The 57,052-nt window shown below is 43.0% G+C and carries 62 protein-coding genes (1 of these 62 cut by a window edge); 9 read left to right on the forward strand and 53 right to left on the reverse strand.

Annotated elements, in window-relative coordinates:
- From AB5Z12_RS05420 to AB5Z12_RS05430, 3 genes are all read right to left on the reverse strand, one after another.
- Positions 1–1,353 (reverse strand): glycoside hydrolase family 3 C-terminal domain-containing protein (locus AB5Z12_RS05420; RefSeq protein ID WP_368368577.1); only part of this gene is annotated, 1,353 nt, incomplete at its 3' end.
- A 61-nt stretch (positions 1,354–1,414) separates the two neighbouring features.
- Complete coding sequence (locus AB5Z12_RS05425) at positions 1,415–3,124, reverse strand: glycoside hydrolase family 2 protein (RefSeq protein ID WP_173719356.1); 1,710 nt, start codon at positions 3,122–3,124, stop codon at positions 1,415–1,417.
- A gap of 284 nt (positions 3,125–3,408) precedes the next feature.
- On the reverse strand, positions 3,409–5,415 hold the full coding sequence (locus AB5Z12_RS05430) for a beta-galactosidase (protein ID WP_173719357.1): 2,007 nt from the start codon (positions 5,413–5,415) through the stop codon (positions 3,409–3,411).
- Positions 5,416–5,590: 175 nt separating this feature from the next.
- On the opposite strand from AB5Z12_RS05430, the gene AB5Z12_RS05435 reads away from it, so the two are divergent.
- Entirely contained in the window at positions 5,591–5,866 is a 276-nt protein-coding gene (locus AB5Z12_RS05435; RefSeq protein WP_330602882.1) for a hypothetical protein, read from the forward strand.
- On the opposite strand, the gene AB5Z12_RS05440 is transcribed toward AB5Z12_RS05435, so the two are convergent.
- From AB5Z12_RS05440 to AB5Z12_RS05490, 11 genes are all read right to left on the reverse strand, one after another.
- A complete protein-coding gene (locus AB5Z12_RS05440; RefSeq protein ID WP_148461302.1) occupies positions 5,856–6,074 on the reverse strand; it encodes a hypothetical protein in 219 nt (72 codons plus the stop codon). The genes AB5Z12_RS05435 and AB5Z12_RS05440 overlap by 11 nt on opposite strands.
- Before the next feature lie 19 nt (positions 6,075–6,093).
- The gene (locus AB5Z12_RS05445; RefSeq protein WP_173719314.1) at positions 6,094–7,239 is read right to left on the reverse strand and encodes a glycoside hydrolase family 27 protein; all 1,146 of its coding nucleotides are present in this window, start codon (positions 7,237–7,239) and stop codon (positions 6,094–6,096) included.
- A gap of 30 nt (positions 7,240–7,269) precedes the next feature.
- Complete coding sequence (locus AB5Z12_RS05450; RefSeq protein ID WP_368357073.1) at positions 7,270–8,175, reverse strand: carbohydrate ABC transporter permease; 906 nt, start codon at positions 8,173–8,175, stop codon at positions 7,270–7,272.
- 15 nt (positions 8,176–8,190) lie between these two features.
- The gene (locus tag AB5Z12_RS05455) at positions 8,191–9,138 is read right to left on the reverse strand and encodes an ABC transporter permease subunit (RefSeq protein ID WP_148461298.1); all 948 of its coding nucleotides are present in this window, start codon (positions 9,136–9,138) and stop codon (positions 8,191–8,193) included.
- A 153-nt stretch (positions 9,139–9,291) separates the two neighbouring features.
- Positions 9,292–9,984, reverse strand: coding sequence for an amino acid ABC transporter ATP-binding protein (locus AB5Z12_RS05460; protein WP_148461297.1), 693 nt, complete (start codon positions 9,982–9,984; stop codon positions 9,292–9,294).
- Between the two features lie 70 nt (positions 9,985–10,054).
- Positions 10,055–10,705 carry an amino acid ABC transporter permease gene (locus AB5Z12_RS05465; RefSeq protein WP_173716412.1) on the reverse strand — a complete coding sequence of 217 codons (651 nt, stop codon included), beginning with the start codon at positions 10,703–10,705 and terminating at the stop codon, positions 10,055–10,057.
- 186 nt (positions 10,706–10,891) lie between these two features.
- Positions 10,892–11,785 (reverse strand): amino acid ABC transporter substrate-binding protein, encoded by an 894-nt coding sequence (locus AB5Z12_RS05470; protein WP_173719315.1) that lies wholly within the window; start codon positions 11,783–11,785, stop codon positions 10,892–10,894.
- A 132-nt stretch (positions 11,786–11,917) separates the two neighbouring features.
- On the reverse strand, positions 11,918–12,700 hold the full coding sequence (locus AB5Z12_RS05475; RefSeq protein WP_173719316.1) for a hypothetical protein: 783 nt from the start codon (positions 12,698–12,700) through the stop codon (positions 11,918–11,920).
- A 12-nt stretch (positions 12,701–12,712) separates the two neighbouring features.
- The gene (locus tag AB5Z12_RS05480) at positions 12,713–13,990 is read right to left on the reverse strand and encodes a DUF5716 family protein (protein ID WP_148461294.1); all 1,278 of its coding nucleotides are present in this window, start codon (positions 13,988–13,990) and stop codon (positions 12,713–12,715) included.
- A gap of 4 nt (positions 13,991–13,994) precedes the next feature.
- Positions 13,995–17,588: a DUF5717 family protein gene (locus tag AB5Z12_RS05485; protein WP_226840989.1), complete on the reverse strand. Its 3,594-nt coding sequence runs from the start codon at positions 17,586–17,588 to the stop codon at positions 13,995–13,997.
- Between the two features lie 6 nt (positions 17,589–17,594).
- Positions 17,595–17,864: a hypothetical protein gene (locus tag AB5Z12_RS05490; protein WP_173719317.1), complete on the reverse strand. Its 270-nt coding sequence runs from the start codon at positions 17,862–17,864 to the stop codon at positions 17,595–17,597.
- Between the two features lie 33 nt (positions 17,865–17,897).
- On the opposite strand from AB5Z12_RS05490, the gene sigK reads away from it, so the two are divergent.
- Entirely contained in the window at positions 17,898–18,527 is a 630-nt protein-coding gene (gene sigK / locus AB5Z12_RS05495) for an RNA polymerase sporulation sigma factor SigK (RefSeq protein ID WP_118578536.1), read from the forward strand.
- An 89-nt stretch (positions 18,528–18,616) separates the two neighbouring features.
- Here sigK and AB5Z12_RS05500 read toward each other — a convergent pair whose 3' ends face one another.
- From AB5Z12_RS05500 to mtaB, 9 genes are all read right to left on the reverse strand, one after another.
- On the reverse strand, positions 18,617–19,843 hold the full coding sequence (locus AB5Z12_RS05500) for a U32 family peptidase (protein ID WP_118578538.1): 1,227 nt from the start codon (positions 19,841–19,843) through the stop codon (positions 18,617–18,619).
- Positions 19,836–20,492 (reverse strand): O-methyltransferase, encoded by a 657-nt coding sequence (locus AB5Z12_RS05505; protein ID WP_118578540.1) that lies wholly within the window; start codon positions 20,490–20,492, stop codon positions 19,836–19,838. Before AB5Z12_RS05505 ends, AB5Z12_RS05500 begins: the two co-directional genes overlap by 8 nt.
- The gene (locus AB5Z12_RS05510) at positions 20,489–21,037 is read right to left on the reverse strand and encodes an endolytic transglycosylase MltG (protein ID WP_118578542.1); all 549 of its coding nucleotides are present in this window, start codon (positions 21,035–21,037) and stop codon (positions 20,489–20,491) included. The genes AB5Z12_RS05505 and AB5Z12_RS05510 overlap by 4 nt, the downstream gene beginning before the upstream one ends.
- Before the next feature lie 9 nt (positions 21,038–21,046).
- Entirely contained in the window at positions 21,047–21,451 is a 405-nt protein-coding gene (locus tag AB5Z12_RS05515) for a YlbF family regulator (RefSeq protein ID WP_368368578.1), read from the reverse strand.
- A complete protein-coding gene (locus tag AB5Z12_RS05520; RefSeq protein WP_368368580.1) occupies positions 21,397–22,998 on the reverse strand; it encodes a ribonuclease J in 1,602 nt (533 codons plus the stop codon). The genes AB5Z12_RS05515 and AB5Z12_RS05520 overlap by 55 nt, the downstream gene beginning before the upstream one ends.
- A 459-nt stretch (positions 22,999–23,457) precedes the next feature.
- The gene (locus AB5Z12_RS05525; RefSeq protein ID WP_195409400.1) at positions 23,458–23,712 is read right to left on the reverse strand and encodes a DUF1292 domain-containing protein; all 255 of its coding nucleotides are present in this window, start codon (positions 23,710–23,712) and stop codon (positions 23,458–23,460) included.
- Positions 23,699–24,148: a Holliday junction resolvase RuvX gene (ruvX, locus tag AB5Z12_RS05530; protein ID WP_118578548.1), complete on the reverse strand. Its 450-nt coding sequence runs from the start codon at positions 24,146–24,148 to the stop codon at positions 23,699–23,701. Before ruvX ends, AB5Z12_RS05525 begins: the two co-directional genes overlap by 14 nt.
- Positions 24,149–24,150: 2 nt before the next feature.
- Positions 24,151–24,423, reverse strand: coding sequence for an IreB family regulatory phosphoprotein (locus AB5Z12_RS05535; RefSeq protein ID WP_021925017.1), 273 nt, complete (start codon positions 24,421–24,423; stop codon positions 24,151–24,153).
- A 265-nt stretch (positions 24,424–24,688) separates the two neighbouring features.
- The gene (gene mtaB, locus AB5Z12_RS05540; protein WP_195409401.1) at positions 24,689–26,020 is read right to left on the reverse strand and encodes a tRNA (N(6)-L-threonylcarbamoyladenosine(37)-C(2))-methylthiotransferase MtaB; all 1,332 of its coding nucleotides are present in this window, start codon (positions 26,018–26,020) and stop codon (positions 24,689–24,691) included.
- Between the two features lie 295 nt (positions 26,021–26,315).
- Between mtaB and AB5Z12_RS05545 the strand changes: the two genes are divergently transcribed.
- Positions 26,316–26,552 (forward strand): HPr family phosphocarrier protein, encoded by a 237-nt coding sequence (locus AB5Z12_RS05545; protein WP_021925019.1) that lies wholly within the window; start codon positions 26,316–26,318, stop codon positions 26,550–26,552.
- A gap of 91 nt (positions 26,553–26,643) precedes the next feature.
- Here the strand turns inward: AB5Z12_RS05545 and thiI are convergent, their stop codons facing one another.
- Both thiI and AB5Z12_RS05555 read right to left on the reverse strand, forming a co-directional pair.
- The gene (gene thiI, locus AB5Z12_RS05550) at positions 26,644–27,825 is read right to left on the reverse strand and encodes a tRNA uracil 4-sulfurtransferase ThiI (protein WP_118578552.1); all 1,182 of its coding nucleotides are present in this window, start codon (positions 27,823–27,825) and stop codon (positions 26,644–26,646) included.
- 82 nt (positions 27,826–27,907) lie between these two features.
- Positions 27,908–29,062, reverse strand: coding sequence for a cysteine desulfurase family protein (locus tag AB5Z12_RS05555; protein WP_118578554.1), 1,155 nt, complete (start codon positions 29,060–29,062; stop codon positions 27,908–27,910).
- On the opposite strand from AB5Z12_RS05555, the gene AB5Z12_RS05560 reads away from it, so the two are divergent.
- Entirely contained in the window at positions 29,053–29,280 is a 228-nt protein-coding gene (locus AB5Z12_RS05560) for a DUF6783 domain-containing protein (RefSeq protein WP_347708516.1), read from the forward strand. The genes AB5Z12_RS05555 and AB5Z12_RS05560 overlap by 10 nt on opposite strands.
- On the opposite strand, the gene AB5Z12_RS05565 is transcribed toward AB5Z12_RS05560, so the two are convergent.
- The 10 genes from AB5Z12_RS05565 to AB5Z12_RS05610 all read right to left on the reverse strand — a co-directional run bounded on the left by AB5Z12_RS05565 (position 29,277) and on the right by AB5Z12_RS05610 (position 39,247).
- Positions 29,277–30,023, reverse strand: coding sequence for a 16S rRNA (uracil(1498)-N(3))-methyltransferase (locus AB5Z12_RS05565; RefSeq protein ID WP_173716407.1), 747 nt, complete (start codon positions 30,021–30,023; stop codon positions 29,277–29,279). The two genes, AB5Z12_RS05560 and AB5Z12_RS05565, sit on opposite strands and share 4 nt — an antisense overlap.
- 2 nt (positions 30,024–30,025) lie before the next feature.
- Positions 30,026–30,979 carry a 50S ribosomal protein L11 methyltransferase gene (gene prmA / locus AB5Z12_RS05570; RefSeq protein ID WP_173716406.1) on the reverse strand — a complete coding sequence of 318 codons (954 nt, stop codon included), beginning with the start codon at positions 30,977–30,979 and terminating at the stop codon, positions 30,026–30,028.
- Positions 30,980–31,124: 145 nt separating this feature from the next.
- On the reverse strand, positions 31,125–31,805 hold the full coding sequence (locus AB5Z12_RS05575) for a phosphatase PAP2 family protein (RefSeq protein WP_368368579.1): 681 nt from the start codon (positions 31,803–31,805) through the stop codon (positions 31,125–31,127).
- A 160-nt stretch (positions 31,806–31,965) separates the two neighbouring features.
- Complete coding sequence (dnaJ, locus tag AB5Z12_RS05580) at positions 31,966–33,153, reverse strand: molecular chaperone DnaJ (RefSeq protein ID WP_118578560.1); 1,188 nt, start codon at positions 33,151–33,153, stop codon at positions 31,966–31,968.
- Positions 33,154–33,308: 155 nt separating this feature from the next.
- Positions 33,309–35,192, reverse strand: coding sequence for a molecular chaperone DnaK (gene dnaK, locus AB5Z12_RS05585; RefSeq protein ID WP_148461282.1), 1,884 nt, complete (start codon positions 35,190–35,192; stop codon positions 33,309–33,311).
- A gap of 115 nt (positions 35,193–35,307) precedes the next feature.
- Complete coding sequence (gene grpE, locus AB5Z12_RS05590) at positions 35,308–35,970, reverse strand: nucleotide exchange factor GrpE (protein ID WP_256144466.1); 663 nt, start codon at positions 35,968–35,970, stop codon at positions 35,308–35,310.
- Between the two features lie 16 nt (positions 35,971–35,986).
- Positions 35,987–37,027 (reverse strand): heat-inducible transcriptional repressor HrcA, encoded by a 1,041-nt coding sequence (gene hrcA, locus AB5Z12_RS05595; protein WP_173716405.1) that lies wholly within the window; start codon positions 37,025–37,027, stop codon positions 35,987–35,989.
- 443 nt (positions 37,028–37,470) lie between these two features.
- Positions 37,471–38,013 (reverse strand): TIGR00730 family Rossman fold protein, encoded by a 543-nt coding sequence (locus AB5Z12_RS05600; protein WP_195379279.1) that lies wholly within the window; start codon positions 38,011–38,013, stop codon positions 37,471–37,473.
- Between the two features lie 92 nt (positions 38,014–38,105).
- Positions 38,106–38,675 (reverse strand): chromate transporter, encoded by a 570-nt coding sequence (locus AB5Z12_RS05605; protein ID WP_118578564.1) that lies wholly within the window; start codon positions 38,673–38,675, stop codon positions 38,106–38,108.
- Positions 38,672–39,247: a chromate transporter gene (locus AB5Z12_RS05610; protein ID WP_118578566.1), complete on the reverse strand. Its 576-nt coding sequence runs from the start codon at positions 39,245–39,247 to the stop codon at positions 38,672–38,674. Before AB5Z12_RS05610 ends, AB5Z12_RS05605 begins: the two co-directional genes overlap by 4 nt.
- Before the next feature lie 250 nt (positions 39,248–39,497).
- On the opposite strand from AB5Z12_RS05610, the gene uvrB reads away from it, so the two are divergent.
- Positions 39,498–41,486: an excinuclease ABC subunit UvrB gene (uvrB, locus tag AB5Z12_RS05615; RefSeq protein WP_173716404.1), complete on the forward strand. Its 1,989-nt coding sequence runs from the start codon at positions 39,498–39,500 to the stop codon at positions 41,484–41,486.
- Between the two features lie 152 nt (positions 41,487–41,638).
- Here uvrB and AB5Z12_RS05620 read toward each other — a convergent pair whose 3' ends face one another.
- The 6 genes from AB5Z12_RS05620 to AB5Z12_RS05645 form a co-directional block, all read right to left on the reverse strand.
- Positions 41,639–43,228 carry a glycoside hydrolase family 43 protein gene (locus AB5Z12_RS05620; RefSeq protein WP_173770632.1) on the reverse strand — a complete coding sequence of 530 codons (1,590 nt, stop codon included), beginning with the start codon at positions 43,226–43,228 and terminating at the stop codon, positions 41,639–41,641.
- A 570-nt stretch (positions 43,229–43,798) separates the two neighbouring features.
- Positions 43,799–44,974 (reverse strand): tyrosine-type recombinase/integrase, encoded by a 1,176-nt coding sequence (locus AB5Z12_RS05625; protein ID WP_227198724.1) that lies wholly within the window; start codon positions 44,972–44,974, stop codon positions 43,799–43,801.
- 295 nt (positions 44,975–45,269) lie between these two features.
- Positions 45,270–45,458, reverse strand: a complete 189-nt coding sequence (locus tag AB5Z12_RS05630) for a hypothetical protein (protein ID WP_148461276.1) — start codon at positions 45,456–45,458, stop codon at positions 45,270–45,272.
- The gene (locus AB5Z12_RS05635; RefSeq protein ID WP_178090563.1) at positions 45,455–45,622 is read right to left on the reverse strand and encodes a hypothetical protein; all 168 of its coding nucleotides are present in this window, start codon (positions 45,620–45,622) and stop codon (positions 45,455–45,457) included. Before AB5Z12_RS05635 ends, AB5Z12_RS05630 begins: the two co-directional genes overlap by 4 nt.
- Positions 45,623–45,815: 193 nt before the next feature.
- Positions 45,816–46,025, reverse strand: coding sequence for a hypothetical protein (locus AB5Z12_RS05640; RefSeq protein WP_195379276.1), 210 nt, complete (start codon positions 46,023–46,025; stop codon positions 45,816–45,818).
- Positions 46,022–46,345, reverse strand: coding sequence for a hypothetical protein (locus AB5Z12_RS05645; protein WP_148461274.1), 324 nt, complete (start codon positions 46,343–46,345; stop codon positions 46,022–46,024). The genes AB5Z12_RS05640 and AB5Z12_RS05645 overlap by 4 nt, the downstream gene beginning before the upstream one ends.
- 297 nt (positions 46,346–46,642) lie before the next feature.
- Here AB5Z12_RS05645 and AB5Z12_RS05650 point away from each other — a divergent pair, with 297 nt between their 5' ends.
- Together AB5Z12_RS05650 and AB5Z12_RS05655 are read left to right on the forward strand one after the other, a co-directional pair.
- On the forward strand, positions 46,643–46,876 hold the full coding sequence (locus AB5Z12_RS05650) for a helix-turn-helix transcriptional regulator (RefSeq protein ID WP_148461273.1): 234 nt from the start codon (positions 46,643–46,645) through the stop codon (positions 46,874–46,876).
- A 47-nt stretch (positions 46,877–46,923) separates the two neighbouring features.
- On the forward strand, positions 46,924–47,466 hold the full coding sequence (locus AB5Z12_RS05655) for a Uma2 family endonuclease (protein ID WP_148461272.1): 543 nt from the start codon (positions 46,924–46,926) through the stop codon (positions 47,464–47,466).
- A 164-nt stretch (positions 47,467–47,630) separates the two neighbouring features.
- Here the strand turns inward: AB5Z12_RS05655 and AB5Z12_RS05660 are convergent, their stop codons facing one another.
- The 10 genes from AB5Z12_RS05660 to AB5Z12_RS05705 all read right to left on the reverse strand — a co-directional run bounded on the left by AB5Z12_RS05660 (position 47,631) and on the right by AB5Z12_RS05705 (position 53,633).
- A complete protein-coding gene (locus AB5Z12_RS05660; protein WP_148461271.1) occupies positions 47,631–48,287 on the reverse strand; it encodes a Rha family transcriptional regulator in 657 nt (218 codons plus the stop codon).
- 230 nt (positions 48,288–48,517) lie between these two features.
- Positions 48,518–48,721, reverse strand: a complete 204-nt coding sequence (locus AB5Z12_RS05665) for an antA/AntB antirepressor family protein (protein WP_227198736.1) — start codon at positions 48,719–48,721, stop codon at positions 48,518–48,520.
- 323 nt (positions 48,722–49,044) lie between these two features.
- The gene (locus AB5Z12_RS05670) at positions 49,045–49,458 is read right to left on the reverse strand and encodes a RusA family crossover junction endodeoxyribonuclease (RefSeq protein WP_148461269.1); all 414 of its coding nucleotides are present in this window, start codon (positions 49,456–49,458) and stop codon (positions 49,045–49,047) included.
- A 336-nt stretch (positions 49,459–49,794) separates the two neighbouring features.
- On the reverse strand, positions 49,795–50,676 hold the full coding sequence (locus AB5Z12_RS05675) for a sigma-70 family RNA polymerase sigma factor (protein ID WP_148461268.1): 882 nt from the start codon (positions 50,674–50,676) through the stop codon (positions 49,795–49,797).
- A 63-nt stretch (positions 50,677–50,739) separates the two neighbouring features.
- On the reverse strand, positions 50,740–51,021 hold the full coding sequence (locus tag AB5Z12_RS05680) for a hypothetical protein (protein ID WP_195379275.1): 282 nt from the start codon (positions 51,019–51,021) through the stop codon (positions 50,740–50,742).
- 15 nt (positions 51,022–51,036) lie between these two features.
- Complete coding sequence (locus tag AB5Z12_RS05685; protein WP_148461266.1) at positions 51,037–51,462, reverse strand: hypothetical protein; 426 nt, start codon at positions 51,460–51,462, stop codon at positions 51,037–51,039.
- Complete coding sequence (locus AB5Z12_RS05690) at positions 51,437–51,865, reverse strand: hypothetical protein (RefSeq protein ID WP_148461265.1); 429 nt, start codon at positions 51,863–51,865, stop codon at positions 51,437–51,439. The genes AB5Z12_RS05685 and AB5Z12_RS05690 overlap by 26 nt, the downstream gene beginning before the upstream one ends.
- Before the next feature lie 74 nt (positions 51,866–51,939).
- Positions 51,940–53,016, reverse strand: coding sequence for an AAA family ATPase (locus AB5Z12_RS05695; RefSeq protein ID WP_195982653.1), 1,077 nt, complete (start codon positions 53,014–53,016; stop codon positions 51,940–51,942).
- Positions 53,017–53,105: 89 nt separating this feature from the next.
- The gene (locus tag AB5Z12_RS05700; RefSeq protein ID WP_148461263.1) at positions 53,106–53,426 is read right to left on the reverse strand and encodes a hypothetical protein; all 321 of its coding nucleotides are present in this window, start codon (positions 53,424–53,426) and stop codon (positions 53,106–53,108) included.
- A gap of 15 nt (positions 53,427–53,441) precedes the next feature.
- Positions 53,442–53,633, reverse strand: a complete 192-nt coding sequence (locus AB5Z12_RS05705; RefSeq protein WP_148461262.1) for a DUF6462 family protein — start codon at positions 53,631–53,633, stop codon at positions 53,442–53,444.
- Positions 53,634–53,809: 176 nt separating this feature from the next.
- Here AB5Z12_RS05705 and AB5Z12_RS05710 point away from each other — a divergent pair, with 176 nt between their 5' ends.
- The gene (locus AB5Z12_RS05710; protein WP_148461261.1) at positions 53,810–54,433 is read left to right on the forward strand and encodes a helix-turn-helix domain-containing protein; all 624 of its coding nucleotides are present in this window, start codon (positions 53,810–53,812) and stop codon (positions 54,431–54,433) included.
- A gap of 253 nt (positions 54,434–54,686) precedes the next feature.
- Entirely contained in the window at positions 54,687–55,187 is a 501-nt protein-coding gene (locus AB5Z12_RS05715) for a QueT transporter family protein (RefSeq protein ID WP_148461260.1), read from the forward strand.
- A gap of 197 nt (positions 55,188–55,384) precedes the next feature.
- Here the strand turns inward: AB5Z12_RS05715 and AB5Z12_RS05720 are convergent, their stop codons facing one another.
- Entirely contained in the window at positions 55,385–56,260 is an 876-nt protein-coding gene (locus tag AB5Z12_RS05720) for an HAD family hydrolase (protein WP_173716402.1), read from the reverse strand.
- On the reverse strand, positions 56,244–57,052 hold the end of the coding sequence (locus tag AB5Z12_RS05725) for a glycoside hydrolase family 65 protein (RefSeq protein WP_173718786.1). The gene runs 1,543 nt beyond the window's last position; 809 of the gene's 2,352 nt are visible here — the last part of the coding sequence; its start codon lies beyond the right edge, outside the window; its stop codon occupies positions 56,244–56,246. The genes AB5Z12_RS05720 and AB5Z12_RS05725 overlap by 17 nt, the downstream gene beginning before the upstream one ends.

The following is a 57,052-nucleotide window of genomic DNA, read 5'->3' on the forward strand; positions in this document are numbered from 1 at the left end:
ATGCGCTGATAGCTGTTTTACAATTATATTTTCTGTAAGCTCGAATGTATAAGCGGCTTCTTCTGTATCCCTTACAGAGATTCCAATGTAAAATCTGTAAATTCCTTTTTCCAGAATATAGGCTGACTTCTGAATTTTCCCGAGATCATCATAGGAAGCCATGTCCGCTTTTTCAAATGACAGATAAACTACCTGTGTTTCTCCAGGCTGAAGCAGACGGGTTTTTTCAAAAGCAGCAAGCCGGAGTGCCGGATTACCAAGAAGACCCTGTGGTCCGTTAAAGTAAAGCTGTACCACTTCTTTTCCTGCCATGTTCCCTGTATTGGTCACGTGAACTTCTGCAAAAATATGTTTTGAAGTTTCCCATACAGAATCTGTATGCACTCTGAAATCAGTATAGGAAAGCCCATATCCAAAGGGATATATAACCTTTTCCTTTGCACCTGGAATCGTCTCAAAATAACGGTATCCTACATAAATATCTTCTGTATAATTTACATAGTCACAGGATTCATGAAAATTTTCAGTTGATGGATAATCATCTAAGGAAGCTGCAAATGTATCAGTCAGCTTGCCAGACGGATTTCCTTTTCCCAGAAGAAGCTCTGCCATGGCCAGCCCTCCTTCCATTCCCCCCTGCCAGCCAAGAAGGGCGGCTGAAATCCGGTCATCATTTTTTATCCAGGAAACATCTACAATTCCACCGACATTCAGAACCACTGCAATACGGTTAAACCGTTCTTTCACCATGTTCAACATTGCCTTTTCATTCTCTGTCAGAAAATAATCTCCCTCTGGAAAGGCTTTCGCAATCAGTTTTGCCATGTAGTTATCTTCCAGCTCTTCCCTTGACATTTCGCTTAACTGACTATCAAGGCTGGAGCGATCCCAGCCTTCTGATGAAAAACGGCTTATTACAACAATTGCCACATCTGCAAATGCTTTTGCACCGTCAGCAAGTCCTTTTGGAAGTTCAGGTTCTATTGTCATACCTGGCATTGCACCTTGCCTATACTGTTCCTGAACATTTTCTCTGTAAAATTCTGCCAGGGGTTCATAAAGCATAACTGCATTTCCTTGCATTTTAAACCCATCATAAAGGTTATGCACGTAGGAAACCGCAACATCACCACTTCCTCCACCGCCTTTTACATAATCAAAACTTCCTTTCCCAAACAGTGCAAGTCTGGTTCCTTCTGCAAGAGGCAGAAGCTTTTTCTCATTTTTCAACAGCACCATACCTTCTTTTGCAGCTTCCTTTGAAAGTCTGATATGCTCCTTACATTCCGTCACACGTCTTTTTTCCTCTAATGGAAGATTGGGTTGAAATCCAACACGTGTCCATTTTCTCATTTTATGTATTCTCCTGTCATATTCATATATTTATTTCTGTAAGGCTTGAACGTTTTTACTCTTAATCTTCAATGGCAGCTTTTCTTGAAAAAATAGCATGAATAATTTCCGGATCAAATTTCGGCTGTCTGTCATACGTATACAGTCCGTTTTGTTCCTGTTCCACATCTGTAAGCTGCGTATAGCAAAGTGCAAACATGTTCTCATTATCCAGTAAAACATCTGTAAGCTCTTTCAGACGTTTCATGTATGCTTCCGGTGAATCCGGCGTATTTCCATATCCCCAGGCATCCTTGCTCAAAGACCAGCCAATGCCGCCATATTCGCTGACAAAGAAGGGAATTTTTCCATTATATGTCTGCCGTTCTTCAAATGCCGCACGGAAATCAAGCCTGTTTGATTTTCCAACCTCTTTGTAATGCTCTGCAAAAATCTCCGGATCCTGTTCATAATCATGCAAATCATAAATATCGGTGAGCACATGATAATTTCCGCTGGTGTCAATACAGGGCCGGGTTGGATCCGCTGCTTTCGTTGCCTTATAAACTGTGGCAAGAAGCTCATCAAACTGTTTTCTTCCTTTTTCATCCCAGGTTTCATTAAACGGACACCATCCAATAATCGCAGGATGGTTAAAATCACGGTCAATCTCTTCCAGCCACTCTGGAAGGATTCCGTAAATGCTGTCTGCATAAGAGTGATCCAGTCCCCAGTTGGGATACTCTCCCCAGACGATATACCCCAGCCTGTCACAGTGATACAGGAAACGCTCTTCAAATACTTTTTCATGAAGGCGGGCACCGTTAAATCCCATTGCCAGGGATCGTTTTATATCCTTTTCCAGTTCTTCATCAGAAGGTGCTGTGTAAATTCCATCCGGATAAAAGCCCTGATCCAGAATGAGACGCTGAAATACAGATTTTCCGTTGAGCAGAAACTTTTTGTCTGTAAGCTGTATGGAGCGCAGTCCAAAATAACTTGTCACCTGATCTTCTCCATAGCTTAAGGCAAGGTCATAAAGATCTCCCTTTCCAACCTGCCATAAATGCTTTTCTGCCAGCTTCACCACTGCCACTGCTGTTCCGCCATCTGAGCTCACTGTAGCCTCTCCCATTGCCGTTCCCTTGTAGGACGCTTTTACCGCAAAGGTTCCTGCTCCCTGAAGCTCTGCAAAAACAGTAATTGTTCCATTGTTTATGTCCCCATAATATTTTGTTTTTATAATGTGTGTGTCAGGAACAAATTCCAGCCATACGGTCTGCCAGATACCTGTTGTTCTGGTATAATAACAGCTGTAAGACTCATAATGGGTGCTCTGTTTTCCGGACGGAATCAAGCGGGAACGGGTGTCATCTTCCACATGAATTGTGATCACATTTTTTCCGGCAAAAAGATACCTTGTAATATCCACAGAGAAAGAAACATATCCCCCTTTATGAGTGCCACATTTCTGTCCGTTCACATATATTGTGGTAAAATAATCTGCCGCGCCGCAATGCAGAATCACAAGATTTGATAACTGGGCTTCTGTAATTTCAATTTCTCTCCGATACCATACAGAATTCATGAAATCCGTGTAGCCAATCCCGGACAGCTTACTTTCCGGGCAAAAAGGCACCTGGATTTTTTTTGAAAGGTCTGCTTCCGGCTTGTAAAGCTCCCGTGCTTCTCCACTTCCGCCATGATCAATTTCAAAATCCCAGCTTCCATTTAAATTCAACCAATTTTCACGCATAAACTGTGGTTTTGGATGTTCGGTTCTGTAAATCATCTTTTCTCTCCCTTTATTTTTTTTCAAATAGGCGTTTGCGGAACGCCACAAGCCGCATAAACACGGCATTTTTTTACTACCCAAAAAAACAAATAACCCCTCACTGGATACGGTATAATAGAGTTGTCGAGAAACTATAAACCATACACCAAGAAAGGAGTTATTCTAACATCTATGATACCATATAAACAGCTTTCTTTGGCAGATATTTTTGCAGATTGCCAGGAAAAATTTTAAAATGACAAACCTGCGTTTTTATCCCTATTAGAAACCTCAGATACAGGCTATTTCTTTATGATCTCTACCTCAAAAGGTTTCAAAATTTCCTGTCTGGACACCGTTTCCCCCGTCAAAAGGTTTTGCATTCCTGCAAAACACTGAGGAACCACAGTCTCTTCCTTACTGAAATTTATTAGGAAATAAAAGGTATTTTCCTTGGTTTTCCGTACTGTCACTTCAAGGGATGTCCGCTCATCTACTAAGCTTTTGACTGCTGCTTCCTTAACTATGCAGTCCATCATCCTTGTAAACGCACAGTCCTCTGGCTGAGTCCCCAAATAATAAACAGTACCTTTTCCATAACTGTTTTTGGTGACAGCAGGTGTACCCGCATAAAAATTGCTGCTGTAATCAGCCATGCTCTCGGCCCCTTCCAGATGAATCAAGTCACATAGCATTGTGCTGGTAAACTCTGTACCATCTTTAAATTTTACAGAATTTTTCTGCTCTGGAGCCAATGCGTCAATCTCCTCCACCCAAATTCCAGCCAAGTCCCTGAGGGGTCCTGGATAGCCACCAAGATATACATTGTCTGATTCACCTACGATACCGCTCATAAAGCCGGTCACTAATACACCACCTTTCTTTACGAAGGCTTCAAGCGCTTCCTTGACACCCTGATGAACCATATAAAGCACCGGCGCAACGATCAGCTTATATTTTGAAAAATCTGCATCCCTTGGGATCATGTCAACAGCTATGTTTTTTTCATAAAAGAACTTATAATGCCTATGAATCTGATCCACATATTTTAAATCTTTATGGGGTCCGCTTGTAAATTCCAATGCCCAATAATTATCCCAGTCAAACAATATCCCGACATCAGCCGGATTTGCTGTCCCCAGGATCTGATCTCCCAGCTCTTCTAACTCTGTCCCTAGTTGTGTGACCTCACGGAACACCCTGGTATTATCTGTTCCTGCATGGGCAATGACTGCTCCATGGAATTTTTCACATCCGCCAACACTGCGGCGGAGCTGGAAAAATTGTATCGTATCCGCCCCATGTGCGATCGCCTGATAGCTCTGTGCCCTCATCTGCCCCGGTTTTTTCAATGAATTGTAAGGTTGCCAATTCTGCTGGCTTGGTGTCTGCTCCATCAGCATGAAGGGCTGCTGCTTTAAGCCCCGCATGAGGTCATGCTGCATCGCCGTCAGACTTACCGGCGTATCATAAGATGGATAGTTATCCCAGGATACGACGTCCATCTCCTTTGCCCATTTGAAATAATCCAGCTGCTTAAACGTTCCCATTAGATTTGTTGTAACCGGAGTCTTTTGATCCACGCTGCGGATAGCGTTCCGCTCCATCTTGAAATTTTCCAGCATACTATCCGAATTAAAACGGGCATAGTCAATGGAAATACCGGCGAACGCTGTGCCGCTGCACCACTCGAGACCTTCGCCAAGAGCGTTTGGCAGCACAATTTCCTCCCAGTCATAGAGGGTGTGCCCCCAAAATTCTGTATTCCATGCCTCATTCAGTGCTTTCAGCGTCCCGTACTTTTTCCGAAGCCAGACACGGAAGGCTTTTTCGCAATTTTCACAGTAACACTCACCGCTATATTCATTATTTATGTGCCAGCACACCACACTGTCCAGATGTCCATACCTTTTTGCAAGCTTTTGAGCCAGTTTTGCCGCGTATCTCTGGTAAACAGGGCTATTTGGGCATGCATTTTGCCTCTGTCCAAACTTGTGGTGCCTTCCCGCATAGTCCGTCCTTGCCACCTCCGGATATTTCCGAAACATCCAGGCCGGCATTGCCGCGGTTGAAGTTGCAAGGACAATGTCTTTATGGTTTTTTCCCAGCATTTCAATGACCTTGTCCAGTTCCTCAAAATCATACCGTTCTTCTGACGGCTGGAGCTTTGCCCAGGAAAATACATTGACTGTTGCGCTGTTTATCCGAGCTTTATCGAAAAGTTCCATATCTTCTTTCCAGACTGCTTCCGGCCATTGGTTCGGGTTGTAATCCCCGCCATATAGGATATGCTTAAAATCTGCTTTCATATTTTTATTCCCTTCTTTTGTTTATTCTTTTAGGCGTTTGCGAAACGCCACAAGCCGCATAAACACGGCATTTTTTTATTACAAAAAAAACAAATAACCCCTCACTGGATACGGTATAATAGAATTGTCGAGGAACTATAAACCATACACCAAGAAAGGAGTTATTCTAACATCTATGATACCATATAAACAGCTTTCTTTAGCAGATATTTTTACAGATTGCCAGGAGAAATTTGGAAATAACAAACCTGCGTTTCTATCCCTATTAGAAACGCATATCGATATTGATGAGATTATTCCGATTTCATTTCAAAATCATTTTTATGCATCAGACTTAATCCTTGCTGGTATCGCGCAACTTATTACCATTGTTCTTGCAGACAGTATCAAACTTAGATACAAAATTGTAAACGAGCATTGCGAGTTTCGCAATTACCTATTTATTCTGTAAAAAGTGTACACCCCATATCACGAAATTCCGCTATTTTCTTTTCCAGCTTTGGAACAGGACAGTCAAGATACTCACTGATACAGTGAATGCACCAGAAAGTCTCAGCTCCCCGGTTAAATATCCTCTTATAAAGACCAATTTCATCATGACTCACTGGACGGTTGCACTTCACACAACATATGACGGAAGTATTTTTAGTATCTGTCATTTCCATATTCATCCTGTTTTCACTCTTTTTCCGGTAAGATCATCTCTGCAATTGTAATCTTGCACTCATCTGGCAATACCTGTGTAGAAAAGGCATCCTGGTAAACACCAATGCTTTCCCCGGTAACTGCATTTGTAAATTTCATTTTTATTCCGGTTCCAGAGTGAATTCCAAGATCGCAAAAGGAAATTTCCATAGTATTCAAATAATCACTTTCGTATTCCAGATTAAAAAATGCAAGGGCAATTCTGTTTCCGGACAGAAGCTTTGCCAGAATATACCGCTTATCGCCCATATTGTCCACAAGAAATGCAGGGCGATACTCTTCATCCTGATTAATGGCAATCAGCCCTTTGTTTAAAAGAATGTCTTTATTAGTCTTGTCAATTTTTCGAAGATCTGCTCCCATGATCAAAGGAGAGCCAAGGAATGACCACATTGCAAAATGCTGAAGATACTGCTGGTCTGTACATCCATTAAGCCCTACATTGCCGCTTCCATGCATTCCTGTGATCAGCATATCCATATCGTTGTAGCAGTCCGGTGCATTTCCTTCAATATTCTCTACCTGGCTTTTAAAAATATCTTTATAACTTTTCGGTATATCAAAAATATCACCTGTAGAGCGGTAGGTATGTGCCCCTCTTGACCGCATCCAGCCCGACGGATCATATTTTCCCCAGTTACAGGCTGCAAATAAAATATCCTTTCCCGAGCTTCGAAGAGCCATTGCCATAGTAAGATATGCATTTTTTGCATCTGCACAGACCGGAAAGTAGCAGAAATCATATTTCAGGTAATCCACGTCCCATTGGGCAAACTGCTTTGCATCTTCTGCTTCATGACCATAGCTTCCCGGGTATCCTGCACAGGTTTTCGTACCGGCGCAGGAGTACATGCCGAATTTCAAACCTTTGCCGTGGATATAATCTGCAAGAGCTTTCATTCCATGTGGAAACAGTTCCGGATCTGCCACTAATTTTCCATCCACACGCTCCTTCAGGGACCAGCAGTCATCTATGATCACATACTCATATCCAGCCTCCTTGTAGCCTTCTGCCACCATAGTATCTGCCATTTCCATGATCAACTGCTCATTTATATGAGCACCAAAAGTGTTCCAGGAATTCCACCCCATCGGTGGTTTCTGTGCCAATACTGCCATAGTTAAATCCTCCGTTCAATTTTTCCCATATCATCCTTTAACAGCTCCAAGCATAACCCCTTTTACAAAATATTTCTGCAGGAAAGGGTATACCAGCATAACAGGAATAACTGTAATAATCGTGGTTGCCATACGTACACTGTCTGCTGATAATGAAATAGCAGCTGCATTTCCAACCTGTCCGCTTTTCATACTGTCTGCCAGCATCTGTGCCTGATTGATGCAGTTATAAAGGATCAGCTGTACTGTCTGCAGGTTGGGATTCTGCACCAGAAGGTAGTTATCCTGCCAGGAATTCCAGGCTCCAACTGAGGCATACACTGCTACTGTCGCCAATATAGGTTTGCTCAGAGGCAGAATTATGCTCGTATAAATCTTGAAAAAGCCTGCTCCGTCAAGTTCCGCAGACTCCTGAAGAGACTGCGGAATCTGTTCTATAAATGTTTTGATCAGTATGACATAATATGCGTTTACAATTCCCGGAATAATATACAGCCAGAAAGTGTTGTTCAAATGGTATGCTTTCATGGTTATGTAATAGGGAACCAGACCGGCACTTAAATACATGGTAATAACTACAAACCTGTATACAAATTTTCTTCCAATCATATCTTTTTTCGTTACCAGATATGCAAACAGGGAGGAACCAAACAGACACAGGATTGTCTGGATAACTGTTCTGGCTCCTGAAATCAGGAAAGCATGTCCGAATCCTGATTTTTTCAGGATCATCTTATATGCATCCAATGTGAAGCCCTTTGGCAGGAAATAAATTCCCTCCAGGGATGCCCTTGTACTGTCAGACAGGGAATAAATAACCATGTAATAAAACGGATACACACAGAGAAATACTGCAATCAACAGAAAAAATACATTTAATACATGAAGAAATTTCTCCTGTGGTGATGTTTTAATTTTTGAACTTGTTTTTTTCATTCTTCTCACCTCCAGTTATACAATCGATTCGCCTCTGATTTTTTTCGACAATGCGTTTGCAGTAAATAATAATACAATTCCAAGTATTGACTTCAGCATTCCCAGGGTAATGGAATAGGAATAATCATTTATATAAAATCCAACCTTATATACATAATAATCAAGCACTTCAATTTTATCCGCCACCATAGGGTTGTAAAACATAAAATACTGGTCAAATCCGTTTGAAAGAATATTACTTACTGCAAGAAGGAACATTACCACATAGGTAGGCATGATCCCTGGAATTGTAATATGCAAAATAGACTGGATCTTATTGGCTCCGTCTACCTTTGCTGCATCATATAGTTCTGAATCAATTCCTGTAATCGCTGCAATATAGATAATTGCTGACCATCCGAAGCTTTTCCAGATTCCCAGAATCCACTGCAGAACCCAGGTGTGATCCACATCACCAAGAATTCCCATAACAGGCGGCTGAATGCCAATTTTCTGCATCAGAACACTTACAAATCCATTTACAGAAAAGAAAGCAAAAGCAACACCATAAACAATGATCCAGCTGATAAAGTTTGGCAGTGTGGTTGCTGTCTGAACAATTTTTTTAAATTTAGAATTTTTTATTTCATTGAACATAATTGCAAACACTACCGGAACAGGGGTTGCCAGCAGCCCCAGTGCGCTAAGCGCCAATGTATTTCTCAATACACGCAGTACCTCTGACCGTTCTGTAAACAACTTCTGGAAATTACCTAGTCCTACAAAAACCATGCTGCCAAAATCCAGAAATTTCTGTCCAATTTTGTAATCAAACACGGAATAAATCCATCCAACCAGCGGAACATAGGAAAATGCAAATACATAAATTAAAAATGGAACTGCCAGAAGCAAATATTTGATTCCACGTAATTTTTTTCTTCCAATCCTCTCTGCCAATGCAGTTTCTGACTTTTTCACGCTCATATAGCATACCTCCTTCTCTGCTAATAAGATAACGCAAAACGGAAGGTGTATTCCAGATACAACCTTCCGTTTTTTTGACATATCCTATTTAGTTAAAAGGTGGTGCTTTCACATTTAAAGAAATCTTACAAAAAATGGTAAAATCTTACGATTTTAAACAAGCCCCTGATGGAATTTCCCAAGGAATTCCTTCATTCTTACATGTTCTGATGAAAATACCTCTTCCGGGGTACCTTCCACTGCGATCAGACCGTCATCCATAAAGATAATCCGATCGGAGATGTCACGGGCAAAGCTCATCTCGTGGGTAACGATCACCATAGTGATATGCTCGGCTGCCAGATCTTTGATTACCTTCAGGATTTCACCAGTAAGCTCCGGGTCCAAAGCAGATGTGGGCTCATCGAAGAAAAGAATATCCGGGTTCATGCAAAGGGCTCTGGCGATGGAAACTCGCTGTTGCTGTCCGCCGGAAAGCTGGTAGGGATAATAATTTTCCTTATCCGAAAGCCCCATTTTCTTAAGAAGCTCCCTTGCCTGCGCATAAACCTCTTTTTTATCTCTCTTTTGTACCTTAATTGGAGCGTCTGTAATATTTTTAATCACGGAAAAATGGGGAAAAAGGTTAAAATTCTGAAAAACCAATCCGATTTTTCCGTTTTTGATGATTTCGCCGCCGTCTGGTGTCTCCAGACCAGTGGCACAGCGAAGCAATGTAGACTTACCCGAGCCGGAGGGACCGATAATACTAAGAACCTCGCCCTTGTCTACTTCCAGGGAAATGTCACGGAGAACGTCCAGGGCTCCGAAACTTTTCTTTATGTGTTTCATTTCAAATAATTTCATATAGTGACTCCTTCTGGTTACCCGCACACGCTTTTACAATGTATATTCACTGCAGGTTGATGATAAATTATTAGCGGTAATAGTTCAGTTTTTTCTCTACTTTATCCATGATCACTGCTACCAGCAGGTTAAATACATAATAAAATACAGCCGCTACCACAAACGGCACCATCGTGGTCTGAGAGCTGGCAATCTGTTTCGCCAAAGTGAACATTTCAGCTACCGCTACAACAAACGCCAATGAAGTATCCTTTACCAGAGTGATTACTTCGTTGGTAATAGATGGCAAAATCCGTTTAAATACCTGGGGAAGAATGATGCGGAAGAAGGTCTGTGCTTTTGAGTAGCCAAGGATTCGGGCTGCTTCATACTGACCTACTGGCATGGATTCAATTCCGCCACGGTAGATTTCTGCAAAATAAGCGGCATAATTAATTGCAAAAGCAATAAATACAGCGATCAGGCTATAACCCATGGAAATCCGGATTCCAAAAATAAAATATGGTCCAAAATATACTACCATCAGCTGCAGCATAAGAGGTGTTCCGCGCATAATGGAGATATATGCAGAAACGATCCATCTGATTATCTTTATTTTGGACATTTTACCCCAACAGACCAGAAGGCCAAGTGGCAGGGAAAATATAAGGGTTACAAAGAAAATTTCCGTAGTTACGGTCATTCCCTTTGCAAGCTGGCTTAACATTACACTAAAACTCATAGTTACTGTGTTCCTCCTGTTGATACTTGTGTTCTAAGGGATCGCATTTCACGTTTCATTTCATTCTATAATTCACATTCTGCGAATCAAGCTCCTTCTTTTGGAGCAGACCCCTTCTCGCTAAGAAAAGAGGGTGCGCCAGGTACCCTCTTTTTTACATATATTCTTGTTTATATTCTATGTGAATTATTCAGCCTCATCCTCAGCAGCATCTGCATCAGCTGCCTCATCAGAATCTGCATTTTCTTCTGCCGCATCTGTGCTCTCTTCTGTCTTATCAGCTGCTTCCTCATCTCCCAGGCAAAGCATGTCAACCACACCATACTGTTCAGCCAGCTTATCAATCTCACCTTCGTCGTACAGCTTCATAACCTCAGCCCATACGGTATCACGAAGCTCCTCATTTCCCTTGGCAAAGCCAATGCCGTACTGCTCGCTCTGGATCGGCTCGTCCAGAATCTTATATTTGCCCTCTTCTCTCTGAGCCAGCTGATATTTGGCAACTCCGATATCAACAGCAACAGCATCAGCTGCGCCAGAATCAATATTCATAAATGCGGTATTGTAATCCGGATTCTCTGTAAGGGATGCAAAACTGTCTGTCAGTTCTTTGTTATCCTCGCTGTTCAAAGCATCAAGTGCTGCAGATGCAGCCTGTACTACAACATTCTTCCCTGCCAGATCTGCCAGTGTCTCAATTCCGGAATCGGAAGTGACTACCATAACCTGCTCGTTATTCAGATATGGATCAGACCATGTATAATCATCCTCACGTCCATTGATGGTAAAGCCATTCCAGATACAGTCAATATTTCCGGAATTCAGCTCCATATCCTTGGAATCCCAGTTAATCGGCTTCTTTACAAGCTCCCATCCAAGATTATCACATACCTTCTGCGCCACATCCAGGTCAAAACCAACATATTCGCCACTTTCATCCATATAACCAAAAGGCGGATACTCTGCATCAAATCCAACAGTCAGTGTCTTACTGTCGGCATCTGCATAAACCGTTACACTAGAGCAGATACCTGCTGCCATCAAGGCACTCATCATAATCGCCAGAATTCTTTTTTTCATAATATCTATCCTCCTGAAATCTAATTCTCATTATTTTAGTGCGTTTTCACTCTACCATATTAAAGCATGGTTGTATGGTAGCATACGAAAGTAATTCTGTCAATATAGTTTTTTAGAAAAAGCACAGGTTCATCACGAACCTGTGCTCCTATGATACTCTCCTGTCAGCTTCTCCAGCATTTCATCCGCCTTCCCTGGTCTTATGCTGACCTCCTTTTTCTGCGCAAACTCATCCAATGCCTTTTTTAAAGTATCCTTCACTTCCTCCGATACATTCAGCTCCTTCAGCCTGTTCTCATACTCCTGCGGCTTCTTCACGCTACGATAAGCAAGCAGATAGCAAACCAGCTCCTTAGGATCGCTCTGGGTAAGAAACGCCTCCCAGAAACACTCCATTGCTTTCTCCATCTGAAAAAGATAGCTGTACGCACATCCAAGGTTATGCCACACACTCATGGTCAGTCCCGGTCTTATCTGCTCCAGCCCTTCTTTTTTCAGAAGCTGCTGATACACCTTGATGGCACTTACATACATCTTATTCGCTACCAGGGCATCCCCTTTTCTCTTTTTTCGAAGAAGAGGTGCCTCCTGATCCAGCTTGGCAAGCTTTACATTCAATGCCTTCAGCTCATCGTAAGTAAGATAATTGATCTCCTTAAATACCGGATAAAGCACATCCTCCGCACTGGCAAATTTACCAAGATGAGGACGTAGCTTGGCTGCCAGCCTTGGCAGATCCAGTTCCTCGCTGATCCAGATACAGAGATTTTCATTTATAACAGAAGAATCCACCAGATAAAGATTGTGGTACAGAAAGTAGCAAAGCTCCTCCAGTGAGTAAATATTGGTATTGATACTCTCCACAAAAAACGGCTTGTCCGCCTTTTTTGTCTGACATAAAATATAACCGCTCATTTCCAGCCTCCTTTACCACTCTACCAGTTCGTCCCAGACCTTGCCGCTGGAAGGGAACATTTCTCCAAATCCAAGATCTTTTACAACAACGCGGCATTTCTTCTGTGACACATATGCAAGGGCCAGAGACAGTCTTGTAGTCTTATTGGGACGCTCAGGAAGTCCGGGCAGTCCCATAATTACTTTCTTCTTGTGCTTCTCGCCGAAGGTTCCAACAACAAAAACGAGCTCTGTTATATCATCCAGGATCAGCTCACAGCCAGCTTTACACTCATACCAGTTCTTACCAGCCTCAATAAGCGGGTAATATGCCGGTGCACCCATCACCCGCATTTCCATTCCCACATCTTTCAGCACAAGAGCAGGACTCATATAACGGTACCCCTTCAGGATCTTATCCTCAAGGCGCTCCTTTCCAGCTGCACATGCACCTTTTGCAAAAAGGTTATTTCCATAATAAACCTTTCTTCGCTGCATGCAAAGGCTTCCAATGGATATTTTCGCCCAATCCGGGCTGAATCCATATCCTGTGATCTGAATGCTGGAAAAAAGACCGGTTCCAAGAGTCTCCTTAATAAAATCACGGAAAGCCTCATCTCTGGCTTCCACGGCCTTCTCTCCCTCTTCTTCAGGTGCTGTAAGAGATGGGAGGACCGTCTTCTTCGGCTCCTCAAGGCGTACCAGCACCGGCCTTGTGCTGCTGTCCATAGTCAGCTGCTGAAACTTCACTTCATCCTGGTGAAAAGAATACCAGCCGATACTCCGGTTCCAGGTCTCTCTTTTCTGGGTAAGGGAATAATAATAAAAGCTCTCTCCATGGTCTATCAGCATGTACTGATTCTTCGAAAAACCAATGGCCTGGCAGGCTTTTTCCATATTTTTCACCTGGGGGTCCTCAAGCTCAGGACTTGTGATCACCAGGCATTTTGTATTTTTTACAAGATCTGCAACTCCCAGAAATTTCAGCATACCCTCCAGAAAAACCTGAAGCAGCTCCCATGGCTCCACCTGTTCTCCCAGAATCTGCACACTGTCTTCTTTCTTACAGATTCCATACAGGTCATCCACCATCTGTCCCCCTTTTTCCCGGGCAAAATAAACTGCCTCAAGACCAATGGTGTACTCTTTATGCTCTCCGCGCCTGCAAATACAGGTAGGTGCTTCAAACTCCTGGGCACCAACCTTCATGGACACAGAGCAGGGTTCCTCCCCTTTCCGGTCATAATAGCAGATCTGGGAATAATCTTTTCCAAAATCAATTCCTATGATCAAATCACGAATTTCATTCATATATTCAGTCCTCTTCTGTAATGACAAACATTTCTTTTACATACTGTTCCTGGCGGAAATACTGCTTCAGTCCCTGTTTCACCTCATGATGCTTGTCCAGTTTCCGCGCAGACAAAATCTGATTAATCATCTGGTACTTGCTGAATGGTGTACCTTCCACCTTACTCATTCCAAGTACCCGCTCTGGCGTTCTTTTGGTCTGTCCATTACATTCCTCTGAAAAATAATAATGCAAAGTTTCCCCGTAAAACATGGTAAACGGCTTGGTAAAAATACCCTCATATACATTCTTAAGAGGCTCTGTCTTATATTCCAGCGCACGTCCAAGTCCGGTATCCAAAGCATATACAAGGGTTACCTTCGCCTCCGGGCTGGTGTGATATTCCACACATGTTTTGTCATCCATCTGATACAGGCTCAGAATTTCCGGTGGAAGTCTGTGGAAGAAAGAAAATACCATTTCTTTGTCCATGCACATTTTCAGAAGCTCTTTTTCTATGGAAAGAAGAGCCTCTTTTCTGCTCTTTTCCCTGGAAAGCTCTTTAAACAAAGCCAGATAGCAGACTTCATTTACCATCCATTTCTGCATATATGCATTCAACAGACAGTTTTTCACAAAAGGACTCATGGTGTATTCTTTTACAAAAATGCCATAGGAAACATGGGTCAGATATCCGCTTACGATCCACTCCCTTCCGGAATGGCGAATGTAGGATTCCAGAACATGCTCTCCCTCCTTGCGGTAATCCGTGGTAAACATAAGAAGCTGAAGGATTTTTTCCTCCAGATCATAGGTATCCATTTCAAATCCCACAGCACTTTTCCAGATGGAAAACATTTCATCCACAGGTCCAAAACGATATTTCATAAGATATGTGAGGATCACCTCATCATAAAATCCATTTCTGTAAACATCAGATGCCAAAGCCAGAAGTTCCTCGTCTTCCAGCATGTCGCAGCGCACGATCATGCGGCTTACCAGTTTCAAAAGGCTTCGCATGTCCACGCCCTCATAGCCGAATTCCTCCACAATGGCCTGTGCCTGGGAAAAAAGACCGCGGCTTATAAGAACCACCAGAAGCTTCTGCCTGTCCACACGGGCGTATTCCTGGTAATCCATCTGCTTTAAATATTGATCCAGATCTTCGCCAAATACATGCTCTGCATAATAATCCAGAATCCTGCGACGTACCTTCTGCTTATACTCCATGCAAAAAGCATCGGATTTGACCAGTCTTTGAAAAATATCCAGATTATCTTTGTCCAGTTCATGGCTTTCGCAATAATGAAGAAGCACACCTGGCTCGTCCACGCCAAGGGCAAGAACTTTTCTCACTGCCCCATCCTCATCCATGGTCTTCTTCAAGCTGTAATCTACAGTAGCACTGTATCTGCGCTGCTTGTCATCCTGAAAAAGGATAGCAGCATCTTCTGTATAAATTCTTGGATAAGCTACGCCCTGAACACAGGTATAAGTCTCCTCTGATTCCATCTGACTGTGACGAACGATCACATAGCGGACTTTTTTATCATCAAAATAAAGGCGGTGGGTAAACATTTTCTGCGCAATGGAATCTGCCGCCTCTTTTGTGCGAGGCTCCATCAGAAACTCCTGATATAAGACAGCATAGCTCTCATTCATTTTGCCCTCAGCCAGTTTTTTCCTGGCGAAATCCCGCATACCTGACATATAGCGCTGGTATGCTGCCGGCTCTTTTTCCTTATTTGCAATAATGCAGGAATAAATAAATGCCCGCTTGGAATCTCCAAGGGAATCGCTGTTGTAAGTAAAATACATGAGAAGAGCCTTTGGAAGCTCAATCCGTCTGGAAGTGTCCATAGTCTCCACATAATACTCATAAAGTCTTGTAAGACGCAGCCCATGCTCCACTGCCAGGGAAAACCAGCGGAAATATTCGGTCTTTCTTGGGTTTCCCTTCATCACATATTTGCAGATGGCTTCCAGGGTATCCTCTGAAGAATACTGTTCATAGCCCTTTGCCAATGCCTGATAAATACTTTCGTTATAATCTTTCTCATACCCAGAAAGATATGCAAGACGCATTACCAGCTCCTCTGTAAGAAGGTTTCTTCTTGCCGCGAAGCGGAATACCTGTCCCCAGAAGCTGTTCAGCCTGTGAAGAAGAGTCATGTCCTTGCAGATGATCTTCCATGCTTCCAGATAGAGGAACGGACTCCTGCAGCCCTTGCCAAACTGCTCTTCCAGCACAAATAATGCCTTGGACGGAGTCTCCTTGTATGCAGGATCCAGCTTCAGCAGGATCCATAAAAGCGGAAAACTGTCACTTTTTTGCATGTAAAAATTGCGGATTCTGGACAGGGCGTGAACCTTGTCCTTATATAAACCGGTAAGCGTGCACAGATACAGATAAATTCCAGCAAACTCCAGATCATCTCTTGTATAGGATTTATCCTGATAGCTTTCCAGAAGAACTCTTGCTTCCTCATGATGGTTCTCCATGTAAAGAAGAAAGGCCTCATACATCTGGTATTCCGGATAATCACATCCGGACTGGTGAAGCTGGTTCAGAATATAGTGGCTGCTTGCACTCCAGGTGGAAAAATCCATCCAGCTGTTGACCCCTGGATTCTCCTTTCCCGCAAGACAGCTTGCCACAGCAGTCTCATAGCACAAGTAGGCCAGACAGTCTTTTTGAAGATCCAGTTTACTCTTCTCCTGAGTCAGACGGATATCTACATCCAGTTTACCACTTGTGGATGCAACAACGGTATAAGTAATCTCCTGATAAGGGCTTTTTACTATAATTTTGCCAAACTGATTGCCTTGTCTTAATTTCTCCTTGTGTACCAGATATTCCACTTCATAATGGCTGCCAATAAAATCTTCGTCTGTTACCACCTTGCGGGGAACTTCCAGAAACTCTCCAACAGCTTCCACATCAAGGCGCAGATGCCCCCATCCGCTTCTCTGAATATAAAAAGATTCTTTCAAAGAGTCTTTCAACTCATAGTATTCTTTGCCCACCTCTCTGGCACTTATGGTTACTTTTTCCTTCTTGCCTGCGGCAATGAGAAATTCTTCCAGATGCTGATATGTCACCGGCTGTCTGGACAGACCATAATAAAGTGTCTGGATCTTTTGATCCTCATTTTCCAGAATTCTGGTGAAGCTGGCATCTTTAAAAATACGGAATGCCTCTTTAAAATCATCCCGGGCAACTTTTACAAATTCGTCCAGATTCCCTACCACACCTGAAAAGCTGCGTATTTCCTCTTTCTCGATCTCAATTTCAAAAGGAAGACGGGCCTCTCCAATATTTGTAGTAAAGCACAGCCATCCCTTCAGGTTTTCTCCGGGAGCAAGTCCTACCGTATCAATTCCAAGCGGGAGACGCACAGTAGTTCCGGAAATATGGTCCATTCCCGGTACCACCCGGCGGCTGGAAGAAGTAACATAACCACGGATCTTCTGATTATCCTCTGTTCCAACGTACACTTCCCCTCTCTTCGTCTCCCCTGCTTTCATGGTCAGGGAAATCTTCTCCTTGGAAAAAAGGAGCTGGGGCTGTTCATATTCAAACTTTCCGTTTAAAAGCTGTTCGATCTTTTTTTTCAAAATCATTCACCTTACGTCTTTCGTGTTCTTGTTACTGTCCACAAACTTCACAGCAACACGCTTCTCAAAACATTGCTGCGGAACAGTAATCCTGTTACTCGCTGTCACTGCCTCTTTCGAACCAGAGCCTTTTTCAAACACGCTCCAGGCAGTTACTCTGACATTATTATAATGATTTTCACCCTTTATTTCAATGTAAAATATAAAAAGAATCCTGCCACGATTTTTTCCGCAGTAAAAAAAGGCAGCCAGGCACTTAAAGCCTGTATTTTTCATAGACTATATAGAAATCCCCTTTGAGGTAGCGATTTGAAGACATTTTTGAAACCTTTGACAATGGCCGAGGAGCAGTATTATCTTCAGCAGTACCAAAGGGGCGATATGGAAGCAAAAAATATTCTCATAGAACGTAACCTGCGGCTTGTTGCCCATGTAGTAAAAAAATATCAGGGAACAGATGTAGAACTGGACGATCTGATTTCCATTGGCACCATTGGATTAATGAAAGCCATCTCCACATTTGATTCCACAAAAGCAGCCCGGCTGTCCACATATGCTGGAAAGTGTATCAACAATGAACTGCTTATGTTATTCCGCTCCCGCAAGAAACATTCCCGGGAAATCTCGCTGTATGAACCCATTGGTACAGACAAAGAAGGCAATGAGATCAGTCTTCTGGATGTAATGGAAGGACCGGCAGTGGACGTTGTGGAAGAGTATTCCACCAGAGAAGATATCCGTCATGTACTGGATTCCATGAAGTCTGTACTGTCTTCCAAAGAATATGAGGTGATCTGCTGCCGTTTCGGTCTCTTTGGGCAAAAGGAACAGACGCAGCGGGAAATCGCCAGGCACCTTCACATCAGCCGCTCCTATGTATCCAGAATTGAAAAAAACGCCCTGCAAAAATTGCGGACGCTTTTTCCTGAAAACGGGTAAAACACGCTCTGCGAGTTTTACCTCTATGATTATTTGTTACTGTTCATTCCGTGACCAGTAACGATTATTTTTCTGAATTACTCTCAGACTTATGCTTCACTACGGCGGAGGATATCATAAACCTCTGCCTCACCGCCAAGATCTACAAACAGCTTCTGCTGCGGATGGGGAGCGCTTTCTACGGAATTGCCCTCCTCATCATAGATAGCTTTTACAGGAACCAGAAGATTGGTTCCATCCGGTTTCATGATCTCGATCATCTCTCCTACTGTAAACTTGTTTCTCTGTGTAATCTGCACATAGCCTCTCTCATCTACAGCTTCTGCAAATCCCAGATACGTATACCCCTTCTCATAGGTATTATTGTCATAGATCTGTGCTTCCTCGCTTGGTTTGCCATAAAAGAAGCCAGTTGTAAATTTACGGTAAGTGCAGCCTGCGATCTGCTCCTGATACCAGGACATGTTTGCCTGATATTTGGCCGGATCTTCCAGATAATCATCAATAGCCTTGCGGTAAGTACGTGCGACAGTTGCTACATAAAGAGCTGTCTTCATACGACCCTCGATCTTCAAACTGTCGATTCCGCTTGTGAGAATGTCATCCATGTGCTCGATCATGCAAAGATCCTTGGAATTGAAAATGTAAGTACCACGCTCATTCTCATAAACCGGCATATACTCTCCGGGTCTCGACTCTTCCACAATGGAATATTTCCAACGGCACGGATGTGTGCAGGATCCCTGATTGGCATCTCTTCCTACCAGGAAATTGCTGAGAAGACAGCGTCCGGAATAGGAAATACACATCGCTCCGTGAATGAAAGTCTCAATCTCCATATCATCTGGAATATTGGCACGGATCTGGCGAATCTCTTCTAAAGAAAGCTCACGGGCAGTTACCACACGCTTCGCTCCAAGCTTGTACCAGAAGCGATAGGTTTCGTAATTAGTGTTATTTGCCTGGGTACTGATATGACGCTCAATCTCCGGACAGATTTCCTTGGCATAGGTAAAAATACCAGGATCAGCGATGATCAAGGCGTCCGGTTTTAATTCCTTAAGCTCTTTCAAGTACTCTCTTACACCAGCCAGATCATAGTTATGCGCAAGAATATTCACTGTCACATAGACTTTTACACCATGCTCATGGGCAAATGCAATTCCCTGCGCCATCTCTTCTTTTGAAAAATTGCGGGCCTTGGCACGAAGCCCAAAAGCCTCTCCTCCGATATAAACAGCGTCTGCTCCGAAAACCGTGGCAATCTTCAGAACCTCAAGACTGCTTGCCGGAACTAATAATTCTGGTTTACGCATATGACTCCTCTTTCTTTACACTGATGGAGGCTCCGTCTCCTAACGGAAGGATGGAGGTCTCCAGCAGCGGATTGTGCTTCAGTTCATAGAGATACTGACGCATACGCTTATAAATGGTACGATTGCGTCTCTCTACAAGATAATGGGATTCGATAATGTCCCCTTCTTGAAGAACATTATCAGAAACAAGAACGCTGCCCTTATGCATTAATCGAAGCACATCCGGCAGCCAGTTCATATACTGCCCCTTGGCAGCATCCATAAAAATAAGATCATAAGTTCCAGTAAGTTCTTTCAGGATCTCTCCTGCATCCCCGGTAAGGAACTCTATCTGGGATTCCCGTCCTGCCTTCCTGAAATTCTCTCTGGCAATAGGGATCCTTTTTTCATAATTCTCAATTGTTGTTATTTTCAGATTCTCAGGTCCATATTCGCACATCAGCAGAGTGGAAAAACCTACTGCCGTTCCGACCTCCAGTATTTTCATCGGCCGGGTTGCTGCAAGAAACATTTTCAGAAAGCTCTGCATTTCCTTGCGGATAATGGGAACCCTTCCTGCAAGTGCTTCTTTTTCCAGTTCTTCCAGAAAAGGAGTATTCCCCATATCAAGAGAATTGATGTAAGTGCGCATTCTCTCCTCTACGATCACTGTCCGGACTCTCCTTCCCCTGCAGTTCCATCAGCTGCCTGAGTATCTGCTGTACCATCTGCACTCTGGGTATCAGCTGTATCAGTTCCTGCATCTGTAGTCTGAGTATCTGTCTGGGCCGCTGTATCAGCTGCTGTGGCACTATCCTGCGTAACACCAGTCTGCTCCTCATCACCAGCAAGAATACCCATAATACGTGTAGGAGTGTAAGCTGTACTTAACAGATAAGTTCCAGCCTGCATCTGTCCCTTATATGTAGAAAGTTTCTCCTGTGCAAAGAACACCAGACTGTCGTCGATCAGTCCCTTGCTTTTCAGGATCTTGGCTACATCATACGTGGATGAGCCTTCCGGAATCACAACTGTCACTTCCTGACCTGCTCCCGGGCTGACTGCCTGCTGGTTAAAAACATTGTAGCCAAACTGATAGGCCGACTTGCCAATCCAGAAAATCAGCACTGCAACACAGACGTAAAAAGCAGTACGAAAAATTCCACCAGCTACAAAAAGCCCTGCTTTTCCCACCTGATCTCTTGTATTACCCATGTTTCCTCCTTATAACTCAGGAATGTCCAGATCGATTCCCTCTGTAAGTGTCCTGCATATCTTCTGCATAAGTTTACAAAGAGCAAGCTCCGCATCAAGAAATGCGTTTACAAGGGGATCTCTGCGCAGCTCCCTGGATTCTCTGTTGAGCTGCTCCGTTCCCCGGAACAGCTCATCTCTGTTTGCTTCATTCTGTAGTCTGAAATTGTTTCCTCTGAATGCATTCACACGGTCCATAAGCTCCGGGTTCTCCTTCAGAAGATCTCTGTATTTCTCAAATTCCTGATATTCTTCACTGTTCTGTACAGCTGCAAGAAGTGCATCTATACAGTCTTTTATCTCGTTCATCGCGCCTCTGCTTATGCCTCCATAATGATTGGAAGGATCATCGGACTTCTCTTGGTACGTTTCCATACGTAGTCGCTGAGTGCATCCTTCACTGCTGCCTTAATCTTACTCCAGTCTGTGATACCTTTATCCAGACATCCGTCAAGAGCCAGCTCCACCACTTCTCTTGCATGATCCATAAGGTCTTCTGACTCTCTTACATACACAAAACCTCTGGAAACAATATCCGGTCCTGCCAGTACCACATTGCTGTGTCTCTCTAATGTCATGACAACAATCATAATACCATCTTCGGAAAGATGCTGTCTGTCGCGAAGTACAATATTACCAACATCTCCGACTCCAAGACCGTCTACAAGAATTGCACCTGTGTGTACGGAACCAGTAACAGCCGCACTATTCTCATCAATCTCCAGAACATTTCCGGATTTCAGAATAAAAATATTGTCCTTGGAATATCCAAGTTCCTCTGCAACAAGCTTCTGGGCAGTCAGATGACGATATTCACCATGTACCGGAATTGCATATTTCGGCTTCACAAGGGAGTAGATCAGCTTAATCTCCTCCTGGCAGGCATGTCCGGATACATGTGCATCCTGGAAAATAACCTTTGCACCTTTCATGGAAAGCTCGTTGATAACCTTGGATACAGCCTTCTCATTACCTGGAATCGGATGAGAGCTGAAAATAATTGCATCATTAGGTTTAATGGTAATCTTCTTGTGGATATTAGCAGCCATACGAGAAAGAGCAGCCATGGACTCGCCCTGACTTCCTGTAGTGATCAGAACAAGCTGCTCATCCGGATAGTTCTTTACCTGGTCGATCTCGATCAGAGTCTGGTCAGGAACACGCAGATAGCCAAGTTCTGCGGCAGTGGTAATAACATTTACCATACTGCGGCCTTCTACTGCCACTTTACGTCCAAAGCGGTATGCGGTATTGATGATCTGCTGTACACGGTCTACATTGGAAGCAAACGTTGCGATAATGATTCTTGCAGTCTTATATTCATTAAAAAGATTGTCAAAAACATGACCAACTGTGCGCTCAGACATGGTAAAGCCCGGACGTTCCGCATTTGTAGAATCACACATAAGGGCAAGAACGCCTTTTCGTCCGATTTCCGCAAATCTCTGCAGATCAATGGCATCTCCAAATACAGGGGTATAGTCCACCTTGAAGTCACCTGTGTGTACCACGATTCCCACAGGAGAATAAATAGCCAGTGCAGATGCATCCTGGATACTATGGTTCGTCTTAATAAATTCAATAGCAAAATCACCAAGATTGATCACCTGACCGTGTTTTACTTCTTTTAACTTGGTAGTCTTAGTCAGATTATGCTCTTTCAGCTTGTTGCTGATCAGCGCAAGAGTCAGTTTGGTGGAGTAGATCGGTGCATTTACTTCCTTCAGTACATATGGAAGCGCACCAATATGATCCTCATGACCATGGGTGATCACAAATCCTTTCACCTTGGAAATATTCTCTTTCAGGTAGGTAATATCCGGAATTACAAGATCGATTCCCGGCATATCATCTTCTGGAAAAGCAAGTCCGCAGTCTACTACCACTATACTGTCTTCATACTCAAAAGCTGTAATATTCATTCCAATCTGCTCCAGACCACCAAGTGGAATGATCTTCAGCTTGGAGCCATTGTTAGTTTTACGTGGTCTCTTTAAGGCAGGCTTGCCCTGACCGCGGAACTGAGGTTTATAATTCCCCTTAGTCTGCTTATCCTGTCCTTGTTTCTGACCATCTTTTCCTTCCTTTTTCGGCTGTGCCTTATATCTGTAATTTTTATGTCTGAAATTTGGTTTTCTTGTTCCGTTTCCGGCTGCCGGAGTCCTTTGCCCGTTGTTGTTCATTTCATTTTCCGTCTTCAATCAATCTATCCTCCATTTTGCGCACTTTATCCTCCAAACTCACGCTACCAGGATAAAGCGACTTTATTTTGTTTCGGCTGGTAACTGTTCAGTAACTTCACAGTTACACGCTTCACGATGCACAAAATAACATGCAAAGCATGATTTCGCATCACTGTTCACGATCTGCCCAGCAAATTATTACATTTCAAGATCTACGTCGTCCAACATCTGTTCAAATACTTTGGAAATTGCCACCAGTTCTTCATCATCTTCTACCATCTCATAGCTGGCTTCTTCGCTTCCCTCTTCTGAAATATCTTTCATAATATAGGCATTTGCCTCATCGTCCTGTGAATCGGAAACCAGAAGATAAGTGATTCCTGCAACTGTAGTCTGTTCTTCCACAAAAAATTCTATAATCCCATCCTCAGATTGAAATTTAATTTTCTCCATTATTTTCGTCCTTATTCATATTCATTCGGTCTAAGTATCCCTGTAAGATCAAAACCGCAGCCATCTGATCGAGAAACTGCTTCCTGTTCTCACGTCTGACACCGGTCTCCATCAAAGTACGCTCCGCTTCTGCCGTAGTCAGTCGTTCATCCCACATCACAACAGGCAGGCCAGTCCTCTTCTCCAGCTTTTCTTTAAACTCAAGAGATTTCACCGCCCGCTCGCCTACAGTATTATTCATGTTCTTCGGATATCCAAGTACAATACGCTCTACCTGATACTCCGAAATCAGTTCTTCAATCCGTGCCATCGTCTGGCGAAGCTTATTCTCCTGCTTGCGCCAGACAGTCTCCACACCTTGTGCGGTAAGTCCCAGTGGATCACTGACGGCAACGCCCACCGTCTTGGAACCGTAGTCTAATCCCATTAATCTCATAATCAGTATTCCCAGGATCTGTTCTTAATATACTCGGTCAGCAATTCCTCAACAAGTTCGTCACGCTCAACCTTCATGATCATGCTTCTGGCACCCTTATGGCTGGTGATATAAGTCGGATCACCGGACATAATATAACCTACGATCTGATTCACAGGATTATAGCCTTTTTCTTCCATTGCGTTGTAAACCAGGTCCAGGATTTCTTTTACTTCAAGCTCCTGATCTGGTTTTGTTCTGAAATATTGTGTACTTCCCAGATTATTTTCTGCCATTTTTCTCACGTCCTTACGATTATTTCTTTTTTATTTTAATATAATTACGTGTAAATTACAATCCTAATTTTGCATTGCCTGTCATTTCCGCAATTGTGTGGTTACTGGTCACGACCTGCCCAGTAACCCGCTTCGCGATACACAGAAATCATGCATTCGCATGATTTCGCGCTGAGATTCTCGGGTTTTCTGTGAACTTTGTTCACAAAAAACATCTCGCGGAACGTTACCAGTGAACAGTAATAATTATGTTACAGGTCACGCCCTACAGAACCTGTATTTCTTCTCCCTGCAGAATATGTGGCTGCAAAGTTTTTTCCACTTTCACCGCCAGAATATCATTTACACCGTATTTCTCCGTTTTCGGCACCGCCACTTTCACATATTCTCTGGAATGTCCCAGATAATATGCTTTTCCATCAATCTCCACTTTCTCCTCCAGAAGTACCTCCAGAGTCTTTCCAAGAAGAGAAGTCTCATATTCTGCTGCACGCTTCTGGTGCAGCTCCAGCATTTTGTCACTTCTCACAGCTTTTTCTGCCTCTGTCAGCTGACCGGACATAGCCGCAGCCTTAGTTCCATGGCGACGGGAATATTTAAAAATATGGGTTTCATAAAAATAAATATCTTTCACAAAATCATAGGAAGCCTGAAAATCCTCTTCTGTTTCCATTGGAAAACCAACGATCACATCTGTTGTCAGTGCTGGATTTCCGAAATATTTGCGAAGAAGTTCACATCTTGCTTTATACTCCGCGCTTCTGTATCGTCTGTTCATTCTCTCCAGAGTCGTATCGCATCCGCTCTGCAGGGAAAGATGAAAATGAGGGCAGACTTTTGACATAGAAGACAGCTCTTTTGCAAATTCTTCTGTGACAATTCCCGGTTCCAGGGAACCAAGGCGGATTCTCTGAATTCCTTCCACTTCATTTACTGCCTGAATAAGAGAAAGCAAAGTTTCTTTTTTGTCCTCAGGAAAATCCACTCCATAGGAACTGAGATGAATTCCTGTAAGCACCACTTCTTTGTAGCCAGCTTTGGCCAGCTTGTGCACTTCGTTTAAAATATTCTCTTTTTCCCTGCTTCGCACGCGGCCTCTTGCGTAGGGAATGATACAATAAGTGCAAAACTGGTTGCAGCCATCCTGCACCTTAATATAAGCACGTACATGCTCAGCTGTACGGCTGATTTCCAGTTCTTCATATTCCTTTGTCTGGTTAATCTTAATAATATGAGCCTGACGCTGGTGTTCTTTTTCAAATTCAGCCAGAACTTCCACAATATTTTTTTTCTGGTTATTTCCAAGTACCAGATCTACTGCTTCGTCCGTTTCCAGTTTTCCCTCGTCAGTCTGTACATAACATCCTGTTGCTACTACCACCGCATCCGGGTTCATCTTTTTCGCCTTGTGAAGCATCTGACGGGACTTACGGTCTGCAATATTTGTTACCGTACAGGTATTTATTACGTAAACATCAGCACCTGGTTCAAAAGGTACGATTTCATACCCTGCCTGTTCCAGAAGCTGCTGCATAGCTTCCAGCTCATAAGAGTTTACTTTACATCCAAGATTGTGTAATGCAACCTTTTTTTTCATTTTTTCCTCCAAAACTAGTACTGTCCACACCATGCAGGATAATTTCTCCGCGGTGCACAGAATTCATGCAAATACGTGATTTCGTGCCGCACTTCCCGGATCTTCTGTAAATTTCATTCACGAAAAGCATCCCGCGGAATATTACCAGTACACAGTAATGTTGTAAATTTTTTATACATTTTCACTAATTCTGCTGCCATTTTTTCTCTTTTTTCACCTTGACTTTTATCCTGCCTACAGGTAATATGAGTACTGTAAAGCAAACTACTAACAATCCAAGGGAGGTTATATCACAATGAAAACAGCAAAAATCTCACTTAACTCTATTGATAAAGTGAAAGCATTTGTAAACGAGATCAGCAAATTTGACTGCGACTTCGACCTGGTATCCGGAAGATATGTGATTGACGCTAAATCTATCATGGGTATCTTCAGCCTGGATTTATCCAAACCGATCGACCTCAATATCCATGCTGACGGAGCTGCTCTTGACAGCGTTATGGAAATCATCGACAAATATACAGTTGAATAATTAAATATTCGATTGTCAGAGGAACTGTTCACAGTTCCTCTTTTTGTTTTTTCGATGACTTCATGCAGTCTCTGAGTACTTTTCCACTTTTTTACTGGATTTCAATCACTTCTGCAGTGCTAAGTGCCGCTTCCATCAGTTCATCAATTTTCTCAGCCAGTTTCTCCTCTGACTTGCGGATCACATTCAGATTCGGCTTTGTAACCGGATGCTTTGCGACAAAAATAGTACAGCAATCTTCATATGGAAGAACAGAAGTGTCATAAGTTCCAATCTCCCAGGAACGCTCTACAATTTCCTGTTTATCAAACCCAATCACCGGACGATATACCGGTAATGTACACACTTCATTCGTTGCTGCAAGACTCTGCAGGGTCTGGCTTGCAACCTGTCCAATGCTTTCACCGGTAATAAGTCCAAGACAGTTATCCTTCTTTGCAAAATGCTCTGCAATTCTCATCATATAACGACGCATAATGATAGTAAGCTCATCATGTGGACACTGATCGTAAATGTACAGCTGAATGTCTGTGAAATTTACTACATGAAGCCTGATCGGTCCACTGTATTTTGCCACCAGCTTCGCCAGGTCCACAACCTTCTGTTTCGCACGCTCGCTGGTATACGGCGGAGCATGGAAATAAACGGCTTCAATCTTAACTCCTCGCTTTGCGATCATATATCCGGCCACTGGGCTGTCAATTCCGCCGGAAAGAAGCAGCATTGCCTTTCCATTGGTTCCAACCGGCATTCCGCCAGGTCCCTTGATGCTCTTGGAATATACATAAATTTTCTCACGGATCTCAACAGAAACGGTAAGTTCAGGCTGATGTACATCCACCTTTGCCTCCGGAAAAGCATCCAGAATGCTTTCACCGATTCTTGCACTTACTTCCATGGAATTTACCGGATAGGACTTCTTTGCACGTCTTGTATATACCTTGAAGGTGCCGTGATAATCCGGATGTACATTCTTCATGTACTCCACAACGTCAGAGCGCATCTGCTCAAATCCTTTGTCCTCGTAGATCACTACCGGACAGATATAAACAATACCGAATACTGTTTTTAATGCAGCTACAGCCTCCTCAAAATCGTATTCCTCCGGACAGAATACATAAACACGGCCCTGCTCCTTCACAACGCGGTAATCGCCCTCTATCTTAGAAAGAGCAATATTCATCTGCTTCACAAGGGCATCTTCAAACAGATATCGATTTTTACCCTTGATAGCTATTTCTGCGTATTTTATTAAAAATGCGTGAAATATCATTTGATTTCCTCCTGTTTCTTTATGTTATGCGGCTGCCGGACTTTCCCCGGCGCTGCATTTCATTCTTCTTTTCCTCACTGCATCAGTGTCTGGAATATCTCCGAAGCATAGGCAGTACCTGCCCGATCACTTCCAATGCATAATCCACTTCTTCAAATGTATTTTCCTCTGAAAAACTGAATCTCAGCGTACTTTCTCTTTGGGCTGCTTCCATTCCCATTGCACTTAAGGTTCCGGCAGCTTTTCTTTTGTGGCTGGAGCAGGCGCTTCCGGCTGAAACATAAATGCCTTTTTCTTCCAGAGTATGAAGCAGCACTTCGCTTCTCACGCCCAGAAAGCTGGCGCTTAAGATCTGAGGTGCACCTTCTCTTATCTCCATTCCGTTGAGACGAACATCAGGAAGTTTCAGAAAACCTTCTGCAAGGCGTTCCTTCAGCTGATACATATGCTCAATTTTCTTATCAAAATCCGTGTAGACCATCTTTGCAGCAACACCCAGTCCTGCAATTCCAGGTACATTATCTGTACCGGACCGCATACCGGCCTGCTGGCCGCCGCCTAAGATCTGAGGCTGAATCCTGGCTTTCTCATTGATATATAAAAATCCTACACCCTTAGGTCCGTGAATCTTATGGCTGCTCACAGAGAGCATATCAATTCCTGCCTTTTTGGGATAAATACGGTATTTTCCAAATGCCTGGATCGCATCTACATGATACAGAGCCTTCGGGCTTTTCTCATGAACCAGTTTTGCAATCTCTTCTACTGGCATCACGGCACCAACCTCATTGTTTACATACATAGTAGATACCAGAATCGTATCTGGGCGCAAAGCCTTTTCTAACGCCTCCAACTGAACCACACCCCTGTGATCTACAGGTACTATCGTCACCTCATATCCCATCTGTTCCAGGCGCTCTGCGGGCTGTCCTACAGCTGCATGCTCCACTGAGGTGGTGATAATATGGTTTCCGCTTCTTTTATTTGCATCCGCTCCGCCAAACAAGGCCAGATTATTTGACTCTGTTCCGCCAGAGGTGAAAATGATTTCTTTTTCATTTACCTTGAGAATTTTGGCAAGTATCTGTGCAGCTTCACGGACATACTTTTCCGCTTCCACACCTTTTAAATGCATGGCAGAAGGATTTCCAAAATCCTCTGTCATTGTTTTTACTACAATCTCTGCCACCTCAGGATAACATCTTGTGGTAGCGGAGTTATCAAAATATGCTTCCATTTCTTACTTTTCCTCTTTTTTCCAGAGCATGTTTAAAAAAGGCTATCTGCAAGAAGTACATCACAATTTGCGGAAGCTTTTGCCCGGATAAGGGCGTCGCAGCGGGCTGCGGCAGCCGAATTCGGGTGAAATATACCGCAAAGTGGGGCGTGCAGATTGCAGAAATGATTTTTCAAACAGACTCTGGCACGTCTTGCAGATTGCTGAAATATTTTTAAACAGACTCAAGCGTATACATCAGAATAGACAGCATGGTCATGCCTGCTGTCTCTGTGCGCAGGATTCTTTTTCCCAGGGTCACCGGTTTCCCTCCGGCTTCCATGGCATCTCTCACTTCTTCCTCCTCAAAACCGCCTTCCGGGCCAATAAAAATCCCCACAGATTGTCCAGGCTGAATTGCCGCCAGGATTTCCCGGGTCTCTTTCATACCTTGGGCAAGCTCATAAGGAATCAGAACCACATCCAGTCCTTTTGCAAAGGCAAGTGCTTCTTTCCAGTTCATTACATTTTTCACTTCCGGGATTAGCATACGCTTAGACTGCTTAGCTGCGCTCTCGGAAATCTGCTGCCATCTGGTAACCTTCTTCTGCGCTTTCTTTGCGTCCAGCTTCACCACACATCTCCTTGTTTCAACTGGAACAACAGCGTAAGCGCCAAGCTCCACAGCCTTCTGAATGATCAGTTCCATTTTATCCCCTTTGGGAAGTCCCTGGAACAAATAAATCCGGCTTGGGAGCTCATACTGGGATTCCTGGGCATAAAGGATATGAAGAACTGCGCTGTCCTCCTGAAATTCTTCTATGGTACAGTGATATTCCTTCTCACTGCCATCGCTGATCCAAACGTCCTCACCAATGCGCATGCGAAGAACATTTTTCATATGGTTCAGATCCGGACCTGTAAGAGTGATCCTGTGTTCTTCCTCCAGGACCTGATAAGGCTCCACAAAAAAGCGCTGCATAATTATTCCTTTCTGGCTGTGACAGATACCCATTCTCCCTGATGGGTTACCTCAACCAGCTGAAGCCCGGCGTCTTTCACTGCCTTTACCACTACTTCTTCTTTCACATCCAGAATTCCAGAGGTAATATAGTAAGCACCCTTTTTCATCTGATTTACGATAACCGGTGTGAGAGGCACCAGTACATCTGCCAGGATATTAGCTGTTACAATGTCATATTTCTCATATCCAACAGTATCCTGAACTTCTTTATCATCAATGATATTTCCAATGAGCATGTCAAAAGTCTCATCCTTAATATCATTAGCTTCTTTATTGTCAGCCACTGCCGGAATTGCACAGGGATCAAGGTCAGTTCCCACAACATGAGCAGCGCCCAGCTTCAAAGCTACAATTCCAAGAATGCCGCTTCCGGTTCCAACATCCAGCATCTGGGTGTCTTTTGTCACAAATTTCTTCAGCTGACGGATTACCAGCTGGGTAGTCTCATGCATACCAGTTCCAAAAGCTGTACCTGGATCAATGTGAAGGATCATCTTATCTTTATCTTCTTCCTTCACTTCTTCCCAGGATGGAACAATAAGAATGTCATCTACATAGAACTGATGGAAATATTCCTTCCAGTTATTGATCCAGTCTTTATCCTCTGTCTGGGATTCTGTGATGGTGCCTTCGCCGATATCCATGTATCCGCGTACTTCTTCAAGGACAGCACGTACTCTCTCGAGAACTGGCGCAGTTTCTGTGTCCTCTTCCAGATAAAAATTCAGATAGGCGATTCCATCATCTGCTGGACCTTCCGGCATAATATCCACAAACATCTGCTCTTTATCTGTCTCGGTAAGAGGCTGTTTGTCCTGAATCTCTACGCCCTCAACTCCAACATCTGCAAGGGCAGAGATGATAACGTCTTCTGCTTCTGTTTTTGTTTTGATGGTAAAACGATTCCACTTCATACTATTTCTCCAATCTTTTTATTGAAAGCTGTTTCTTCATAATCACAATATGGTATTTTTTAACATCTTCCGAAACGGTTGTTATCTGTTACTTTATTCTGATTTTTCAATTCACCTGACCAATTACTGACTTTTTATGTCCATGTTACTTCTTTTCATTGGCAAAAATATGAACAACCCACTTATGCCGCTGCCCTTTCTGATAAAATCTCCAGAAAAACTCCACCAGAAGCAACGCCGCTGCTGCATCCACAATGTAATGCTGCTTCAGCACCTGGGTAGAGATAATGATCAGAATTGCAAATATCAGAGAAAATCTCTGATACCATTTCGGCACCTTCTCAGAACCTTCCACACCTTTCCAGCACATCCAGCTCACATAGCAGTGGATAGAGGGAAACAAATTAGAAGGACTGCTCCCGCCATCCAGCGAATATACCAGAGCGAGAATCTTTTCCGAAAGGGTATTTCCTGCGATCTCCGGTCTTATATTGGTGGTCGGTATTAAAATAAAGCAGATAAAGCAAATAAAATGTATGGTCAGATCTGTGGCAACAAACCGGTAAAACATATCCTTACCACGCCTTGCCGCCAGCAAATACCCCACCGCCCAGAATGGAAATGCCAGAATATAAAACCACACAAATACAGGCAGTAAAGGAACTTCCCTGTCAAATGCCATCGTAAAATCAAAGTGATACCTGCCAGCTGTAAGCGCACTGCTTCCCCAGTAAATCAGACAATTCACTGCCATGATGGTCACAAGAGGTACAATAGACCACAGGGGAATATATCGGTTTAACAAATCTCTTTTCTTTGTTTTCAAGGCAAAACTCCTTTCCGGACTCTTGCGATGTTACTGCTCATTTTCTGACCAGCAGCACGGACAGTAACGTTGCGGCTATCCTTTAATATACAATAAGTAACAAAAAAAGAAAAGAGGATATCTCCCCTTTTCTTTATTCTTTTATGGAAAAACTGATTTTTTACTCTTCAAAGGTCTCTTTTAATTTGTCCATGAAGCTTTTTTTCTTCTTTTCGGACTTTTCTGTGCTATCGCCGGCACTGCCTGCAGGACGATTGCCGCATGCCTCGTCAAATTTGCGGAGAGCTTCTTTCGCGTCCTCATTCAGGTTGGTTGGTACCTGAACAACCAGAGTTACGTAGTGATCACCACGAACATTCTTGTTTCGAAGGGACGGAACACCTTTGCCCTTCAGACGGATTCTGGTATCTGTCTGAGTTCCTGGTTTCACTTCATAGAGAACTTCTCCATCTACTGTATTCAGTTTGACTTCGCCTCCAAGCGCTGCCTGTGCATAAGTAATCGGTGCAGTAGAGTAAATATTCATATCCTGTCTCTGGAAAATCGGATGGCGTGCTACATTTACTTCTACCAGCAGATCGCCTCTCGGACCCCCATTTGTGCCAGGCTCACCTTTATCACGGATACGGATACTCTGACCATTGTCAATACCAGCCGGAATAGATACCTTAATTTTCTTGCGATTAGAAATGTATCCGGTACCACGGCAATCCGGGCATTTATCTTTGATGATCTTACCTGTACCATGACAATCCGGACACACCTGAACGTTACGAACCATGCCAAACATGGACTGCTGGGTGTAAACAATCTGTCCTTCACCATTACATTTCGGACAGGTAACCGGTGAGGTACCAGCCTTAGCGCCGGAACCGTGACAGGAAGTACATTCATCTTTCAGAGTAATCTCAAGTTCTTTCTCACAGCCAAATACAGCATCCTCGAAGGTGATGTTCACGCGTGCACGCAGGTTTGCACCCTTCATAGGTCCATTATTGGCACGTCTGCGGCTTCCGCCGCCTCCAAACAGATCTCCGAAAATATCTCCGAAGATATCACCCATGTCTGCGCCGGAGAAATCAAAGCCGCCGAAACCGCCTGCTCCGCCACCGCCGCCGTTTTCAAAAGCGGCATGACCAAACTGATCATACTGTCTTCTCTTGTCCGGGTCACTTAAGACGCTGTAAGCCTCTGTTGCCTCTTTGAATTTCGCTTCAGCTTCCTTATCTCCCGGATTTACGTCGGGATGATACTTCTTGGCAAGCTGACGATATGCTTTTTTTAATGTAGCGTCATCGGCGCTCTTATCAACGCCTAAGACTTCATAGTAATCTCTTTTATCAGCCATGATTTCTTTCTTTTCCTAACTTTTTGTATTTGGTTATCTTATGGAAGACGCCAGCGGCGCATTTCCTGTAATATGTCTTTCACCACCACTGCCCGGTCATGAATCATGACCGGGCTGTAGTTTCATGTTCCGAAATATTGGAACTTATTATTCAATTAAACCTCTTTGTAGTCAGCATCTACAACATCATCGCCGTAACCTGCCTCGTTACCTCCCTGGGAAGCTCCTCCCATGTCCGGTCCCGGGCCTGCCTGACCAGCACCGCCCTGTGGGTTCTGTGCTTCATACATCTTTGCGAAAAGCTTCTGAGCACTTTCCATCATCTTCTCCTGAGCAGCTTTGATCTCAGCGACCTGAGCATCTCCGATCTCATCTGTATTTGCATATTTAGCAAGAATATCTTTTAATGCATTTAAGTCAGCCTCTACGGAAGCTTTGTCATTTGCATCCAGTTTATCACCTGCTTCTTTCAGTGCATTCTCAACCTGGAATACCATGGAGTCTGCATTGTTCTTTGTATCAATTGCCTCTTTACGTTTCTTATCCTGAGCTTCGAACTCAGCAGCTTCTTTAACAGCCTTGTCAATATCAGACTCGGACATGTTAGAACCAGCTGTGATTGTAATATGCTGCTCTTTACCTGTTCCAAGATCCTTAGCAGATACATTTACAATACCGTTGGCATCGATATCGAATGTAACCTCAATCTGCGGAACACCACGACGTGCTGGCGGGATTCCATCCAGACGGAACTGTCCAAGGGACTTATTGTCTTTCGCGAACTGACGCTCACCCTGTAATACATTGATATCTACAGCGGTCTGATTATCAGCTGCTGTGGAGAAAATCTGGCTCTTCTTGGTCGGGATTGTTGTATTTCTCTCGATCAGACGTGTTGCAATACCACCCATTGTCTCGATAGACAGGGAAAGTGGAGTAACATCAAGAAGAAGGATGTCACCTGCACCAGCCTCACCTGAAAGCTTACCACCCTGGATAGAAGCACCAAGTGCAACACACTCATCTGGGTTCAGGGCCTTGCTTGGCTCTTTGCCAGTTAACTGTCTTACTTTATCCTGTACAGCCGGGATACGTGTGGAACCACCAACCAGAAGCACCTGTCCAAGATCAGAAGCAGTAAGACCTGCATCAGAAAGTGCACGGCGAACCGGCTCTGCTGTTTTCTCAACAAGATCGTGTGTAAGTTCGTCAAATTTAGCTCTTGTAAGGTTCATATCAAAATGCTTCGGTCCTTCAGCTGTTGCTGTGATGAATGGCAGGTTGATATTGGTTGTTGTTGCGGAAGAAAGCTCTTTCTTAGCTTTCTCAGCAGCTTCTTTCAGTCTCTGAAGAGCCATCTTATCGTTGCTTAAGTCAACGCCCTCTGTTCTCTTGAACTCAGAAAGCATATAGTCTGTAATTCTCTGGTCAAAGTCATCACCACCAAGACGGTTGTTACCAGCTGTTGCCAGAACTTCGATAACTCCATCACCAATCTCAATAATGGAAACATCGAATGTACCACCACCAAGGTCATAAACCATGATCTTCTGCTCTTTCTCATTGTCAAGACCATATGCAAGAGCTGCAGCTGTAGGCTCGTTAATGATACGTTTTACATCAAGACCTGCAATCTTACCAGCATCCTTGGTTGCCTGACGCTGAGCATCATTGAAATATGCCGGAACAGTGATAACTGCTTCTGTAACAGACTCTCCAAGGTATCCTTCAGCGTCTTTTTTCAGTTTCTGAAGAATCATAGCAGAAATTTCCTGTGGGGAATATTTCTTATCGTCGATTGTTACACGGTAATCTGTACCCATCTCTCTCTTGATGGAAGAGATTGTTTTCTCTGCGTTTGTTACTGCCTGACGTTTTGCAGGCTCACCTACCAGACGCTCACCTGTCTTTGTGAATGCTACAACAGATGGTGTTGTTCTGGATCCTTCTGTATTTGCGATAACGGTTGGCTGTCCACCTTCCATAACAGCTACACAGCTGTTTGTTGTGCCTAAGTCAATACCAATGATTTTTCCCATGATAATTTTCCTCCTGTTTAAAAATTCATGGTTGCTGTCCATTACACGAACAGTAACATTTATACTTTGTTTTTAGAAAATGTCGATGAAGTTTGATTCTCCAAGCTGCTCTCTGTCAATTAGCAACTTTTACCATACTGTGTCTTACAACGAAATCCTTGTAAGTATATCCCTTCTGGAATTCCTCTACGACGATGTTCTCGCCAACGGATTCGTCCTCCACATGCATCACTGCATTATGCAGATTCGGATCAAATTCCTTGCCTACAGCTTCGATTGGCTTCACGCCCATCTCATCAAAGGCTGTCATCATCTGCTTATAGATCATCTTCATGCCTTCTGCAAATGGATCATCCTCCGGTGCCTGTGCAAGACCTCTTTCGAAGTTATCCACGATCGGAAGCATTTTTTCAACGATGTCCCTGGCACCGATGATGTACATGCTGGATTTCTCCTTCTCCGTTCTTTTACGGTAGTTATCGAATTCAGCCATGCTGCGCTTCAGTCTGTCTGTAAGCTCCTCGACCTGCTGTTCAAATTTATCTTTCTCTTTTTTCTTCTTGCCGAAGAAAGAAGTTTTTGTCTTGGTTTCCGGTTCCTTCTGAGATTCTGCTTCCTGATCTGGCTGCTCAGTTTCTTCTGTCTGTGCAGGCTCTTCGGAAGTCTCCTCTTCTGCTGTCTGGGCTGTATCTGCTGCCTCTTCTTCGCTTCCGTCTGTTACCGGAATGTCAACTGCTTCTTCCTGTACTTCGGCTTCTTTATTCATTTCTTCTGACACGCTTTCAACCGCCTTTCTAGGTTTTCTTATTTACCATTTCGTCAAGCTGGACTTTTAATTTCTTTAAGCTGTCCACTACATTCTCGTAATCCATTCGCTTGGGACCGATAATTCCAATAGTTCCACGCATTCCATCTCCCAGCTCGTAAGTAGCTGTGACCACACTGCAGTCTTTCATGGTACGTACCGGAACTTCATCCCCGATGTATACCTGAACTCCTGTGTTCTCCGGATCTCCCATTTCCTCACGGACCATATCCGCAAGTTCCTGCTTATCCTCGAAAGTGGAAATCAGCTCACTGGCTCTGGATGTATCTGCAAGCTCTGGATACTTAAATATGTTGGTCGCTCCCGATGTATATACTTTCATATCTTCTTCGTCCACGTGAATCGTAGCTGCAACTGCGTCCAGCACATCTGCAACCACACCGCTGTGGCTACCCGCCTGTTCTTTCAATCTGGCGATCATGCCCAGATTAATATCCTGGATGGGTACGCCGTTCAGGTTCGTGTTAAGAAGAAGATTCAGCTTCAGGATCGTCTGGTCATCCATCTCCTCATCAATATTAATGATCTGGTTCCGAATGACATTACCCTCACATACAACTACGGCAATCAGCTGCCGCTCATTGACTCGTGAAAGCTGAATGAACTTCAGGGTGCTTCCCTTATACTGGGGAACCGCAACCATAGCCGCATAATTGGTATTCGTGGCAAGAACCTTCGCCACCTGCTTAAGCACCTTATCCATCTTATCTGATTTCTCAATCATCAGATCACGGATTTCTGCGATCTCGGCTTCCTTCTCCCTGGTAAGCTCATCTACATAAAGGCGATAGCCTTTATCTGATGGAATTCTTCCGGCTGAGGTGTGGGGCTGTACGATGTAGCCCATATCTGTCAGGTCGGACATCTCATTTCGGATGGTAGCAGAGCTGACATTCAGATCCGGATACTTGGAAATAGTTCTGGAACCTACAGGCTCGCCTGTTTCCATATAAGTTTTGATGATTGCTTTCAGTATTTTCCGTTTGCGCTCATCTAATACTTCATCCATGAAATATCTGCTCCTTCCTGAAAAGCAGACGGTCAAACCTGATTCTGATTTCCGTCTGGCTTCTTCGAATTCCTTTTGTTAGCACTCATTATTTAGGAGTGCTAACATCTATGTTCTTAAGATACACCTCAGTATTCCTTTTGTCAATATTTTTTACAAATTTTTTTCATCTTTTTTGATAGTTTTTACCCTATACTTTACCATTCCGGCTAAATTCTCCTTACTGCAATACCTTTTGGGGTAACAAAGATACTACCAGGTATCTGCCAACGCAGTCTTATGTTTGCTGCCGCATAAATGAAAAAGATGCCTTGAGAAAATTCCCCCTGGCATCTTCTTTCCTGTATACTAATACCGCACATAGGCGATATGTCCATTTTGTAACTGTTCAGTACCTTCACAGTTATATGTTTCACAAAACAGTACCTGCTGAATAGCAGCCTCTATTTTTTATAATTTTCCAGATAGTCAAGAACTGCCGCCGGCTCATCCAGAAAAACTACCAGATCCAGCACGGAAAAATCCATGAATTTCTCCTCTGCTGTGTACTCCAGCAATGCTTTCATCCTGTCATAATATCCGTCAATGTTATACAGCACAATTGGGCGGTCAATACGTTTCAGGCTTTTCAAGGTAAAAATCTCAAAAAATTCCTCGTAAGTACCAATTCCGCCAGGTGCTACGATCGTAGCATCTGATTTTTCTTCCAGAAGTTTTTTGCGCTCTCTCATATTCTCTGTGAAAATAAATTCCGTGCATTTCTCATACAGAACTCCAGGCTGGTCAAAAAATCGGGGAGCAATTCCAAGTATGTAACCATTTTCTGCTGCCACGCCTCTGGCTGCTGCTCCCATCATTCCGGTAGCTCCGCCGCCAAACACCAGACCGTGACCTCTTTTTCCCATTGCTCTTCCAAGCTCTTCTGTTTTTTCATAATAAATGTTTTTAAGCAGTGCACTTGAAGCGCCATATACACATATGTTCAATCTGTTATCCCCCTTATTTTTTCTTCTAAACACAGGTGCAGCCTACCTGCGGCAGCACCATATACGAAAGTCAGCTGGCATATATTTTCCAGTCAGCTTCCGACAGCCGCGCAAAACAACATATTTGCCACACCGCACAAAACCATCACCAGAATGGGATTCATTTTAAATTTTCTTAAAAGCACCAGTGCGGCAGTAAAGAACACCACCATTCGAATGCATATGTTTTCCCGAAACAGTTCCAGTGCACCATTTATAAAAAAGGATGATACTAAAATGGTGACTCCTGCCTTGGCGATCATGGCCACAACCGCCGGGCGAAGGGATGTAAGAGTTCCCTGGAGAAGGGACATTTTCCGGTATTTCGTGTAAATATATGCCAGCAGGGTTACAATTATACAGGAGGGTAAAATACAGCCAAGAGTAGCCACCACTGCGCCACCAGGACCAGCAATCCTGGTTCCTACAAAGGTTGCGGAGTTTACTGCAATAGGACCAGGAGTCATCTCTGCAATGGTCACAAGATCCGAAAAAGTTTCCATAGAAAGCCAGCCATGCATAGTCACTACCTGTTCCTGTATAAGAGGCATTGCTGCATATCCACCTCCAAAGCTTAATGCACCAATCTGAAGGAAGCTGAAAAAGAGCTGAAGATAAATCATTTTTTGCTGCCCTCCTTCACAAGTGTACGCGCAAATCCAAATACAGCCACAATAAGTATTATATAAATAATGTTCACCTTCAGAAAATAGCTTGCACAAAAACTGATGACCATAATAATCACATTTACCCAGTCTTTTGACTTCGCCACGTTTTTCCCCATGTCGTATACCACGGAAATGATCACAGCACCTACGCCGGCAGTCATGCCTTTCAAAAGAGCTGCTATATAATAATTAGAGCAGAATGCATCATAAAACAAGGAAATCAGGGACAGGATCACCATTGGCGGAATAATAGCCCCCAGAACCGACAGCAGCATTCCCGGTATTCCCCCAAGCTTGTATCCCACCACAATTGCTCCGTTTACCGCGATTGCTCCTGGAGATGACTGTGCGATTGCCACCAGATCCAGCATTTCTTCCTCATCGATCCAGTGATATTGATCCACAAATTTCTCTTTCAATAAAGTAACGATCACATATCCGCCGCCAAAAGTAAACGTACTAAGATATAACGAGGCAAAAAAAAGCTTTCTCAGCACATATCTTTTATTCTTTTGTTTTTCTTCCATTTCCGGCACTCCTAATAATTCTGCATGATTTCTGTGCATCGCGAAGCGTGTTACTGGTCAGGTCATGAACAATCACGCTTTTCTTTTTTAAGATAACGCACTATAGGTATGTCTGTCAATTAAAGTTTTGGAATGCTTCTGGCATTTCAGAAGGCAGAACAAATATTCGATTCTGCTGTACTTTTATAAAAAAGGATGCTATACTGAAAACAGTTAAAGCGTGTTTGATTTTATAAAAGAAAGGACTCATATGGATCATTTTGAATTACATTCCGAGTATAAACCAACCGGCGATCAGCCACAGGCTATTGAGAAACTGGTAAAGGGATTTAAAGAGGGAAATCAGTTTGAGACGCTGCTTGGTGTCACCGGCTCTGGTAAAACTTTTACTATGGCAAACGTTATTCAGGCGCTGAATAAGCCTACTCTGATCCTGGCCCATAATAAAACTCTGGCAGCACAGTTATACGGTGAGTTTAAGGAATTCTTCCCGGAGAATGCGGTGGAGTATTTTGTCTCCTATTACGATTATTACCAGCCAGAAGCATATGTGCCTTCTTCTGACACTTATATTGCCAAGGACTCTGCGATCAATGATGAAATTGACAAGCTCCGTCTTTCTGCCACTGCCGCCATGTCAGAGCGAAAAGATGTTATTATCATCTCTTCTGTGTCCTGTATCTATGGATTGGGTTCTCCTCAGGAATTTCAGGACATGATGATTTCCCTGCGTCCTGGCATGACTAAGGATCGTGATGAGGTTATCCGGGAGCTGATCGACATTCAGTACACCCGAAATGAAATGGACTTCCACCGAAGTACCTTCCGCGTCCGTGGCGACACTCTGGAGATTTTTCCGGCTAACAGCTCAGATACCGCTGTCAGAGTGGAGTTTTTCGGAGATGAGATTGACCGTATCTCTGAGATTGATGTGCTCACCGGAGAAATCAAATGCCAGCTTGCGCACATCGGTATTTTCCCTGCTTCCCATTATGTAGTACCAGCGGAGCAGATTCAGAAAGCAGCCATTGCCATTGAAGAGGAATTAAAAGAACGGGTAGACTACTTTAAAAGCGAAGACAAGCTTCTGGAAGCCCAGCGTATCTCCGAGCGTACCAACTTTGATATTGAAATGATGAAAGAAACCGGCTTCTGCTCCGGTATTGAGAACTATTCCCGTCATCTTTCCGGACTGGAGCCAGGGCAGCCACCTTATACTCTGCTGGATTATTTCGGGGATGATTTTCTTCTTATTATTGATGAGTCACACAAGACAGTCCCACAGGTTGGCGCTATGTACGCAGGCGACCAGAACCGTAAACAGACATTGGTAGACTATGGTTTCCGTCTGCCCTCTGCCAAGGATAACCGCCCTCTGAGCTTTGAAGAATTTGAGAATAAACTGGACCAGGTTTTGTTTGTATCTGCTACCCCGGGAGATTATGAATACGACCATGAGCTTCTCCGCGCCGAGCAGATCATCCGTCCTACCGGTCTTCTGGATCCGAAGGTGGAGGTGCGCCCTGTAGAGGGACAGATAGACGACCTGATTTCTGAAATAACAAAAGAAACCTCCAGGAAAAACAAAGTGCTGATCACAACTCTCACCAAACGAATGGCCGAGGATCTTACCCAGTATATGAAAGATGTGGGAATCCGTGTCCGTTATCTTCATTCGGATATTGATACTCTGGAACGTGCAGAAATCATCCGCGACATGCGTCTGGATGTATTTGATGTGCTTGTAGGCATTAACCTTCTGCGAGAAGGACTTGATATTCCTGAGATCACTCTGGTTGCTATTCTGGATGCAGACAAGGAGGGCTTCCTTCGTTCTGAGACTTCCCTGATCCAGACCATTGGCCGTGCTGCCCGAAACAGCGAAGGACACGTTGTCATGTATGCAGACGTGATGACGGATTCCATGAGAAATGCCATTGAGGAAACCAACCGTCGCAGGGAAATCCAGAAAGCCTATAATAAGGAGCATGGAATTACTCCTACTACTATTAAGAAGGCAGTCCGTGATCTGATTGCAGTTTCCAAGGCAGTTGCTGAAACTGAAGTGAAGCTGAAGAAGGATCCGGAATCCATGAGCAAAAAAGAGCTGAAGAACCTGATCTCCCAGTTGGAAAAACAGATGCGCCAGGCTGCTGCCGACTTGAACTTCGAGCAGGCAGCAGAGCTGCGTGACAAAATGATCGAATTGAAGAAAAATCTTGCAGATGCGGAAAAGTAATCCTTCGATTTTTCCATGCATTTTGCCAGTCAGATTTGGCACAATTTACAGGATTCTCTGCCTGCAGCGGATCGCCTCCGGCCACATTTATATTTGCGCCGCAGTGCGATCCTGCCCGGCGGGGATTTCCGTTAACCTTGATTATTCAGCAATTAATTTTTATTTATCTTCACTGAAAAATTTCTAAAATGTCCTTCCGCATTTTCTGAGAACATTCCGATATAAGTTCCTGTAAAACTCATGTACATGGTTCCTTCTGTAGCCAGCCCTGCAGTAGCGCCGCTTCCCAGCTTCTCATAGTATTTTCCATCTTCGCTGTACCAGAAATCATATTCCAGAGGATTACCGATAATACGAAAATGAATATTTTCCCCAGAGGATACTACTTTCTCAGCTGTTCTTGCAAACATATCATGAATATGCCTGGAAAGACAAACCTTGTACTGTCCGTCCTCTCTGGTTAAGTAAATTTCATAATGATAAAACTGATTGTAGAATGTCCCCAGTCCCACTCTTTTATTTAAACCTTTGACGTTGCTGTCTTGGGAAACCAGACAGGAATCTGAAAAATTTTCTTTCAGACTCACCACAACATCTGCCTCAACATCAAATTCCTTCTGCTTGATTCCAACCCAGGTCGGAGTATCCATATCATTTAAAGTTACGCTTGTTCCCTTCAAAATAAGCTGTCCGGCAGCGGTATCCCGCACATAATTCTCCATATGCGGAGTTCGAACCCAGTTATAATGCAGGCTGAATTTCTCTTCCGAAAAATTATCTGTAAAATTCCGGCATATCGGCTGCACCTGATTACCTGGAAGTGGTCCCTCCATCTCCAAATCTATTCTTCCATTATTTCCAACAACCGGCCAACCCTCTTCATTCCAGATTACAGGGCTTAAAAATGTCTCTCTTCCAAGATGGTGAAGTTTCAGACCTCGCTGTGGAGTACAAGAGGGACGAATTCCCAGACAAACCAGCCACCAGTTTCCATTCTGATCAACTTCCAGATCTGCATGTCCGGTACAGGCAATAGATCCATCTGGATTATCCCTGTGGCTGAGAATCGGATTATGGGGACACGCCTCATACGGTCCAAATGGAAAATCTGCTCTTTGCATGGTAACCATATGTCCATATTCTGTGCCTCCCTCTGCAAGAAGCAAATAATATTTTCCATTCAGCTTGTAAATATGTGGTCCCTCCGGACAGATTCCGCCGCAGCCATGGCTGATACAAACACTTTCGGACAACTTTTCCCCTGTGTATGGATTGATTTTGCACATAAAAATTCCGTCTCTGTCATCTTCATCTCTGGAAGTAGAGGCGAAGTAAACATCTTCGCCATCAAACAACAAAGTAGGATCAATCCCTCCCTGATCAATCCATACCGGCTTTGACCATTCCCCGTAAATATCGCTGGTATGTACGATCAAATGCCCCTTATGTGACACATTGGTAGTGGTCATAAAAAACTCACCGTTATGGTAACAGAGCATCGGCGCATAAATTCCGCCTGACGGCCGAACACCGTCCAGATAAAGCTGCTCTTTATCTCTCAGACAGTAATTGATCAATTCCCAGTTCACAAGATTCTTACTGTGGTAAACCGGAACTCCGGGATAGAATTCAAAAGTTGAATTTACAAGATAAAAATCATCCCCGACTCTACAAATCGACGGATCTGGATTGTAACCGGAAATAATGGGATTTTTGTATTTTTGTATTCTGATATCTGACATGTTTTTTCCTCCTGACCTGCAAACCGACAAATGCGGTTCTCTTCATAAGATATCTACAGATTACTATGATTCAGAAGGAATAACAACCCTAAAAACTTTTGCTGTATTACAGGAAAAGTTGTATAAACGGCACTGTAAATATGGGTAAATGTGGGTATGCTCCGAACATTTTGGGAATAACCTCTTGAAAACCGGAATTCTATATGTTATACTGATACCCGTTGAAAAGCCCTGAAAAATAAGGTCTTAAGCGGCTTTTCCGCCGATTCCCGGCGTAGGTCATATACCTTCTGGTATATGCCTCCGCGGCATTCGTCAAATGTCCATGCAAGCATGGCCGCTTGACTCATTGCAGCGCGAAAATGAATCGAGTGTTCGTGACCTTCCACTCGTAAAACAAAACTTCTTATTAAATATATTTATCAGCTTTTATCATAGTTCATACAGTCCCAGAAAGCCTGTTTTTCTGGGACTTTCTTTTTATCTTCATTTGCCAAGTGTTATGCCATTGTGGGTACGAAAGTGGGTACGCTAAAACTACAAAAGAGCAGCGTTTTCAGCTGCCCTCTATCAAAACATGCTTATGATCTTTTGCATTTCTTCTGCCTTAGTATCTGGTAACACATGACTGTATAAATCCATTGTCATTGCCAGGGAGCTGTGTCCCAGGATCGTTTTTAAAACCTGCGGCTGCATTCCGGCTTCTATAGCTCTGGTGGCAAATGTATGCCGAAATACATGTGAAGTTATCCGGGGAAAATCATGCCCTGCTGCCCGGATCCGTTTAATTGTTCGGTCAATCTCTGCTTGCACACGCTCCCGGCTCAATGGCTTTCCCTCTTCATTGCAGAATAAATATCTGTCCAGACGTTCCACCTTAAAGCCCCAGTACCCTTTCTGGTTCTCCAGAAGTGCCAATATATCCTCTGTTAATGGAATATCCCTTGTAGATGTTCTCGTTTTCGGAGTATCTTCCAGGTATCCCTGACCTTCAATATACTTCAATGTCCGTTGTACATGAATCACATTTTCCTTTTTATCAATATCCGTATACTTCAAGCCTTTCAACTCTCCGGATCTCATACCGGTACGAAGCATAACTGCAAAGAAATTGTATAAATAGCTCTCCTTGGCATATTCCATGAACAGCGCCTGTTGCTCTTTCGTCATGGCCTGTCTTTCCTTCCGCTCTTTCTGCCTTGGAAGCTCTGCCAGTTTAACCGGATTGCGCTCTATCAGCCCATTTTTCAATGCCTGCTGAAAACATCCATTTAAAACTGCCGCTACTACCTTGATACTGGAAAGCGCCCATTCTTCTTTAACGAGATCATTGTACAAACTCTGGATATGCTCTCCACGAATGTCCACAATATTTTTCTTTCCCAGGCGCTTACTGATCGCACCCTTATAGTATTTCTGGTAACTGTTATATGTACTGTTCTTCACGCGATTTTTCTTGTATTGCACCATCCAGGTCTTATTCCATTCGTCCAGAGTGATTTTCTCTTTCTCAACAAAAAGACCATGATCCAGCTTATACTTCAGCTCACGCATTTTCTTTTTGGTTTCTGTAATGGTATCCGCGTATACAGAATAGCTCCTATATTCAACCTTAACACGGCCCTCATAGCGTCCATTTGCTCTCTGACGAATACCAGGCGGTAATTGCTTGCCTTTTTTATCTACTGCCACAAAATCACCCCCTAACAAAATATTGATCTCTTGCCTGGTGATCTGGTAACTCACCAGGGTATTGCTCCACGTTCTCTAAGTATTTTTTATCCCACTGTCGTTCCCGATCAGACTGTTGGCGCAGCATTTCAGGAATCGGCAGCAGTACCGCACCGGCTCCAGGATTCTATTTCCAGGAGTTGCGCCGGCGCAATTTGCTGAAAATATGTATCAACTTCGGTTTTCGTGAAAGTATTGCACTTTTGCAGATATTATTGTAAAATTTATCCAATGAGAGAAGTGATACCTGACCCCCACTTTTGGGTTGGGCCATCATTTCTCTTTTTTTTGCAAAACGGATATCACATTTTTATTTCATTTCAAGCAGCTGCGGTCTTTTCTCATCCGCCAGGGAAAACACCTTCTGCAGAAAAGTTTCTACCTGCGGATGCCGCACAGCTGACAACATCATCAATTTTAACTGCAGATAATCTTCCGGAGTTGCCTTAGACAATTCAAGAATAAACTCTGCTGCCAGGTGGGTAATCTGCGTTGTCATTGCTCCTGCCCTCCTGACGCTTCCTTAATTGCTTCCGGAACCTTCTTTACTTCCTTTTCCCATAATTCGTTAAAGGCTTTGCCTTTCTCTATGGCGCATTCAGCTTCAGTCAAATTGTTATCCATATCAAACAGAATTTTTTTAATACTTTTTAAATTCTCCAATGGTCTTACCCTCTTTTTCTCTTGATTTCGAAGACCAGATTCCTGTATAATGACAGAGATCTGGTTAATTCGTGGTTGCCGGGTTACTCGCCCCTGTCAGTGTTGGTAGCGCTGACAAGGGCACTTTTTTATAATTCTTTTCCATCATGTGTGATCTGAAATAAAATGGTACACATCACACCAGAAAAGAAAATTAATACTGCTTCTGTTGCTGTGAACATCTCTCAAACTCCTTTCTTTTAGCATGCTCTGCATCCACCAAGGGACGAAGTAAAGCAAGTTCTTGATCAATCTGCTTCATTTCAATCTCATATTCTGGTTTCCAGTCATTACCGCTATGACAAATAATAAAAGATTTTCTGCTTACCAGCTGAATGTATTTCAAAACCTCTTCTGCTGTCATATCGGTTGTACCTGGGATTCCCCGAAAAAGCTCGCCTTATAGGTAGCACCATCTCCCCTGCTCCCCCAGATCAGGCAGCAGTTAAATAATGCCTTGGATCCATGAAGAACCTCATAGCCTAATTGCTTCCATCCGGTGTAGGTGTTGATTTCTTCTGTAATACCTGCAGCAGCCTTGCTCTGTTCAATACGCTTGGTATTGACTTTCTCGGCCTTGGCGGATAACCATGCTCTGTGAAGGGCTTCAGCAAAACTGATACCCTTTGTCTTGCGGTAAACCTTCCAGGCTTTCAACATGATTTTTGATAAATTATATCTCATGTATGCATCTCCTTTCTCTTCTAGGAATCCCGATCAGCTCCGGCAGGTCTTAAACCAATCTCGGCAACTTTTGTTCCTTTGCTTACCCTTGCCCGGTATTATGTTGGTGTCTCCGGTGTACTTCCGCTACTTCGTTTTCACCCTTCGCTGTTGTACTGTTCCCTTGAACTGATTATAGTATAACCCGTTTTGGGTTACTTGTCAACCATTTTGTAATATATTTTGTATTATTTTTCATCTTTTTAGATTGACTTATAACCTTATTTTTATTATACTTTAGTAAAAAGGAGGTGCAATATGTCCATACATTACAAAGATAATGAACAAATCGTTATTGAGATAAAAAAGCTCATGCTTGAAAAACAAATATCACAAAGGGAAATTGCTGAACAGTTAAACATAAAGCCCCAAGGACTTACCAAACTACTAAACAAGAAAAACTTTGGATTCGAAGATGCTCAAAAAGTCCTCTCTGCAATGGGCTATGATTTAGTTATTGACTTCCAACAAGCAACACCACCACAACCATAACACTTACTTGAAACTTATTAATGTTTTCCAAGAAAGGATGTGTTACTATGCCATTACCACAACGAGAAGATTACACTATCGAAGATATTTATGCTTTACCAGAAGGAACCAGGGCAGAACTGATTGACGGTCAGATCTACTACATGGCACCACCTACCAGAAAACACCAAGATATCGTTGGCGCACTGTATCGGAAGATTGCAGATTACATTGATTCCAAGAGAGGTTCCTGCAAAATCTATGTCTCTCCATTTGCCGTATTTCTAAGCGAGAATGATAAAAACTATGTAGAGCCGGATATCTCCGTGATCTGTGACCCAAACAAGCTCAACGATAAGGGCTGTACTGGTGCCCCGGACTGGATCGTTGAAATTGTCTCCCCCGGCAGCAGGCGAATGGATTATTTCACCAAGCTATTCAAATACCGGACCGCAGGTGTTCGTGAATATTGGATTGTGGATCCACTCAAGAACTTTGTCATTGTCTACAACTTCGATACCAGCGATTCCGAACAATACACCTTTGCTGACACGATCAAAGTAGGTATTTATGAAGACCTGTATATTGATTTCAATCAACTCAATTTTTAAAATAGTGGATTTCCATTTCAGGATTCTATCCCCTAGCCGTTTGTTGCCAATATAACAAGCGGCTTTTTTCTGCTCTTTTTGTCTTACCCTAAATTCTACCCTCACATGGTTTTCATCCGTTTTTGCCCCGGTTTTATGCTTTCACACCAATGATTTCCCACCTATCACGCTGTACACTGCAGATATTTCATGGATTCCAGCCGGTGTTTGCAGTCCAGGTAAATATCCTTGTAGCCCCGTCCTGCTGCCATACCGGTTCTCAAAGTATGCGCAATCAGATGCTCCACCAGGGACAAATCATCCAGCTGAGATCCGGCCGCAGTTCCCTTATCTGTGATCCCCACAATCTTATATGCAAGCCTGGTACAGTTGCTGTAATAATGATCTGCATGAATACTTCCCTGCGCTCTGGCATACTCCACAAATTCCTTGATAGCATCTGTTTCTGTCCTCCTGGTCATCCTCTCTTCCTGATCAGAGATCCTGTAGGCAGCAGTCCCCTTTTCCCGGATAAGTTTTTCCATCTGGTTAAATGCTTTTATATACTGCAATTTCCATGCAAGGGCATCTTTACCAGTAAATCCCATTACCAGCAGGGAAAAACCGTCCCGATTCATCAGATACATTCTATGATACTGTCCATCATCTGCCTTTCTTTTGCTGGCAATAAACATCTTTGAGGGTTCCTCAAAATTGAGGAGCGATTTCTGCAAATTATCAATAGCACGTAGCACATTATCATGTCGCATTTCAAATTTCTCCGCCACCTGTAGACTATCACATACCGCTTCATCATTTTTCAAATAAACAAGTTCGTTCATTCATTTTCTCCCTTCTGCACTGCTGAGTTTTCAGCAATAGAATCGCCGCTTAATTTTGAGCAATATTGCACCGGTACTCTGTTGACAATGGATTCCACCATTTGTTCCTTCTGATCAGATGCCTCTGAGCGGTGAACGCAATTTTGCGTTGAGCTGCTTCTTCTTAGTTCCACCCCAAGGAAAAATTGCCAGCGCCTTTCTTATTCTGCCAAACTATTTTATTGGCAAACTTATTTTTTGAGCTCAATCCAATTTTGGCTTCTCCTAACTGCGCCGGTTCCTCCTATAAGATAAATATGTCTCATCACGTCTACGGAGATCTCATAATCCGCAACCGGTCTACCTCCTGTACTTTCGCTCATTTTTGAGCAAAAGTCTTTTTCTGCTTCAAAACCATATTCTGCCATTCTAGGAAACCAGTCTACAAATTCGATAACAAATCGTTATTAAGTTTGTCATCCTCATTACCATGTATTGTAATTGCTCTGCAGATACAAGCTTACGGGACAATACAAGGCTGTAAAGACCAGATTCATTGATAAGCCAACAACCGCGCTTTCCTAAACTCGACGCTGTTTTGTCGCTAAGTTTATCAGCGTCCAACTGGATAGAATAAGGCTGCAAAGCCTCGATTCATTGATAAATATCCCCCCTCGTTTTCGACCGGATATAACGATTTGTTCGGTCAAAAGGGGCTCCACAGTACGGATACCCATTTCAGATAACCACTGTTTTACATTTCCTACATTTGCTATTTCTAATGCCCTGCAAACATCTGATAAGCAAAATATTCTTTGCTTCTGCCTTCTTGGTCCTTCCCTTTTTCAAAGGATAAAAACTCTTCCAGCCGTTCATTGCAGATCTCCAGTCTTGGTCTTTCGCTGTACTGCTTTCTTACCTGCAGCTCCACGACCTGTGTATCATCCCGGTATGCCACCTCATTAAGGGCATCCAGAACAGCTTTTACGATGTTGTCAATATCCGGTTTCTTTGCCGGAAGGAGTTCCCCGTTTAACATAGCCGTCCTTCTTACCTTGGAACAGCTCTTGGGGACCTCATAAAAAGCCTGGATCCGCACTTTGATATATGCTTCATTGAGAAAACGCTGCTCCCCGGCAGCTTCAGTAACTACTGCGTTAAAAACTGGAGTTTTCTTGAGTATTCCCGGAATAACCTCCGCAAAACCTTAACATTTCTTAACATCCCGAAATCGCAGCGTTGCATTTGTCTTTTGCAACGCTGCAATGCAATTTCTTCCCGAACGTTCGTTTTTCTTTTCCGAACGCTCGCTTTTTTATGGAGCGTTCCAGCCAGTATTTACGGAACATTCCGCCCTTTACATGCCACAGATTCGTTGGTTTTATAAGGTATTCGTGTTTGTTTTTAAGCAGCCTGATTCGTGTTGTTTCGTCGTTTTAAAACCCATGGACATTACAGCAAAAACCTGAGAAAACTTGACATTCTACGCGCGTATAGGAAAGATTCGTTTCGTTTTGGAATTTCCATCCTACCATTCTTCCAGGGCAATCCTTTCCGTACTGCTTGTCCAAGTCCGATTGAAGTGCTCTGCACCATTACCACGAAGAGCTTGATTGTATACATAATCATCCCAGATAAAGGGTTTGAGTTCATTGCTCATGGAAGGTTTCCGCAGTTCTCTAAGTCCCTTGCTCTGCCATTGCCTGACTGCTTCTACTGTGGTCCCTACCCTTGCAGCAGTTTCTTTCAGTGTCAGATCTTCCTGGAATCTTGCCCTGAGAACTTCCGGAGCTATTCCCGGCAAATCATCCACAATAGTCCAAATAACCGTTTTTAACTGTTCAGCCTGTATTTTATCCAGGATTTCATTTTCGGAGCAATCTGGACACGCTACGACGTCACACAGAGTACTTTCTTCGTTTTCTCCTACTGGTACATCAAGACTCCCCATTTTATCCAAGACTGCTGCCCGCTTCAGTTCTTCCAGCTTCTCATATCCGACATCCAGATAATAGCAGAGTTCCTGATCAGTCGGTCTCCGGTTAAGCTCCGCATACATGGCAGCAGTGAATTGCTTGTATTTCGTCAACTTCCCCCGGAAATGTCTTGGCAATCTCACAATTTTTCCGCAATCTTCTATGTAGCCATGTATACTCTGCCGGATCCAGAAAGAAGCATAGTGCAGAAAAGAAACACCGTTTTCTGGATCATACCCATTTACTGCATTGCACATTCCAAAATATCCCTGCTGGATCAAATCCTCAATTTCCTCATAAGCTGCATATTTCTTTGCAATAGATCTGATAAATCCTTGGTTCTGCTGCCAGAGCTGCAGCATATTATCAGCAACGTTCTCACCGGCTTTGATTCTCAACACAAGCTGCTTATTGCTCATCTTCTGGCTTGACACAAGGCAACACCCCCTTTACAATAACTGCATACAATCCGGTTGCCTGCTGCCTTGTGCAGTGGGCTATTTTGCTTTTTCCAGATATGCCCTGGCACTTTTCAGTGCTCCCAGGGTATTATCAGCTCTGTTCTCCAAGGTTCTGATAAACTGCCTTACCTCTCTTTCATTCTCTGGCAGATAGTAACCGCCCGGAGGAATGGACGTAGAAAGAATAACAGCACCTTCCCAGCGTTCTTTCTCTACCTGTTTCTGCAATGCCCTGACTGTTCCAAGGTTCAACCTCTTTGCCAGATATTCCGGTGAAAGAGCATTGCGCTGACCTGTTTTCAAAACTTCTTCTACCATTGTTCTCCTTTCTCACTAGTACTCCGAGGTTGAAACAGCTCCGCAAATAGTAAAGACATCTCTTTCCGGAGCTTCCGTTACACAGCGAGAAAGCTTTTTCAAAGAACCACTGATAGATTCTAAATGATGATCAATATTCTTCAGCTGTTCCTCTATCGCTTCCATACTTCCCTTTTCATAATCTGGCAGCAGACCATAGCCGTTTTCTTTGGTGATAACTTCCACATTTCTGTCTCCATAATGCTCTTTCATAACATTCACAGCCATACTTGACAAGTCATATATGTGGCTCAGCTTTTCATATCCCCCACTTTCTGGCTTTCCAACCAGAACACGCATTTCTCCGCTATAATCCTCATCCTCTTCAAACAGTGCAAGAATAAGGTTTCCAACCTCTGCTGCCGAATCCATTGTCTTAATCCATATTTGCTGTTCTTTCATCAGACCGCTCCTTTTGCTCTAAGTCCCATGCTTTTTTCATCAACTGTACTTCACTACATTTCAACTTTTCAATTTCACTCTTGACATTTTCTACTGTATCAATCAGATCGTAAAATTCACCGCCACCCGGATCCACTCTCAACATCTTAGCTTCAGCCGATTTTATAAGATAAACATTCCGATCAATATCACGCCTGGTTTTATTTAGCTGTTCTCTTAAAGCTTTAATATCCAATGTCATGCTACCTTTTCCTCGCTTATACTTTCTTTCACTTAATCTTCTGTTTAAATTCTGCAAATATCTGTCCTCTTCTGGGGTAATTCTTGTATCATCAGAGGTTAAAACCACTCCTTCTCTTGTTAAAATGACAAAAGCATTACAATATTTGAAATAATCTTTCATTTTCCACTACCTGATTTTGCCTGTGTAAAAAAACACATGCTACCATGCTACAACGCTACCTATCGCTCCCTATATTACTCAGTAGCATTAGTAGCATTGGTATTATTAGTATTATTAGTATCATCAGTAGCATTAAATTTCCACCTTCTTGTTTTTGAATTTCCGGGCACTGCATTTATCCCATCAATCCCCTGAAATAAATCATCAAACTCTCTAATAAATTTTCCTATTTTTCGTACATCTTCATTAATCTCCCAAGATAAATATTTACTAGCTGTTTTTATATCATCTGCAGTACCTTCCCAATATCCATTCCCTTGCTGCACCAATTTCTGGATAGTTTCTCTAATAGGATTCTGAGCAAACCAGGCTATTCTTCTCTGTTTATTTACATCTTCCTCTGTGCCAACATACTCCCACTGAAATGTACATTTATTAAAACGTATCTTCAGCTTCTGACTTTCCATATCACGTCCTGTAACATTCAAAGTACCCTCATCAGAATACCGATCTTCTTTCGTGATAATCCACGCACAGTCTAATGCTCCCATAACTCCAACAGATCCTGACAATTCATTAAAAACATCCCCTGGATCTTTCATCTTTCTTGTGTGATGAATGAGTAGTAATGCAATTTCATGACTATCTGCAATTCTTTTCAAAACCTTAAAATCGTCATAATCTCGATCATACCCCGATTGGTTTCTTTTAGCAGGTTGTCGAATCATCTGGAATACATCTACAATAATAAGTTTGATATCTGGATGCTGATTTAACTGATGTTCAATCTGTTCTGTAAATCCTTCATTGATCTTGCTTACTTCATCTTCTGCAGTCAATATGTAAAAATTCTCAGGCCAGTCACCGTTTGGGATAATTTGTTTTAACCGGCTCTTTGGTCTACGCTTTGTACTTTCCAGATCCAGATACAGACAGGCGTATTTGTTACACTGAAAACTTAAGAACTTTTCACCTGTACATACAGCCAGGCACAGTCCCAGAGCCATATAACTCTTAAAATACTTACTAGGTGCACCAATCATTGAAACGCCAACTGGAAGAAGCCTATCCACAATCCACACAATTTGTGGTATTTCCATCTTTTTTAATTCACTTGCACTCACTGCTACAGGATACTTAACTTCTTTCAATGGTCTGGTTTTTCCCTTATCCAGGACTGCATTACTTTTCTTGTCTGCCTCCAGAGCTGGATCCGGGCCAAGCTCTGCCAGTTCCCTTTCTACTCTGTCAAGCTCCGCAAGAGCAGCTTCTTTTTCTGTTCCAGAAGCCGTCTTCTTTTTTCCTTCCACGCTTCATGCTCACCTCTCTTTCTTTCTGATCTTACCCATTCGCTCAGCTCTTTTTGTCCTGGGCGGAAATACTCGCAATATTCCAGATCTAATTGCTCATATTCCTCTGGCAGCAGGTTATTTCTGAGAATATTAAATATATTCACATTTGCCCGAATGATTAGGTTTCTCATCCGCTCATAAAGTTCTGATCCCCACCGATACTCTTTTGCAGCTTTCACAACCGCGTTTACTTCTTCTTGTACTGTCATTTCGCGATACCATTTTTAGTTTGCCAGGCTGTCCATGTAAGCATCTACTTTTGAAAAATTGATCAGATAACATTTACCAATCTTAATTTCTGCACCGGCTTCACCTGCTACCTTACGCATGGTATTCCGTCCTAATCCGTACCTTGCACACGCTTGTTCAATCTTTCCAGTTTTAATTTCTGGCATCTCTTTTCTCGCTTCTCTCATGTTGTCCTCTCCTTTTATCGTTGATATTTATTAATTTATATTGATATTATGAACTGTAATATATATTTTGTCAATACAGGTTTTTATTGTTAATTTCTATTGATTTTTTACATGTACAGTGATAATATGTAATAAACAAAGATAACGTTAAAATAATTTTATGGAGGCTCAATATTATGACGAAAAAAATAAATTTTATTCCCGAGCGTTTAAGAGAATTGAGAAAAAGAGATGGTTCTACCCAAAAAGAATTTGGAGAAAAGGTAGGATGTACAATGGCTTCAATTTCAGCCTACGAGAATGGTTCCAAAGTGCCACCAACACCGACGCTTATAAAAATGGCAGAAACATGTGATTGTTCTATTGACTGGCTCTTTGGCTTAAGAGATGATTCTACTGCAGGAAATGAAGAACCTGCAGCAAAAACCTATTCAGATTATATAAAAAGATTATTTGCGTTAGATGATGGCTCAGTTTCTTTGTGGTTTGATGCTTGTAACGAAACCGATCCCTGCACAGAAACAGCTCGCCTTGCAATTTTATTTACAGATTCTGTTTTAAATACGTTTTTAACAGCTTGGAAAAAGACTCGTGCTCTCTATCTGGATGGAACCATTGACAGTACAATATACCAGGCATGGAAAGAAAAAATCCTGCGCGATTTTAACAATCCTATATTAAAAGATGATAATTCATGGGAAGACTTTTTTAGTGCATATCGAGATCTGCACCGAAATGAATTATGTAGCCAATATGACGCGGTAGTTAGTTCCCTAAGTCTTATCCAACCTTTTGAATAATTAAATGCCAATTATCCTCTCCAATTGGCAGCATTAAAGCAACTTTTTGATTATTAAAATTCCATTGTGGGTAAATTGTGGGTACGACCACATTTCCCCTTGCATTTCTCTCCTAAATATGCTATACTCATGCCCGTTGAAAAGCCCAGAAAAATAAGGTCTTAAGCGGCTTTTCCGCCGATTCCCGGCGCAAAATGAATCGAGTGTTCGTGACCTTCCACTCGTAAAACAAAACTAAAGGAGACAAATGAATATGAAAAACAAGAGTACCCTGTTTCTGGTGCAGGCAGCGCTGATTGCGGCTGTCTATGTTGTACTGACACTGGTGTTTGCACCGTTTAGCTATGGAGAGATCCAGGTTCGAATTTCCGAAGCCCTGACCATTCTTCCATTCTTCACACCAGCTGCCATTCCTGGTCTTTTTGTAGGCTGTATCCTTGCCAACCTGCTTGGCGGTGCAATTCCTCTGGATATTGCATTCGGAAGTATCGCTACCCTCATCGGAGCTGTATTTACCTACAAACTTCGTAACAGCAACAAATGGCTGGCACCAGTTCCACCAATCGTAGCCAATGCAGTTCTGGTTCCATTCGTACTTCGTTACGGCTATTCCGTCAATCTTCCGATTCCACTTATGATGCTTACAGTAGGTGCCGGAGAGATCATTTCCTGCGGAATCTTTGGAATGGTACTTCTTACTGCACTTTCCAAGTACAAAAATACGCTGTTTGGCAAACAGGCTGCTGCTAAATAAATTCAAAATCACAAATACCCGGTAAGGAATCTCATAAGAATGATTTTCTCCACCGGGTATTTCTATATTTCACGCATATATTCCAAAATATATCTTCAAAAAACATTATACAAGATACATGTCACTATTTGTTGAAGATTTTCTCCAGCTGAAGTTCCATAATAGGCTGCAACATCCAAATGTAAGTCCATCTTTTTTTATTCTATCTTCACCTGCTCCCTCAAAAATCCAAGAAACCGTTCCACACCACCGCCAAGTTTGGTCACACCCTCCGGCCTTTTTCCTGGAACTTCTGATACATCAAAGAAATCTCCATTTCCTGTTTTCTTCGTCTTCATGAAGCTGTCACTTCCATAAATCCCTTCTTCAATTCCCACATACTCATCCCCCCAGAAGCAGCATTCCTCCGGACAGATTCCATACGCTTCCTGAAGATGCTCCAGAATACGATCCACATTGTCGCTCTTACTTGAAATCCCCACCTCCAGATACTTAGCATCACAGGTTGGCTTCACTGTTATCCCATACTGTTCTCCTGCTGCCACAGAAATATCCAGAAGCCCCTGAAGACCGCCTTCTACACCATGCTTTTCCAGGCAATCCTTCAGCATATCCAGCTCATTCTCCTGCATAAACAGATTATCCCCTCTCTGGTTCTCCACCATCAGATCAATCTTACAATAATTAGGTCTGGAAAATACAATGTCCGTATTCAGTCCATACTTTTCCAGAAGCTTCATATGAATGTCAAAGCAGATTCTGTGAATATCCCCCAGCATTTTTTTGTCTGGAAGCATATCCGAGAAAATCAACTCCTGTCCATTTTCATACCGGTAATTAAAGGCACCGCGTCCAAGTCCCAGATACAATTGCGCCAGCTGTTCCTTTGTAAAATACGTCTCCAGTTTTCCCCCTGCAATATTTTCTATTGTAGTTCCGCTTACGATTACCAGATTTACCTTCTGGTCCAGAAGAGGTCGCATTGCTCCTACAATCTCCTCCACAGGTGCCTTTCGGCTGAGAACAGCTGTGCCATCCCAGTCGAAAAAGACTGCCTTATATTTCTTCTTCATAAATACTTCCCTTTCCTGCCTCCAGATGAATTTCCTTCTCATTAAGTTTTAAGAAGACTGCATCTCCTGACACCAGTTCTACTCTTGTTTTTTCATGTGTAAGCTGAATATTCAGCTTTCTTCCCCGGTATAGAAGGTTAAACTGCATACCCTTCCACAGCTTTGGAACATAAGGATGCAGTTCCAGTTCACCGCCGTTTACCCTCACACCTGCAAATCCGTTGATAATTGCCTGCCAGGTTCCTGCCATATTTGCAGCATGGATTCCCGCATAGAAGTTATCATGATAATCATCCAGATCCATTCTTGCAGACTGTGCAAAATATTCATACGCCTCGTCATAATATCCGATCTGGCAAGCCAGCATTCCAAACACACAGTTAGAAAGAGAAGAATGATGCAGTGTCACTTCCTGATAGAAATCATAGTTTCGTTTCAGTTCTTCCTTGCTGAATAAATAACTGTGCAGATAAAGCCCGAAAATAGCATCTGCCTGCTTGCACATTCTCTGTCTGTAGACAAATAATGGATGATAATTTTCATACAAAAGATGTCTCTTTTCCGGTGGGATTCTGGAATCATCCCATGGACGAAGCATCATAAACCGATCATCCAGCGCATATACCTGACGACTTTCATCATATGGAAAATACATATTTTCCACAATTTTTTTCCAGTATGCAGTTTCTTCCCGGGTAATTCCCATTCTGGAAACAAATGCCTCATATACATCCTCTCCAGCCTCTTTTAACATATCCAGCGATTTCAATGCATAACGGATATTTTCCCTTC

The sequence above is a fragment of the Ruminococcus sp. RTP21358st1_G6_RTP21358_211008 genome (assembly GCF_040908885.1).
GTDB classification, from domain to species: Bacteria; Bacillota; Clostridia; order Lachnospirales; family Lachnospiraceae; genus Blautia_A; species Blautia_A faecis.

Bases quoted from the DNA above. Each gene is read 5' to 3' on its own strand.
- thiI (WP_118578552.1), bottom strand. From the start codon at position 27,825: ATGATATTTCACGCATTTTTAATAAAATACGCAGAAATAGCTATCAAG.
- AB5Z12_RS05490 (WP_173719317.1), bottom strand. From the start codon at position 17,864: ATGAAAAATACAGGCTTTAAGTGCCTGGCTGCCTTTTTTTACTGCGGA.
- AB5Z12_RS05430 (WP_173719357.1), bottom strand. From the start codon at position 5,415: ATGAAAGCAGATTTTAAGCATATCCTATATGGCGGGGATTACAACCCG.
- AB5Z12_RS05450 (WP_368357073.1), bottom strand. From the start codon at position 8,175: ATGAAAAAAACAAGTTCAAAAATTAAAACATCACCACAGGAGAAATTT.
- AB5Z12_RS05475 (WP_173719316.1), bottom strand. From the start codon at position 12,700: ATGAGCGGTTATATTTTATGTCAGACAAAAAAGGCGGACAAGCCGTTT.
- AB5Z12_RS05435 (WP_330602882.1), top strand. From the start codon at position 5,591: ATGATACCATATAAACAGCTTTCTTTAGCAGATATTTTTACAGATTGC.
- AB5Z12_RS05440 (WP_148461302.1), bottom strand. From the start codon at position 6,074: ATGACAGATACTAAAAATACTTCCGTCATATGTTGTGTGAAGTGCAAC.
- mtaB (WP_195409401.1), bottom strand. From the start codon at position 26,020: ATGAAAAAAAAGGTTGCATTACACAATCTTGGATGTAAAGTAAACTCT.
- AB5Z12_RS05660 (WP_148461271.1), bottom strand. From the start codon at position 48,287: ATGAACGAACTTGTTTATTTGAAAAATGATGAAGCGGTATGTGATAGT.
- AB5Z12_RS05545 (WP_021925019.1), top strand. From the start codon at position 26,316: ATGAAAACAGCAAAAATCTCACTTAACTCTATTGATAAAGTGAAAGCA.
- AB5Z12_RS05710 (WP_148461261.1), top strand. From the start codon at position 53,810: ATGACGAAAAAAATAAATTTTATTCCCGAGCGTTTAAGAGAATTGAGA.
- AB5Z12_RS05465 (WP_173716412.1), bottom strand. From the start codon at position 10,705: ATGAGTTTTAGTGTAATGTTAAGCCAGCTTGCAAAGGGAATGACCGTA.
- dnaK (WP_148461282.1), bottom strand. From the start codon at position 35,192: ATGGGAAAAATCATTGGTATTGACTTAGGCACAACAAACAGCTGTGTA.
- dnaJ (WP_118578560.1), bottom strand. From the start codon at position 33,153: ATGGCTGATAAAAGAGATTACTATGAAGTCTTAGGCGTTGATAAGAGC.
- AB5Z12_RS05460 (WP_148461297.1), bottom strand. From the start codon at position 9,984: ATGAAATTATTTGAAATGAAACACATAAAGAAAAGTTTCGGAGCCCTG.
- AB5Z12_RS05555 (WP_118578554.1), bottom strand. From the start codon at position 29,062: ATGGAAGCATATTTTGATAACTCCGCTACCACAAGATGTTATCCTGAG.
- AB5Z12_RS05470 (WP_173719315.1), bottom strand. From the start codon at position 11,785: ATGAAAAAAAGAATTCTGGCGATTATGATGAGTGCCTTGATGGCAGCA.
- AB5Z12_RS05560 (WP_347708516.1), top strand. From the start codon at position 29,053: ATGCTTCCATTTCTTACTTTTCCTCTTTTTTCCAGAGCATGTTTAAAA.
- AB5Z12_RS05645 (WP_148461274.1), bottom strand. From the start codon at position 46,345: ATGAGATATAATTTATCAAAAATCATGTTGAAAGCCTGGAAGGTTTAC.
- AB5Z12_RS05690 (WP_148461265.1), bottom strand. From the start codon at position 51,865: ATGAAAGATTATTTCAAATATTGTAATGCTTTTGTCATTTTAACAAGA.
- AB5Z12_RS05425 (WP_173719356.1), bottom strand. From the start codon at position 3,124: ATGATTTACAGAACCGAACATCCAAAACCACAGTTTATGCGTGAAAAT.
- AB5Z12_RS05715 (WP_148461260.1), top strand. From the start codon at position 54,687: ATGAAAAACAAGAGTACCCTGTTTCTGGTGCAGGCAGCGCTGATTGCG.
- AB5Z12_RS05620 (WP_173770632.1), bottom strand. From the start codon at position 43,228: ATGTCAGATATCAGAATACAAAAATACAAAAATCCCATTATTTCCGGT.
- AB5Z12_RS05680 (WP_195379275.1), bottom strand. From the start codon at position 51,021: ATGGTAGAAGAAGTTTTGAAAACAGGTCAGCGCAATGCTCTTTCACCG.
- AB5Z12_RS05445 (WP_173719314.1), bottom strand. From the start codon at position 7,239: ATGGCAGTATTGGCACAGAAACCACCGATGGGGTGGAATTCCTGGAAC.
- AB5Z12_RS05515 (WP_368368578.1), bottom strand. From the start codon at position 21,451: ATGGAAACGTACCAAGAGAAGTCCGATGATCCTTCCAATCATTATGGA.
- hrcA (WP_173716405.1), bottom strand. From the start codon at position 37,027: ATGGATGAAGTATTAGATGAGCGCAAACGGAAAATACTGAAAGCAATC.
- prmA (WP_173716406.1), bottom strand. From the start codon at position 30,979: ATGAAGTGGAATCGTTTTACCATCAAAACAAAAACAGAAGCAGAAGAC.
- AB5Z12_RS05480 (WP_148461294.1), bottom strand. From the start codon at position 13,990: ATGAATGAAATTCGTGATTTGATCATAGGAATTGATTTTGGAAAAGAT.
- AB5Z12_RS05605 (WP_118578564.1), bottom strand. From the start codon at position 38,675: ATGATTTATCTTCAGCTCTTTTTCAGCTTCCTTCAGATTGGTGCATTA.
- AB5Z12_RS05455 (WP_148461298.1), bottom strand. From the start codon at position 9,138: ATGAGCGTGAAAAAGTCAGAAACTGCATTGGCAGAGAGGATTGGAAGA.
- AB5Z12_RS05655 (WP_148461272.1), top strand. From the start codon at position 46,924: ATGCCATTACCACAACGAGAAGATTACACTATCGAAGATATTTATGCT.
- AB5Z12_RS05520 (WP_368368580.1), bottom strand. From the start codon at position 22,998: ATGAATATTACAGCTTTTGAGTATGAAGACAGTATAGTGGTAGTAGAC.
- AB5Z12_RS05535 (WP_021925017.1), bottom strand. From the start codon at position 24,423: ATGGCAGAAAATAATCTGGGAAGTACACAATATTTCAGAACAAAACCA.
- ruvX (WP_118578548.1), bottom strand. From the start codon at position 24,148: ATGAGATTAATGGGATTAGACTACGGTTCCAAGACGGTGGGCGTTGCC.
- AB5Z12_RS05610 (WP_118578566.1), bottom strand. From the start codon at position 39,247: ATGGAAGAAAAACAAAAGAATAAAAGATATGTGCTGAGAAAGCTTTTT.
- AB5Z12_RS05650 (WP_148461273.1), top strand. From the start codon at position 46,643: ATGTCCATACATTACAAAGATAATGAACAAATCGTTATTGAGATAAAA.
- AB5Z12_RS05500 (WP_118578538.1), bottom strand. From the start codon at position 19,843: ATGCGTAAACCAGAATTATTAGTTCCGGCAAGCAGTCTTGAGGTTCTG.
- AB5Z12_RS05685 (WP_148461266.1), bottom strand. From the start codon at position 51,462: ATGAAAGAACAGCAAATATGGATTAAGACAATGGATTCGGCAGCAGAG.
- AB5Z12_RS05630 (WP_148461276.1), bottom strand. From the start codon at position 45,458: ATGACAACGCAGATTACCCACCTGGCAGCAGAGTTTATTCTTGAATTG.
- uvrB (WP_173716404.1), top strand. From the start codon at position 39,498: ATGGATCATTTTGAATTACATTCCGAGTATAAACCAACCGGCGATCAG.
- AB5Z12_RS05700 (WP_148461263.1), bottom strand. From the start codon at position 53,426: ATGACAGTACAAGAAGAAGTAAACGCGGTTGTGAAAGCTGCAAAAGAG.
- AB5Z12_RS05525 (WP_195409400.1), bottom strand. From the start codon at position 23,712: ATGGAGAAAATTAAATTTCAATCTGAGGATGGGATTATAGAATTTTTT.
- AB5Z12_RS05705 (WP_148461262.1), bottom strand. From the start codon at position 53,633: ATGAGAGAAGCGAGAAAAGAGATGCCAGAAATTAAAACTGGAAAGATT.
- AB5Z12_RS05640 (WP_195379276.1), bottom strand. From the start codon at position 46,025: ATGACAGCAGAAGAGGTTTTGAAATACATTCAGCTGGTAAGCAGAAAA.
- AB5Z12_RS05720 (WP_173716402.1), bottom strand. From the start codon at position 56,260: ATGAAGAAGAAATATAAGGCAGTCTTTTTCGACTGGGATGGCACAGCT.
- AB5Z12_RS05510 (WP_118578542.1), bottom strand. From the start codon at position 21,037: ATGGGTAATACAAGAGATCAGGTGGGAAAAGCAGGGCTTTTTGTAGCT.
- AB5Z12_RS05565 (WP_173716407.1), bottom strand. From the start codon at position 30,023: ATGCAGCGCTTTTTTGTGGAGCCTTATCAGGTCCTGGAGGAAGAACAC.